The sequence below is a fragment of the Klebsiella sp. K5-306 genome, from assembly GCF_051835185.1.
In the GTDB taxonomy this organism is placed as follows: Bacteria; Pseudomonadota; Gammaproteobacteria; order Enterobacterales; family Enterobacteriaceae; genus Klebsiella; species Klebsiella oxytoca.
Genome location: NZ_JAIFJY010000005.1, coordinates 115,344 through 172,015, shown reverse-complemented (window position 1 = coordinate 172,015; position 56,672 = coordinate 115,344). Strand labels below are relative to the sequence as shown.

The following is a 56,672-nucleotide window of genomic DNA, read 5'->3' as shown; positions in this document are numbered from 1 at the left end:
GAACTGGAAGGCGCTATTCCGGAAGAATTTCGTCCGCTGATCGGTAACCGCATATACGGCTGTGATGACTGCCAGCTGATTTGCCCGTGGAACCGCTTCGCGCAATTAACCGATGAAGATGATTTCAGCCCGCGTCAGGCGCTGCATGCCCCGGCGCTGGTAGAACTGTTCGCCTGGAGCGAGCCCTGGTTTTTAAAAGTGACGGAAGGATCGGCCATTCGCCGTATTGGTCATCTGCGCTGGCTGCGTAATATCGCCGTTGCGTTGGGCAATGCGCCCTGGAATGAAGCGAACCTGCAGGCGCTGGAAAGCCGCCGGGGTGAGCACCCACTTCTCGACGAACATATCGAATGGGCGATTGCGCAGCAAATTGCAAAAAGAAATGCCAATGTGATTGAGGTGCAACTACCGAAAAAGCTACGGCTGGTCAGGGTGGTTGAAAAAGGGTTACCGCGCGACGCCTGATTCATTCACAGGGTGTGAATAAAAATAAAAACACATTGCGTTTCAACATGCAGACGTTCGTCAAGCGATCGAGTTAACACTTTGAAATGAAATTTTCTTATTATATTTCAACAATATAGATAAATACTATTTACATAGTGAAGTATTTTTCGGGATTAAGGCAAAAGATTAACCTGTGGATAAGTCTGTTCACAGTATTTTCTGGACAGGACGAAAATCATCCCCGGCGCGTGATTGCGCTGTGGATAAATCAGGTATAAGAAGAAATTTGGAGCGGGAAACGAGACTCGAACTCGCGACCCCGACCTTGGCAAGGTCGTGCTCTACCAACTGAGCTATTCCCGCTTGGGTATGGTGACTTTCAAATTTTGGAGCGGGAAACGAGACTCGAACTCGCGACCCCGACCTTGGCAAGGTCGTGCTCTACCAACTGAGCTATTCCCGCTTAATCTTTGTCTTTCAAGCCGCTTCTGCGTTAGCTGCCTTCACTCACTTTAGTCACTTACTTTAGTAAGCTCCTAAAGATTCGTTCAGTTGCTGCCTTGCTGCAACTCAAAATCCTGTGATTAGGATGGTACTTTCAAATTTTTGGAGCGGGAAACGAGACTCGAACTCGCGACCCCGACCTTGGCAAGGTCGTGCTCTACCAACTGAGCTATTCCCGCAAACTTCTGGCCATATTTCTATGGCGTCGTGATTTGCATTTCTGCTTCGTCACGGGAGGCGCATTATACGAGAATTCGATTTACCTGCAACCCCCCTGAAAGCAATTTTTTTCGTTTTTGATTTAAGTGACCACTTTATCGCCACATTCAGGCCTGTTTTGTCTAAATAAGCAGCAAATGCGGCAAAATGACTTTTTCCGGGCTCGCTAAAGGCGCAAAATCACTCAAGTTTACAGGCGGATATCGCCCGCTGACGGTCAACAACGATGATAACCAGGGAAATAAAATGAAAAAAGCGCTTACCGTCCTGCTGCTGGCTACGCTTGCCACAGGAACAGCATCGGCAACAACGCTACATTTTGGAACAACGACGGCCAACCCGCCGTTTGAAACCGTCAGTGGCAAAAACCAACCCACGGGTTTTGATATCGATTTGGCCAACGCGTTGTGCAAGCAGATGCAGGTCGAATGCAAATTTACTCCCCAGGGCTTCGATACTCTCATCCCGGCGCTGCGCTTTAAGAAATTCGACGCCGTGATTGCCGGTATTGAAGTGATCCCAATGCGAGAAAAGCAGGTTGCATTCAGCCATCCCTATCGCCAGGAGCTCTCCGGTGCAATAGTCACAGCGAAAGACGCTGCCCATACCTTTGCCGATCTCAAAGATAAAAAACTCGGCGTCGTAAGGGGCACTATTCATCAGCACTACCTGCGTGATAAACAAAAAGCCGTGCACGTGCTGCCTTATGACAGCGATGAAAGCGCCCTGAACGCGCTGAAAGAAGGTGTGATTAGCGGAGTGATGGGCGATCAGGAGACCTTAACGAAATGGCTCGAGGATAATCCCGAATACGCGATTATGGACGAGCGCGCCACGGATCCCAGCTACTACGGTAAGCAGTACGCCATTGCGGTGCGTAAAGATGATCCTGAGCTGCTGAATAACATCAATGCCGCTCTGGATGTCGTCAAAGCCTCGCCGGAATTCCAGGCGATGGAACAGAAGTGGTTTAAATAGTCAGACGTACTACCGGGGCGCTTCTGGCCCCGGCATAAGCATTAGAGCTTGATGAAGTGCTCGCGGTAGTAAGCCAGTTCCGCTACCGATTCGCGAATATCGTCCATCGCCTGATGCGTTCCTTGTTTTTTAAAGCCGTCGAGAATTTCCGGCTTCCAGCGACGAGCCAGCTCTTTAAGCGTACTGACGTCAAGATAGCGATAGTGAAAATAGGCTTCCAGCTCAGGCATATATTTAAACAAGAAGCGACGATCCTGGCCGATGCTATTGCCGCAGATCGGTGACTTACCCGCCGGCACCCACTTTTTGAGAAATTCGATAGTCGCCAGTTCTGCCTCACGATCGCCCTGGGTACTCGCCTTCACCCGCTCCACCAGTCCGCTACCGGTATGGGTACGCACGTTCCACTCATCCATTAATGCCAGCTGCGCGTCTGACTGATGTACGGCAATCGTCGGCCCTTCCGCCAGAATGTTCAGATTCGCGTCAGTCACCAGGGTGGCGATTTCGATGATGCGATCGCGCTCCGGATCCAGCCCCGTCATTTCAAGATCGATCCAAATCAGGTTGTTTTCATCTGCACTCATGTTATTTTCCACCCTTCTTACGTCACTATATTCATCTAAAATAGCGTGTATCATAGAGGTTTTGCCCGTACAGGGCGACCAGGAGCCAGTTCGATTGAGTAAAAATAAACTCTCCAAAGGCCAACAGCGCCGCGTGAAGGCCAACCACCAGCGCCGCCTGAAAACGACTTCGGAGAAGGCCGATTTTGATGACAACCTGTTCGGTGAAAAATCCGAAGGGACCGTTATTAGCCGCTTTGGCATGCATGCCGATGTCGAATCCGCCGACGGTAGCGTCCACCGTTGCAATATACGCCGCACTATCCGTTCGCTGGTCACCGGCGATCGTGTGGTCTGGCGGCCAGGCAAAAGCGAAGCTGACGGCGTCAACGTCAAAGGCATCGTCGAGGCCGTGCATGAACGGACCTCCGTACTGACGCGCCCGGATTTCTATGACGGCGTCAAACCTATCGCCGCCAATATCAATCAGATTGTCATCGTTTCCGCCATCTTGCCTGAGCTTTCTCCGAATATTATCGACCGCTATCTGGTGGCCTGCGAAACGCTGAACGTCGAGCCGCTGATCGTGCTCAATAAGATCGATCTCCTGGATCAGGAGAGCATGGACTTCGTCAACGAGCAAATGGACATTTATCGCCATATTGGTTACCGCGTACTGATGGTCTCCAGCCGCACGCAGGATGGCCTGAAGCCGCTTGAAGAGGCACTTACCGATCGGATCAGTATCTTTGCCGGGCAGTCTGGGGTAGGCAAATCCAGCCTGCTGAACGCGCTGCTGGGCCTGCAGGATGACCAAATCCTTACCAATGACGTTTCGGATGTCTCCGGACTGGGGCAGCACACCACTACGGCCGCGCGCCTGTACCACTTCCCGCACGGCGGCGATGTGATTGACTCGCCGGGGGTACGCGAGTTCGGCCTGTGGCATCTCGACGCGGAACAAATCACCCACGGCTTTGTCGAATTCCATGATTATTTAGGCCGATGCAAATACCGCGACTGCAAACACGATACCGATCCGGGCTGCGCCATTCGCGAAGCGGTGGAGAAGGGCGAAATCGCTGAAAGCCGGTTTGAAAACTACCATCGCATTCTGGAAAGCATGGCGCAGGTGCAGGTAAAAACGCGTAAAAGCTTTTCATCAACCGATGACTGACATTTAAGCTGAGCATCGTTAGAATCGTCCCCCTTTTTCAGGCCCCCGCCGACGCGCGGGGGTCAGGAACGACAAATAATGGCCTGGAGGCTACCTTGTTAAACGATCTTAAACTTTCACTGCAATACATTCTGCCTAAACTGTGGCTCACCCGCCTCGCAGGCTGGGGTGCACGCAAGCGGGCAGGCTGGCTGACAAAACTGGTCATCGATCTGTTCGTGAAATATTACAAGGTCGATATGAAAGAGGCGCAAAAGCCTGATACTGCCAGCTACCGGACCTTTAACGACTTTTTTGTTCGCCCGCTGCGCGATGACGTTCGTCCATTAAATACTGACCCGAACGTTCTGGTGATGCCCGCCGATGGCGTCATCAGCCAGCTCGGCGCTATTGAAGACGATAAAATTTTGCAGGCCAAAGGCCACAACTACAGTCTGGAAGCGCTGCTGGCCGGCAACTACCAGATGGCGGATCTGTTCCGAAACGGCAGCTTTGTCACTACCTATCTTTCCCCGCGCGATTACCACCGCGTGCACATGCCGTGCAACGGTATTCTGCGCGAAATGATCTACGTACCGGGAGATCTGTTCTCCGTAAATCATCTGACCGCGCAAAACGTGCCGAATCTGTTTGCCCGCAACGAGCGCGTCATCTGCCTGTTCGATACTGAGTTTGGCCCCATGGCGCAGATCCTGGTCGGCGCCACCATCGTCGGCAGCATCGAAACCGTGTGGTCCGGTACCGTCACGCCGCCGCGTGAAGGCATCATTAAGCGCTGGACCTGGCCTGCGGGCGAGAGCGAAGGTTCCGTCGCCCTGCTTAAAGGCCAGGAGATGGGCCGCTTTAAACTGGGTTCCACGGTGATTAACCTGTTTGCTCCGGGTCAGGTGAAGCTGGTTGAGCAGTTACAAAGCCTGTCGGTAACCAAAATAGGCCAGCCGTTGGCGATCGCGCCTGAAGCCGTGACGCCGGTCGAGCCCGCTCCGCTGGCAGTCGAAGAAGTCCGCGCTGAACACGCCGCCAGTCCGCTGGTTGACGATAAACAAGACGAAGGTTAATTCCTGAAAGAAAAGGTTACGCCGTGCGCCTGATATACACTTTCCTGTTGGCCTGGTGCCTCAGTTTCGGGGCGTACGCAGCGACAGCCCCGGATGCTAAACAGATAGCCCAGGAGCTGGAACAGGCGAAGGCGGCAAAGCCCGCCCAGCCTGAAACCGTCGAAGTCCTGCAGTCTGCCCTGAATGCGCTTGAGGAGCGTAATGCCTCCCTTGAGCGTGCCCGTCAGTATCAGGACGTTATTGATAACTTCCCCAAACTGTCGCAAACCCTGCGCGCGCAGCTCAACAATCTCAGCGATGAGCCGCGCCAGGTCTCCACTACCCTCTCCTCCGATGCCCTGAACCAGGAGATTCTCCAGGTCAGCAGCCAACTGCTGGAAGCCAGTCGTAAAGCTCAGCAGGAGCAGGACCGCGCCCGCGATATCGCCGACTCGCTCAACCAGTTGCCGCAGCAACAGAGCGATGCCCGCCGCCAGCTGAATGAGGTCGAACGCCGGATCGGCGCGCAAAGCAGCAATACGCCGCTGGCGCAGGCGCAAAATCTTGGTTTACAGGCGGAGTCCGCGCGGCTGAAAGCGCTGGTCGATGAACTGGATCTGGCGCAGCTTTCCGCCAATAACCGCCAGGAGCTATCACGGTTGCGATCCGAGCTGGCGCAGAAAGAGAGTGAGCAGCTCGACGCCTGGCTACAGGCATTAAGAAATCAGCTCAATAACCAACGGCAGCGCGAGGCGGAGAAAGCGCTGGAAAGCACCGAGCTGCTGGCGGAAAACAGCGAAAACCTGCCGCCGGATATTGTGGCGCAGTTCAAAGTGAACCGCGAGCTGTCGCAAGCGCTAAACCAGCAGGCGCAGCGGATGGACTTGATCGCCTCTCAGCAGCGCCAGGCGACCAATCAAACCCTGCAGGTGCGTCAGGCTTTAAACACGCTCCGCGAGCAGTCCCAATGGTTAGGTTCTTCCAATCTGCTTGGCGAAGCCCTGCGCGCGCAGGTGGCGCGTCTGCCGGAAATCCCGCGACCGCAGCAGCTGGATACCGAAATGGCGCAGCTGCGCGTGCAGCGCCTGCGCTATGAGGATCAGCTCGGCAAGCAGCCGCAGCTAAGACAAATTCGTCAGGCCAACGGTGAACCTCTCACCAGCGAGCAGAACCGCATTCTTCAGGCTCAGATGCGCACGCAGACAGAGCTGCTCAACTCCCTGCTGCGCGGCGGCGATACGCTTATGCTCGAACTGACCAAGCTGAAAGTCGCCAACGGCCAGCTGGAGGATGCGCTCAAAGAGATCAACGAAGCGACCCACCGCTATCTGTTCTGGACCTCCGACGTCAGCCCAATCGGCTTCTCCTGGCCACTGGAGATTGTTCAGGATTTACGCCGTCTGATCTCGCTCGATACCATGAGCCAGCTCGGTAAGGCCAGCATGATGATGCTGACCAGCAAAGAGACCCTGCTGCCGCTCTTCGTCGCGCTCATTCTGGTAGGGTTCAGCGTCAGCTCGCGGCGCCATTTCACCAGCTTCCTGGAGCGTTCCAGCGCGCGCGTCGGCAAGGTTACGCAGGATCACTTCTGGCTCACCCTGCGAACGGTGTTCTGGTCTATACTGGTGGCCTCGCCGCTGCCGGTACTGTGGATGACGCTGGGCTACGGTCTGCAGTCTGCCTGGCCTTTCCCGCTGGCCGTGGCGATTGGCGATAGCGTCACCGCAACGGTGCCGCTGCTGTGGGTGGTAATGATTTGCGCCACTTTTGCCCGCCCGAACGGTCTGTTCATCGCCCACTTTGGCTGGCCGCGCAGTCGGGTTAGCAAGGCGATGCGCTACTATCTGATGAGCATCGGGCTCATTGTGCCGCTTATTATGGCGCTGATTACTTTTGATAATCTCAACGATCGCGAGTTCTCCGCCTCGCTGGGTCGCCTCTGCTTTATGCTGATTTGCGGCGCGCTGGCGATGGTGACCCTGAGCCTGAAACGCGCCGGCATCCCGCTGTATCTCGATAAAGAAGGCAGCGGCGACAATATGCTGAACCGACTGCTATGGAATATGCTGCTCGGCGCGCCGCTGGTGGCAATGCTGGCGGCGGCAATCGGCTATCTCGCCACATCGCAGGCGCTGCTCGCCAGGCTCGAAACGTCGGTCGCCATCTGGTTCCTGCTGCTGGTGGTTTATCACATCATTCGCCGCTGGATGCTGATTCAGCGCCGTCGTCTGGCGTTCGATCGCGCTAAGCACCGTCGGGCGGAGATCCTCGCCCAGCGCGCGCGTGGCGAAGAGGACGTCCAGCATACCAGCAGCCCGGAAGGTTCAATGGAAGCCGAGGTCAGCGAGGTCGATCTGGATGCTATCAGTACCCAGTCCCTGCGTCTGGTGCGCTCTCTGCTGATGCTGATCGCGCTGGTGTCGGTTATCGTGCTATGGTCAGAAATCCACTCCGCATTTGGCTTCCTGGAGAATATCTCGCTGTGGGACGTGACCTCCACGGTGCAGGGCGTTGAGAGCCTGGAGCCGATCACCCTCGGCGCGGTGCTGATTGCTATTCTGGTGCTGATTATTACCACCCAGCTGGTGCGCAACCTGCCCGCTCTGCTGGAACTGGCCATCCTCCAGCATCTGGAACTGACGCCGGGCACCGGCTACGCCATCACCACCATCACCAAGTATCTGCTGATGCTGATTGGTGGTCTGGTCGGCTTCTCGATGATTGGGATTGAGTGGTCGAAGCTGCAGTGGCTTATTGCCGCGCTCGGTGTAGGTCTCGGTTTTGGTTTGCAGGAGATCTTCGCCAACTTCATCTCCGGCCTGATTATTCTGTTTGAAAAACCGATACGCATTGGCGATACGGTCACCATTCGCGATCTCACCGGTAGCGTGACGCGCATTAATACCCGCGCCACCACCATCAGCGACTGGGACCGTAAAGAGATTATCGTGCCGAACAAGGCGTTCATCACCGAACAGTTCATCAACTGGTCGTTGTCGGATTCTGTAACCCGCGTGGTGTTAACGGTGCCTGCCCCGGTAGATGCCAATACCGAAGAGGTGACGCAGATCCTGCTAAATGCCGCGCACCGCTGTTCGTTGGTTATCGATACTCCGGCGCCGGAAGCGTTTCTTGTTGACCTGCAGCAGGGGATCCAGATTTTCGAGCTGCGTATCTACGCCGCCGAAATGGGTCACCGTATGCCGCTACGCCATGAGATGCATCAGCTGATTCTGGCCGGATTCCGCGAGCACGGTATCGATATGCCGTTCCCGCCGTTCCAGATGCGCCTGGAGAGCATCGATGGCAGAAAAAGCAGCAGGGCGCTGACCTCGGCAGGGAAAACCAGCCGCGCGCCCGGCAGTCTGTAATATCGGCCTTGCCTGAACGCGGGCAAGGCCAGAACTGTCGCACTCCCGGACAATCAACCATACCGCCGCACATCGGCGGTCATCCCCGTCAATGTCCTGCGGGAAAGCGGAAAGAAAGATCAGGCGCGGTCGACGGTAAACGAGATAACGTCGCCGATGCTTTCTGCGCCCAGCGCCAGCATCACCACCCGGTCAACGCCCAGCGCTACGCCGGAACAATCCGGCAGCCCGGCTTCCAGAGCGGCCAGCAGATGATGATCGATTGGCTGCTGCGGCAGACCGCGAGCCGCACGCTTGCGGTTATCCTGCTCAAAACGCTGCCGCTGTTCTCGGGCGTCGGTGAGCTCATGAAAACCATTAGCCAACTCAATGCCTTTGTAATAGACCTCGAAACGTTCCGCTACGCGATGATCTTCGGTGCTGATTTGCGCCAGTGACGCCTGGCTGGCCGGGAAATGATAGATAAACGTCGGACGATCTTTACCAATATGCGGCTCGACGCCCATGACAAAAAGTAGCTGAAGCAGCGTGTCCCGATCCTCTTCCGTATCGGCAATATTGCTCAAATCGAGCTTAGCCGCCACTTCGCGCAGCTGCGTTTTATCTGCCGACAGCGGGTCGATTTCCAGATGACGCAGGAAGGCTTGCTGATAAGAGAGGCTTTCGGCCGGCTGGCAGTCGAGTACCTGCTGTAGCAGATCGTCTACTTCGTTGATTAGCCGGTACATGTCATAGCACGGACGATACCACTCCAGCATGGTGAATTCCGGATTATGGTGGCGACCCATCTCTTCATTGCGGAAGCTACGGCATAGCTGAAAAACCGGGCCGCAACCGGCCGCCAGCAGGCGCTTCATGTGATACTCCGGGCTGGTCATCAGATACAGATTCAGCCCCTGAGAATGACCCGGTCCTACGAAACGCGTTTCAAACGGGACCATATGGATATCCGTCACCGTCGCCTGACTCATGCAGGGCGTCTCCACCTCCAGCACGCCGCGGTCGGTAAAGAAACGACGAATTTCCGCCATCACCGCTGCACGTTTTAACAGGTTTGGAATGGATGCGCTCGGCTGCCAGGTTGCCGTTTCGCTCATGGTACTTTCTCCGATTTGAAACAAGGGCCCGAAGTCTACTCGTAACTGGCGAATGAAACAAATTTTGTGCGAAAAGGCAAAAGCGTCACATACGCTTAATTTATTGATAACCCAAAAACATACAGTGGATAGATAAACAACCGCACATAACGATAAAAAAATCGAACACGTCAATTTTCCCTCATAACCCTGCGGCTATACTCCTTACCTATAAAGGAGCAGTGATACGTTTTCGCCAGCCCGGCGGCGAAATAAACAAAAACTGGAGGAATGTCGTGCAAACTTTTCAAGCCGATCTTGCCGTTATTGGCGCAGGCGGAGCAGGTCTTCGTGCTGCAATTGCCGCCGCGCAAGCTAATCCAAATGCTAAAATCGCTCTAATTTCAAAAGTCTATCCTATGCGCAGCCATACCGTTGCTGCTGAAGGGGGTTCCGCTGCCGTCGCGCAGGATCATGATAGCTTTGAGTACCATTTCCACGATACTGTTGCAGGCGGCGACTGGCTATGCGAACAGGATGTCGTCGACTACTTCGTTCATCACTGCCCGACGGAAATGACCCAGCTTGAGCAGTGGGGTTGTCCGTGGAGCCGCCGCCCTGACGGCAGCGTCAACGTCCGGCGCTTCGGCGGTATGAAGATCGAGCGAACCTGGTTCGCAGCCGATAAAACCGGCTTTCATATGCTGCACACCCTGTTCCAGACCTCGCTTCAGTTCCCCCAAATCCAACGCTTCGACGAACACTTTGTCCTCGATATCCTGGTCGACGAAGGTCAGGCGCGCGGTCTGGTCGCAATGAATATGATGGAGGGTACGCTGGTACAGATCCGCGCCAACGCGGTAGTTCTGGCGACCGGCGGCGCAGGACGCGTATATCGCTACAATACCAACGGCGGGATCGTCACCGGCGATGGTATGGGTATGGCGCTCAGCCACGGCGTACCGCTGCGCGATATGGAGTTCGTGCAATATCACCCAACCGGCCTGCCGGGTTCCGGTATTCTGATGACGGAAGGCTGCCGCGGTGAAGGCGGTATTCTGGTCAACAAGAATGGCTACCGCTATCTGCAGGATTACGGCATGGGCCCGGAAACTCCGCTGGGCGAGCCAAAAAATAAATATATGGAGCTGGGTCCGCGCGACAAAGTCTCCCAGGCTTTCTGGCACGAATGGCGTAAAGGCAACACGATCCCAACGCCGCGAGGCGACGTGGTCTACCTCGATCTGCGTCATTTGGGCGAGAAAAAGCTGCTTGAACGTCTGCCGTTTATCTGTGAACTCTCAAAAGCCTACGTGGGCGTCGATCCGGTGAAAGATCCCATTCCGGTACGTCCAACCGCGCACTACACCATGGGCGGTATCGAAACCGACCAGCAGTGTGAAACCCGTATTAAAGGGCTGTTTGCCGTTGGCGAATGCTCTTCTGTCGGTTTGCACGGCGCTAACCGTCTCGGCTCCAACTCGCTGGCGGAGCTGGTGGTGTTTGGTCGTTTGGCCGGTGAACAGGCCATGCAGCGCGCCACCGAAGCGGGCGAAGCCAATAGCGCCGCGCTGGACGCGCAGGTCGTCGATATCGAGAAGCGCCTGAAGGACCTGGTGAATCAGGAAGGTAACGAAAACTGGGCGAAGATCCGTGATGAAATGGGTCTGTCGATGGAAGAAGGCTGCGGCATCTACCGTACGCCGGAGCTCATGCAGAAAACGGTTGATAAGCTGGCCGAGCTGCAGGAGCGCTTCAAGCGCGTGCGTATCACCGACACCTCCAGCGTGTTCAATACCGACCTGCTGTATACCATCGAACTGGGTCATGGTCTGAACGTCGCCGAATGTATGGCGCATTCCGCCATCGCGCGTAAAGAGTCCCGCGGCGCGCATCAGCGTCTGGATGAAGGCTGCACCGAGCGTGACGACGTCAACTTCCTCAAGCATACCCTCGCCTTCCGCGACGCCAACGGTAATACCACTCTGGAGTACAGTGATGTGAAAATCACCACTCTGCCGCCGGCAAAACGCGTGTACGGGGCGGAAGCGGAAGCAGCCGAGAAGAAGGAGACGACGAATGGCTGAGATGAAAAACATGAAAGTCGAAGTGGTGCGCTATAACCCGGAAGTGGATATCGCACCGCACAGCGCTTTCTATGAAGTTCCCTACGACGAGCAAACCTCGCTGCTGGATGCGCTGGGCTATATCAAAGATAACCTCGCGCCGGATCTTAGCTACCGCTGGTCCTGTCGCATGGCGATTTGCGGTTCCTGCGGCATGATGGTGAACAAAGTACCAAAGCTGGCCTGTAAAACCTTCCTGCGCGAATACACCAAAGGCATTAAGGTTGAAGCGCTGGCTAACTTCCCGATTGAACGCGATCTGGTGGTCGATATGACCCACTTTATTGAAAGTCTGGAAGCCATTAAGCCGTACATCATCGGCAACCCGCGCACGCCCGATCAGGGACCAAACAAGCAAACGCCGGCGCAGATGGCGAAATACCATCAGTTCTCCGGCTGCATTAACTGCGGCCTGTGTTACGCGGCCTGCCCGCAGTTTGGTCTTAATCCGGAGTTTATCGGCCCGGCGGCGATCACCCTCGCCCATCGCTATAACGAAGACAGCCGCGACCACGGTAAAAAGGAACGTATGGCGCAGCTTAACGGCCAGAATGGCGTATGGACATGTACTTTCGTGGGCTACTGCTCCGAAGTCTGCCCGAAACACGTCGACCCGGCGGCCGCGATCCAGCAGGGTAAGGTAGAAAGCTCGAAAGACTTTCTTATCGCCACCCTGAAACCACGCTAAGGAGTGCAGTATGACGACTAAACGCAAACCCTACGTGCGGCCGATGCCGTCCACCTGGTGGAAAAAGCTGCCGTTTTATCGCTTCTATATGCTGCGTGAAGGAACAGCGGTCCCCACGGTCTGGTTCAGTATCGTGCTGATCTACGGGCTATTCGCGCTGAAGCACGGTGCGGAGAGCTGGGCCGGGTATATCGGTTTTCTGCAAAATCCGATTGTCGTGATTCTGAACCTGATCACGCTTGCGGCCGCGCTGCTGCATACCAAGACCTGGTTTGAGCTGGCACCGAAAGCTGCCAATATTATCCTTAAAGGCGAAAAAATGGGGCCAGAGCCAGTGATTAAAGGGCTTTGGATCGTCACCGCGGTCGTCACCGTGGTGATTCTGTTTGTCGCCCTGTTCTGGTAAGGAGGCTGGAATGATCAATCCTAAACCAAAACGTTCTGATGAGCCCGTATTCTGGGGGCTGTTTGGCGCTGGCGGTATGTGGGGAGCAATTGTCGCTCCTGTCATCGTACTGCTGGTAGGTATTATGCTGCCGCTGGGCCTTGCGCCCGCAGACGCCTTCAGCTACGAACGCGTGCTGGGCTTTGCCCACAGCTTCATTGGCCGTGCGTTTATTTTTCTGATGATTGTGCTGCCGCTATGGTGCGGACTTCATCGTATTCACCATGCGATGCACGATTTAAAAATTCACGTACCCAACGGTAAGTGGGTCTTCTACGGCCTCGCGGCGATTCTGACCGTCGTCACGCTGGTCGGAATATTGTTCATCTAAACCGCTGCTTTAACCTCGACTGCGGTAAGCCCGGTAGCAGGATGTTACCGGGCTCTCTTCTCAAGAAAAATCTGCCGCATTTTTCCTGCCTGAATCTACACTTAGCTTAAAACTGGCAAGGAAATAACTATGCGTCTGCTCCCCGTCATGGCGGTTGTTGCCGCTTCATTTCTGCTTATCGCCTGTAGCACGCCGACGCCGCCTACCGGCGTCACCGTGGTCAGCCCATTCGACACGCAACGCTATCTCGGTACCTGGTATGAAATCGCCCGTTTCGATCACAATTTTGAGAGTGGCTTAGAAAAGGTCACCGCAACGTATAGCCTGCGCGATGATGGTGGGCTGAACGTGGTAAACAAGGGATATAACCCCGACCGGGGTATGTGGCAGAAAACCGACGGCGTCGCTTACTTTACCGGCGATCCCACGCGCGCCGCGCTGAAGGTCTCATTTTTCGGCCCTTTCTATGGCGGCTATAACGTCATTTCACTGGATAAGGATTATCGCTATGCGCTGGTTTGTGGGCCAGATCGCGACTATCTCTGGCTACTGGCGCGTGCGCCGAAAATCCCGCCGGAAGTGAAGCAGCAGATGCTGGATATCGCCAGCCGGCAGGGATTTGACGTGAGCAAGCTCATCTGGGTCAATCAACGCTATTAATGAGCGCTCATTTTCAGGCCAATGATGCCAATGACAATACATGCCAGGCTGGCAATGCGCATCGGGCTGGCGGATTCTCCTAGCAGGATAATCCCCGTGACCGCTGCGCCAACCGCGCCAATACCGGTCCAGACGGCGTAAGCCGTTCCCACGGGCAGCGTTTTCATCGCCCATGATAAAAGCGCCATACTGATAACCATGGCGGCAATCGTAATTACGCTCGGCACAAGCCGACTAAAACCATGGGTATATTTAAGACCGACTGCCCAGACAACTTCCAGCAGCCCCGCGATAAACAGAATTAACCAGGACATAAGGCTCCTTTGATGGGGCCGTCCCCAGATGTGGAACGCTTACGGGTCGTCCCGCAAGGTAGATGATAATCCGCGGAAATAATACACGATGTCGCTAAAGAGAGGAAGAACGGTACGACCACGGCCGTACCGCCATGGTCTATTGCTGAGCTTTGGTTGCGGCGCCGGAAATCGCATCGCCGCCATCTGAAATATCCTGACCGACACCGCGCGTGGTGTTACATCCGGTCAATGCTGAGGAGAGGACCAAAACCGTAAAGACCGCTGCAATCGCTTTTTTTACCATGATGTTATCCTTAATTTACCAGTTTTAGTTATCGTGCCTTATAAGCATAGACAACCTGGTTCAGGATGAGGGAATCTCAACGTTTTTTCGGAGAAAAAGAGGTTTAAGGTATTAAGTCAGGAACAGAAATGGATTATGAATGAGGATTTCCTGAGGAAATCAGGTTAGCTGGCAGCGTGAGAAATAGCATGGCCCAGGCTTTGGATATCCTCACCCACGCCGCGAGCCGTATTGCATCCGGACAAAAGGGCGCAGCTAAGAAATAATAATACCGGGAGCGTTAATTTATGAGCCATCTTCCCTGCCTGCAGTTACGGCGGTAGAGGGCGCAGCGAAAGGCTGCGCCAACCGTCTCAGCGCATCGATTACTTCACGCGGGATACGTATTCGCCAGAGCGAGTATCCACTTTGATGACTTCGCCAATCTGAACGAACAGAGGAACTTTAACCACTGCGCCAGTGGACAGGGTAGCCGGTTTACCGCCGGTGCCAGCAGTATCGCCTTTCAGACCTGGATCGGTTTCAACGATTTCCAGCTCAACGAAGTTCGGCGGGGTAACGGAGATTGGCTGACCGTTCCACAGAGTAACGATGCATTCAGCCTGATCCAGCAGCCATTTAGCATTATCACCAACGGCTTTAGAATCTGCGGCCAGCTGTTCAAACGTCGAGTTGTTCATGAAGTGCCAGAACTCACCGTCGTTGTACAGATAAGTCAGGTTCATATCGACAACGTCTGCGCCTTCAGCAGAATCTGTAGACTTGAAGGTTTTCTCTACGCGGGTACCGGTCAGCAGGCGGCGCAGCTTAACGCGGGCAAAGGCCTGGCCTTTGCCCGGTTTAACGAATTCACTGGCTTCAACTGCATAAGGTTCGCCGTCCATCATGATTTTAAGACCGGCACGAAAATCGTTGCTATAGTAAGTCGCCATAAGGCCCTCTGAAACTTTGTTAATTGGTAGCTAAGCCACAAAATGGCGCATATTGTAACCCTAAATACCCCATCCAGAGAAGATTGGTTAACGCAACTTGCCGATGTTGTGACCAGTCCCGATGAACTGCTGCAGCTTTTAAATGTAGACGCTGATGCGAATCTATTGGCAGGACGCGACGCCAAGCGCCTGTTCGCACTGCGTGTCCCACGGGCATTTATTGCTCGAATGGAACCAGGAAATCCAAACGATCCTCTTCTACGTCAGGTACTTACCTCCCAGGAGGAGTTTATTCATGCTCCAGGATACTCCACCGATCCGCTGGAAGAACAGCATAGCGTTGTGCCAGGTCTGCTGCATAAATACAGCAACCGCGCTTTACTGTTGGTGAAAGGCGGCTGCGCGGTAAATTGTCGATATTGTTTCCGTCGGCACTTCCCGTACGCGGAAAACCAGGGCACGAAGCGCAACTGGCAGAAGGCTATGGAATACATCGCGGCTCATCCAGAGCTGGATGAAATTATTTTTTCCGGCGGTGACCCGTTGATGGCGAAGGACCATGAACTGGACTGGCTGCTTACCCAGCTGGAATCCATTCCACATATTAAACGCCTGCGCATCCACAGTCGGTTACCCATTGTGATTCCTGCGCGGATTACCGATACCCTGGTTGCGCGCATCTCTGCATCCTCGTTGCAGGTGCTGCTGGTGAACCATATTAACCATGCTAACGAGATTGATACCGCGTTTCGTAGGGCAATGAAGAGCCTGCGTATGGCTGGCGTCACCTTACTCAATCAAAGCGTACTGTTACGCGGTGTGAACGATAATGCGCGCACGCTCGCCGATCTGAGCAATGCGTTGTTCGATGCCGGGGTTATGCCTTACTACCTGCACGTTCTGGACAGAGTGCAGGGAGCGGCGCATTTCATGGTCAGTGACGAAGAGGCCCGGGCAATCATGCGTGAGCTACTCACGCTGGTCTCCGGCTATTTAGTCCCTAAGCTTGCACGGGAAATCGGCGGAGAACCAAGCAAGACGCCCCTGGACTTAGGATTGAAGCAACGATAGCGAATCCGTCTGCCGGGCACTGCCTGGCAGACAACCTGTTGCTAATACTTACTGGTGTATAAATACTGACGCTTTATAATTTTCGTAGAACCAGTAATTATTCTTCCAGGGGAGAGTAAAGCGAATATAAAATCAATCGGTTAATCCATTCATTATTACTTACAAAAAAAGAGAAAGGATGTTTGCGGCGGTCATCACCAATAACAGAGGCAAAATCCACCCGGGTAATTTAAATACTGTTGCTTTATCATCTGTGGAAATTTTTTGCGCATCTTCACGGACAGCGGAATTATTCATCACATTTTTCTCAATCGGAGGCGAAGAGGTGCTTGCGGTAACCTGCACATTTTCAGAATTTTCCGGTGCCTTTTCTTCCGAGCGTAAGAATGAGGCAATATTTGATCCTGCCGCGAGAACAAACCCGCGCTGTCTGACTGTAACAATAATATCTTGCGATAATCCTGCTTTCACTAACGACTTTCTTAACAATGATATGTTTTGATAAAAAGTATTCTGCGAAACGACAACCCCTCTGGTTTTCCAGACACTATCCAGAAACTCTTCTCGGGATATAATTTTCCCATTACTTTCCAGTAAAAGTTGCAGGCAGCGTGCAGTCGGCGCGTTCAGCGTCACGCTCTCACCATTGTCCCCTACGGGCTGCAGCTCATTCATATTTACATTAAAAATAACTTCATTGTTAATGATATATTCATTGAATATCATAATCCCTTTCCTCCCTCACCATTCCATATGAAACAAAGATGAATTAAATTCAAATTCATCTTTAGCTATCACAGTACATCCCTTTAAGCCTGCCAGATTAGATAATTTCAAAGATAAATCCCAGCTCTTCCCAGAGCAAAGATAAGATTATCATGATATTTGAACCAAAGGGAAGACTGATTTACAACTATACCTTCCAGGCACGCTCATTATTATCTACGAAATCTGCTTGTGAAATTGCAACCTTCAATAAACAGAGTTTAAATTCAAACAGAATTCACATGCATTTTATCAGCCCTGCACTTAGATTTGTCACCGCTCCGGCACATTGACGCTCTAAGTATACCAGGTATGCAAAATGCGGCGGCAGGAGAATGATAACGATAGCGATCGGGCATACATAGCAGAATGTTAGTTATTACCTATCAGCCTAATTAACATTTTCGCCATGACGCTATTCAGGACTTAGTATCTATAAATGGATTAAATAAATGAAAAAAACAATCGTAGCTGTAATGGTCGCTGCTTCTGCAGTTCTGAGTGCTCAGGCAATGGCAACCAACACCGCTCAGGTAACTGTGCTGGGTGAAGTATCTGATGCAGCTAACTCTTGCGTAGTGACTCCGACTGGTACTCTGAACAACGGTATCGTTCAGCTGATGACCGTGACCACTACCGAAGCGAATGCTGAAGCGGCTGGTGCTCTGTTTAAAACTCAGGACTTCGGTTTTGACGTGAAAGACTGCGCACAGGGTAGCGCCACTCCGGTTACCGCTGTAACCGTCAATGTGACCGGTACGTCCACCAACGCTAACATCCTGGACAACACCGCACCTGGCGGCGCTACCGGTATTGGTATCGGTATCCAGCGCGTACGTGATGCACACCGCGTAGGCTTCGACGGTTCTGACCTCATGACCGAAAGCTACACTGCGGCTGGCGGCACTCAGCTGAAGTACACCACTGGTTATGTGAAAGTGAACGCCGCGACTCCGGTTACCGAAGGTCCGGTTAAAGGTGTTGCGACCTTTACTATCGATTACACCCTCTAATTTTTCCCCGAAGGGCTCCGCTTCACGGCGGGCCCTTTTTCGCATTCAGAGAAAAACCATGTTCAGGAACTTATTAAATCTCACCGCATCCTGTGCATTACTCCTCAGTAGTATTGCCCATGCTGGTATTGTGATTGAATCCACCCGCTACCTCTATAAAGAAGGTGCGCGTGAAATCACCGCGCAAATCGAAAATAAAGATGATATTCCCTATCTGATTAAATCCTGGGTTGAAGCGCCAGCAGGGAAAACACCCTCTTTTATGGCTACCCCTCCGCTATTTCGTCTTGAGGGTAAGCAGCAGAATACCGTGCGTCTGTTTTCTACCGGAAACGTCAATACCCCGAACGACCGGGAATCCATATACTATTTTAACGTGATGGCTATCCCGCCGGCGGACGATGAGAAAGCCAGCGCCAATACCATTCAACTGGCGGTTCGCCACCGCATGCGCCTGGTTTATCGTCCAAAAGCACTTTTCGATCTTTCGCCAAACATTGAAGCCAAAAAACTCGAATGGCGGAAAGCAGGCACTAAACTGACGATTAAAAATCCGACACCGTTTTTCTTCTATTTCCAAAGTGTCCAAATTGGTGGCAAAGAAGTGAAGCCAGAAGTCAACTCCGTCGCCCCAATGGCGACCAAAGAAGTAACCTTAAAAGAAAATATCAATGCATCCAGCGTCAGCTGGAAAGTCGTCAATGATTATGGCGGAGCAGGATCGCTCTATTCCTCATCGCTGTAATAAGAATTTTATTTCATCATTATAGGGATGTGTCTATGCCAAATAAGAATAATGGATTATTCAAACTATCCGCGGTCTTTCTTGCAATGCTTCCGGCATTGCTTTCTGGTTTGAATAATAAAGCGCAAGCACGTGACTTTTTCGATCCCTCATTCATTAGCTCATTGAATGGCAGCGATCCATCAACCACCCCCGACTTATCTATTTTCCAGACGCAGAACGCACAGGCGCCGGGGGATTATCGGGTCGATATCATGTTTAATGGCCGCTATCTGGATACCAGGACAATGAAGTTTGTAGCGAATAGCCGTGCCACCGGGAATAATCGAGAGCCCGCCCTGGTGCCCTGCCTGAGCCTGAAAACGTTAGCGGAGTACGGCGTTCGCGTTAAAGCCTTTCCCGAACTGGTCGAGGATAAAAGCGGCTGCGTCAATCTTTCTGTCATCCCGGATACCAAAGCGGATTTTGACTTTACCGTCCAGCGCTTGAATATATCCATTCCTCAGGCGGCACTATCTACCACCGCGCAGGGATATATTCCACCGGATCAGTTTGATGATGGCATCAACGCCCTGCTGGTGAACTATCAGTTCAGCGGTTCAAACGATATGCAGGCCAATGACGAATATTACAGCCTGAACCTGCAGTCTGGCCTCAACGTTGGCCCATGGCGTATCCGTAACCTCAGCACCTGGAATAAAAATAACGGCGATGGAGGGGATTGGGATTCCGCTTATCTCTATATGCAGCGCAGCATTCGCCCCATCAACAGTAACCTTGTGATGGGTGAGAGCTCTTCACTCTCAGGCATCTTTGACAGCGTACCGTTTACCGGTATTCAACTGGCCACCGATACATCAATGCTGCCGGAAAGTATGCGCGGCTATGCGCCGATTATCCGTGGTATCGCCAAAACCAACGCCCGCGTCTTAATTAAACAAAACGGTTACCAAGTATACCAGACCTACGTGGCGCCTGGCGCGTTTGAAATCACTGATATGTATCCGAGCGGCGGTAGCGGCGACCTTTACGTCACCGTGGAAGAATCCGACGGTTCTAAGCAAGAGTTTGTCGTACCGTTCGCTACGCTGCCGGTAATGGTACGTGAAGATCAGTTCGAGTATGAGATTACGTCAGGCAAATACCGTCCTTACGATGGCGGAGTCGATGAGACTACCTTTACCCAGGCCACCGCGACCTACGGTGTCTCCAGCAGCCTGACGCTTTATGGCGGGATGCAGGCCGCATCGCGCTACCAGGCGCTGTCAACAGGCCTTGGTTATAACCTCGGCGAGCTTGGTGCCGCCTCGGCAGACGTCACTCAGGCCTGGTCAAAAATGAAAGACGACGAAAAGACCTCAGGACAGTCATGGCGTGTCCGTTACGGGAAAAATATTATCGAAACCGGTACTAACGTGACTATCGCTGGCTACCGCTATTCCACCCACGGATTTAATACGCTCTCTGAAGTGTTGGATAGCTATTCTAATGATGGCAACTACACTCCTCGCTCGCTGCGCAACCGGACCAACCTGACGCTGAACCAAAGCCTGGGTAAAGGTCTTGGTAGCCTTTCGATAAGCGGATTGATTGAAGATTACTGGGACGATAAGCGCACCAACAAGTCGATCAGCGTAGGGTACAACGGCGGCTTACACAATGTGAACTATTACCTGGGTTATAGCTATAACCGCTATACCTGGAGTGGGGATAACTCCGGGAAAGACGCCCAGGACGATCAGCGCATCACTTTGACCGTAACCGTGCCGCTGAGCAACTGGCTACCGGGCACTTATACCAGCTATCAGTTAACCAACAGCAATCCGGGGTCTACCGATCAGTCCGTTTCCATCGGTGGTAACGCGCTTGAGAACGACAGCCTGGAATGGAGCCTGCAGCAAGGGTACAGCAACCGGGAATACTACAGTGGCGATATGCGCGCGACCTATAACGGTTCCCGCGGCAGCGTTAATGCCGGCTACAGTTACGATCGCGATAGCGAACGCATTGACTACGGAGCCAACGGCAGCATCCTTGCCCATGCTGATGGCATCACACTCGGTCAGGACATCACCGACGCCGCCGTACTGGTTAAAGCGCCAGGACTGGATAACGTCAGACTCGCTAACGACAACACCATTTCCACTGACTATCGTGGCTACGCCATCGTTCCATACGTTACGCCTTACCGTCGTACTGATATTACGCTGGACAGCACCACGCTTGGCGAAGACATGGAGCTTCCGGAAACCACGCAAAGCGTCGTTCCGACACGCGGCGCCATCGTGCGAGCCAATTATGCCGGGAATATCGGCCAGCGCGCATTTGTCCATCTGAAAACGGCCAGCGGCCAGGACGTGCCTTATGGCGCGATGGTCCTGCTCGCCGGCGACAGCAAGTCGCAACCAAGCATCGTCAGCGACGCCGGTATGGTCTATATGTCCGGCCTGCAACAGACCGGGATCCTTAACGTCCAGTGGGGCAAAAGCGCCGCGCAGCAGTGCAATGCTTCATTTACTTTACCGGCCAGGGAAGGCAAAGCGTCTGGCATTAGTCAAATCGAAACGATTTGCCGCTAGTCATTTATAGAGGAAATTTTTGATGAAACGGATATTTATCCTAATAACGTTACTAATGCTAGGCAGCGAAGTTGCCGCAAAATGTTCATATACTGGTGACATTCAGCGGCAAGCTATTACACTGAATAATATAAAAATCCCAACCGACCCTTCCATTCCTGTAGGGAGCATTCTTTATACCCGCAAGATTGGAACCAGTGCATACAAAAGATTTGAATGTAACAAAGCGACTAATGATCAATACATTATTAATATTAGTGCACCAGAGGTAGCAGGGGTTACCGGCCTTCAGGGAGGGAAAGTCTATGAGACAGGGATCGACGGAATTGGTTTCCAGGTATCGGATCTCTTACGTAGTAAAAATGGTTCAGTAGTTGTAGGTGAAGCAGGTTCGACGCTTGTACCAATTTCCAAATCTTCGGAAAACAATTATCAATTTCTTACTATCTGGTTAATCAAAACAAAAAACGTTATTGATACATCAGGCAGCGGGGCCAATCCTTCTGTTTCTTTTTCTGTTGGAAATCCGGTGACTAATCCGATCGCTAATGATCGTTTATTATATATATTAACAAAAATAGAATTTAAGAATATAAATTATCGCACCACCTCATGCAATACTTCCACTCCGCAGTCACAGGTCACGCTGAACCGTATCGATAAGAGTAAGTTGATGTCACTTTCCCGTGGGGCAAAAACACCATCCGAAAAGAATATCGTTATGAATATCAACTGTCCAACATCATCGTTAGGCAATACCGTTACCTACTGGTTTAATCCTATTAGCGGAGTGAGTACTTCTGGTGATGGTATAGTAGATAATATGATATCTGGTGCGACAGCGGCAAATAATGTGGGAATTATTTTTAAACTAGCCGGGAGCCCAGTTATTTTCTATGATATGGATAAATATAATTATCAAATCTCAAAAAACAGCGATCTGTCAAAGACTATAAACCTGACAGCAGATTACTATCGTGCAAGTGATAGTAGTAGCGATGTTACCCTTGGTAGCGTCAAAGCAATGTTAGAGGTCGTTATCCAGGAAGATTAATTCTCATCCAAAGCTCCCGAAAGGTATTATTATAGAGGAATACTGACGGGAGCTATTGCTCTTCATTAATCCAACATTCCCTACGATTAAAAATAGCCAAGTCAATAACATCTTAATAAATACAAAACATGCTTAACTCGACATTAATACATGAATACATCCATGACATGAATTAATATCATATTTTATAGAAAAATAAATTCATGATTTCACATATGAACATTGCGATTCATATATAATTCACAGCAAATCATGTTGATTATAGCCAATCTACTCCGTATTGTTCTTTCCGGGCGATTACATCGACCCGTAATTTCAACCCATATAATATTTAAGGGAATAAAAGTAATGAAAGAATTAACTGTATTTGAAATGGAAGAGATCTCTGGTGGCTATTCTTGGGATTTTTCTTCCTTAGGCTCTGCGCTTACTTCTATTGCATCAAATGGCGTTGAGGCCGTTGCCAGCGCCTTTTTCGGTGGAGCTATGTACGGAATGATGGGTTCTATCATTGGCGGCGTTAATGGCGGCAATGGTGGTGGTCTGTTAGGTTTTGGTACTCTCGGTATGGCTATAGGCGGAGCCTGGGGGTTGGTAGTAGGTGCAATTGGTGGTGCAATTGCCGGCGTTACGATTGGCTGGGACGCTACTAACGAAATGATCACAGAATTTGTCGAAGGTGCGGCGAACGGTACCTTCAAACTTTGGCGTTAAAATATCGCTAAAAGTCATAGGGTAATAATTAGCCCATTCATATTAAATATGTTTAACAAAGGTCTGATTATTCAGACCTTTTCAGAAAATAAAAGCGATACACATGTCAAAAAATCTCTATCGCAAGGAAGCGATTGAATACAAAAGGCATCACTGGAAAGGGAAAGCCTTGTTACTCGCAGGCTTACCTGCCTGGTTAATTGCGTCATTATCAGCTTTATTTCTCATTGCACTTATCTGCGCATTGATATTTTGCAAATTCACCCAACGTGTAGATGTTAATGGCGAAGTGATTACTCTCCCGCATTCTATTAACGTCTTTGCTCCTCAACAAGGATTTATCGTTAAGCAATTCGTCAAAATTGGTGACGTTGTAGAAAAAAACCAACCACTCTATGAAATTGATGTATCCCGCAACACCACCAGTGGAAATGTGAGTGCAGCACAAATAGAAGCCATCAAGGAGAAAATTGTCAATTCTGAGAAAATCATCAAAAAGTTGATAGAAAACAAAAAACAAACATTAAATGCGCTAAATGAGCAGTTAGAAACCACCACAACTTCCCTGAAGGAAACCAACCGTATGTTGGTAAACGCCCAGGTAGGTCTGAAAAAAATGCACGTAAATCTTTCAAGCTATGATAAATACCTGAGAGACGGACTTATTACTAAAGATCAATATAACTATCAGCATTCGTTGTATTTTCAGCAGCAGAGTACCTATCAGTCTTTGGTTAGCCAAAAGATGCAACTGGAATCGCAAATCACTCAGCTTAACAGTGACAAAATCACTAAAGCAGCAGATTTTGACAACCAAATTTCCAGTCAGTACAACCAATCCAATGATTTTAAAAATCAGCTAGTCGAATCGAATGCCAACGGAAATATTATTATCAAATCCACAAGCACTGGTAGAATAGAATCTTTATCTGCAACACAGGGACAAACAGTTGATAATGGTAGTAGTCTGGCGCAGATAAAACCGACTGGCGACGTTGAGTATTTTCTCATCCTTTGGTTACCAAACAACACCATCCCTTATTTAAAAACAGGGGACACCATCAATATTCGCTACGATGCATTCCCTTCCGATAAATTTGGGCAATTCCCTGGGGAAATTATATCTATATCCTCAATGCCGGCATCTCGCCAGGAGATGTCTGAATATACTAACGTCAGTAACGGTGGTAATCAGCAGCAAGAACTGGCGCTGTATAAAGCAATTGTCAAAATTAAAGACAAACAGTTCGAATATGACGGAAAAAAACTAAGCCTGTCCAACGGGCTTAAAGCACAAGCCGTCGTCTTCCTTGAAGAACGCCCTCTCTATATGTGGATGTTTACCCCGGTTTATAAGATAAAGCAAAGCGTGAGTGGACCGATTCATGACTAATGAACTGTTTGAAAAAATTACGGCCAAAGTTAATTTTTCAATACTTAAAAAGACGCCCGTAATATTGCAATCTGAGGCTGCTGAGTGCGGCATTGCCTGCTTGGCTATGATTTGCGGACATTATGGTCTAGATATTGATTTGTTTAACTTTCGTCAGCGTTTTGGCAGCCCCTCTCAGGGTGTGACGTTAACGTCATTGAGCAAAACGGCGGAACATGCCGGCTTAAAAAGTCGGGCGTTGTCACTCGATCTTGATGAAATCAGGCAATTAAAGCTGCCCTGTGTTATTCATTGGGGAATGAACCACTATGTCGTTCTGACTAAGGTGCGCAAATCGAGCTTTATTGTCCACGATCCGGCGCTGGGTAAACGTATTATTGGCATTCAGGAAATGTCGAATAATTTTACTGGCATCGCGTTAGAGCTATGGCCCGATCAGAACTTCCGGCAGGAGAAAGCCAAATCTCGACTACGTCTGTTAGATCTGATGCGCAATATCGTCGGATTAAAATCAGCGCTGTTGAAAATTTTCGCCTTCTCAGTCGTGGTTGAAGCTATCGGCTTATTGCTGCCGATAGGCATGCAGTTGGTGACTGACCACGTGATCATGGCTCATGATCAGAGCCTGCTATCCGTTATCTGTATCGGTCTGGTCTTCTTCACCCTGTTCCGCACCTTTATCAGCATGCTTCGCGCATGGATCTCGCTGACGCTAAATACGCTGACGAACATCCAATGGAAAACCACGCTGTTCGATCATCTGACGAGCCTGCCGTTATCCTTTTTTGAAAAACGTCATTTAGGGGATATTCAGTCTCGTTTTTCGTCGCTGGATACTATCCGTTCCACCTTCACCAATAGCATTGTTACCGGCATTATCGACTCAATCATGACGATTGGCCTGCTGGTTATGTTAACGCTGTACGGCGGCTGGCTGGTTTGGGTCGTGGTTGGGTTCACCTTATGCTATGCCATCATGCGCTTTGCCACCTACAGCTTCTACCGTCGCGTTGCCGAAGAGCAGGTTATCAAGGGCGCACGCTCCAGCTCGCACTTTATGGAGTCCCTATACGGTATTTCCACCATTAAAGCGCTGAACTTAAAAGAGCGTCGTTCGCAGCACTGGTTAAATATCAACATTGACGCCTGCAATGCCGGTATCAAACAGACTCGCTTCGATATGATGTTTGGCGGTATTAATACTTTTATTACCTCTATCGATCAGGTCGCCGTACTCTGGCTGGGCGCGATCATGGTCATTGATAACAATATGACCCTCGGTATGTTTATGGCTTTTAACGCCTATCGTGGGCAATTCTCCCAGCGCGCATCAAGCTTGATCGACCTGGTCATGCAGCTGCGAATGCTGTCGTTACATAATGAGCGTCTTTCAGAAATTGTATTTAGCGAGCCGGAAAAAGAGCTGCCTGCACGCCGGGTTTTTGCAGAAAATACTGGCGTGAAATTAGAAGTGAAGAATCTCAGCTATCAGTACGATCCGTTCTCACAACCTATTTTTTCTAATTTAAATATTACCGTTGAACCCGGCGAATCCATCGCACTGGTTGGCCCTTCCGGCGTCGGTAAGACCACGCTGCTGAAAGTCATGTGCGGTCTGTTAGCGCCCACCAGCGGTGACGTGATAGCGGATAACCTTGATATTCAAAAAATTGGCATCAATAACTTTCGTCTCGGAACGGCCTGCGTCCTTCAGGAGGATCGCCTTTTCTCAGGCTCGCTTATCGATAATATCAGCGGCTTTGAAGATAATGCCGATATGGACTTTATCGTTGAGTGCGCACGCAGATGTAATATCCATGATGAAATCATGAAAATGCCGATGGGGTACGAAACGATTGTCGGCGAGCTTGGCTTAGGTATCTCAGGTGGACAAAAACAGAGAATTTTAATCGCTCGCGCGCTCTATCGAAAACCCAGCATTCTGTTTATGGATGAAGCCACCAGCCATCTCGACCTGAAAAATGAATCGGTCATTAACCAGTCTATCTCTGGTTTAAGCATTACCCGAATCATTGTTGCCCATCGGCCATCCACCATTGCCTCAGCCGATCGCATCATTGATATGTCACAGCTCCATATGCAGGCACCAGCGTAACCACCAGGAAAAGGAGATCCGTATGCAAGGAACATTTATTGGTTTTAATACCGCATCTATTAAATATGATGACAAATTTTTGGCTTTAATGCTCAAAGTCAAACTGAGTAATCAACTCTGTCAGTCTTATTATCTTCAGGCGCCGATTCTTGCGGATCTCCTGTTAGTTCTGCAGCACAGAATGGCCATCGTCCTGCAGCGCATAAATGCTGAAGGTGAAAGTTATAAGAATGAACTGGTGGCCTTTAATGAACGCCTTATAGAAAATACACCGGCGATCGATATACCTGAAGTACAGCACCCTAATCCGGAAAGACGTATTATGTCGATAACGTTAAAACCCGGCGACACCTGGTCAACGCTCATTCTGGTGCTGCAAAATGAGCAAATTGCTACGCTGCGTATTGATGATATGCAAGTTGAAGCGCTGCTGGTGGGCATTCAGCAGTCTCTTAAACACACGGGAGATAGCGATCTGATTAATTATTTAACTTCCTCGCTGGAAGGCCTGATGCTTTATGCGGTGGATTTAACGAATACCAGCAACGTTGATTATCAGCAGTATCTTCAGGATGAATGGAAGCTCAATCTGTTTTCCCATTATCTCGGCGTGTTGTACTGTTGTGACACGGAGGAAGGGCGAAAAATCATCTCCGGCGCAGTGATTAAAACCAATGCCGCTCATCCATCAGAACAGGAAAATATCGTTGTAATGCGCTTAATTGAGAGAAGCCCAAAGCTGAAAGAAGTGCATACCCAGCGCCAGCCCAGCCAGATTTTTAGCCAAATCATCCCTTCTCAGCCAGGAAGAATGATGACGCTGGAGGAGTGTCTGCGTCCTTTGCATGCGTTCTACCAGCAAACTCAGGCGCAACTCAGCAAGCAATAAAAAGAGATCAAGAGGGTGCCTCAATTTAGGCAAGAGAGGCACCGGTTAAATCAGTTCGGGCACTTATAAACCTGGCCGTTCATTTGGCTATCGGTCGGCACAAAGCTGGACAGCAGATTCTGCGTCGGGCTGCTGACGCCGTAAATGACGTTGCCACCCATCTCTGCGGCCTTGTTACGCAGGGCGTTTGCCGCGCCGCGCATGGAGCCGCCTTCGTCACCATTCTGTCCGGACAGCCAGTTGCTCTGCGTGCCGCTTGCGGTACCTAACAGCTGGCATTCAGAACCTGGTTTATCTTCAACAAAGCGTACGTTCTGGCCACCAGAGGTCAATTCGTTGCTGGAGCTGCAACCTGCTAACAACAATGCTGCGCCGACAATCCCTGCTAAATATTTTACCTGCATGTTATTCCCCACGATCAATGAGCTGGACGCACTGGCCCGGATGTACAACCTTATACTAAAAAGACGACAAAAAGAAAAACCCCCGAGCATTTCTGCCCGAGGGTTTCTTTATATCTAAGGGGTATAGCGCACGATTACATCATGCCGCCCATACCGCCCATGCCACCCATGCCGCCAGCAGCACCTAAGTCAGGCGCGTCGCTTTTCGGCAGGTCGGTGACCATGCACTCGGTGGTGATCATCAGACCAGCAACGGATGCTGCGTACTGCAGAGCAGAACGAGTCACTTTAGTTGGGTCCAGAATACCGAAGTCGATCATGTTGCCATACTCTTCGGTTGCAGCGTTGTAACCGTAGTTACCTTCACCACCTTTCACAGTGTTCGCCACAACAGACGGTTCTTCACCGGCGTTGGACACGATCTGACGCAGCGGAGCTTCCATTGCGCGCAGCGCAACTTTGATACCGACGTTCTGATCTTCGTTCTGAGCGGTCAGGCCAGCCAGTTTAGCGGCAACGCGAACCAGCGCTACACCACCACCGGCAACCACGCCTTCTTCAACCGCAGCACGGGTCGCGTGCAGGGCATCGTCAACGCGTGCTTTCTTCTCTTTCATTTCAACTTCGGTAGCCGCGCCCACTTTGATTACTGCAACGCCGCCTGCCAGTTTAGCCACGCGCTCCTGCAGTTTTTCACGGTCGTAGTCAGAAGTTGCTTCTTCAATCTGCTTACGGATCTGAGCAACGCGGCCCTGGATCGCAGCTTCTTCGCCCACGCCATCGATGATGGTGGTGGTGTCTTTGTTGATAACAACGCGTTTCGCCTGACCCAGATCTTCCAGAGTCGCTTTTTCCAGCTCCATACCGATCTCTTCAGAGATAACGGTACCGCCAGTCAGAGTTGCGATGTCCTGCAGCATAGCTTTACGACGGTCGCCGAAGCCCGGTGCTTTAACCGCAGCAACTTTAACGATGCCGCGCATGGTGTTCACTACCAGGGTCGCCAGCGCTTCGCCTTCTACGTCTTCAGCGATGATAACCAGCGGTTTGCCCGCTTTTGCTACGGCTTCCAGAACTGGCAGCATTTCGCGGATGTTGGAGATTTTTTTGTCAGCCAGCAGGATGAACGGGCTTTCCAGTTCAACAGCGCCGGTTTCCGGCTTGTTGATGAAGTACGGGGACAGGTAGCCGCGGTCAAACTGCATACCTTCAACCACGTCCAGTTCGTCTTCCAGACCAGTACCGTCTTCAACGGTGATCACGCCTTCTTTACCGACTTTGTCCATCGCTTCAGCGATCAGTTTACCTACGGTTTCGTCGGAGTTAGCGGAGATGGTACCAACCTGAGCAATGGCTTTAGAGTCAGAGCACGGTACGGACAGCGCTTTCAGTTCTTCAACAGCGGCTACGACAGCTTTGTCGATACCACGTTTCAGATCCATCGGGTTCATACCCGCAGCAACGGCTTTCAGGCCTTCAGCAATGATAGCCTGAGCCAGTACGGTTGCGGTGGTGGTACCGTCGCCTGCAGCGTCGTTCGCTTTAGAGGCAACTTCTTTAACCATCTGCGCGCCCATGTTTTCGAACTTGTCTTCCAGCTCGATTTCACGCGCTACGGAAACGCCGTCTTTAGTGATGGTCGGCGCACCGAAGGATTTGTCCAGAACCACGTTACGGCCTTTCGGGCCCAGGGTTACTTTAACTGCGTCTGCCAGTACGTTTACGCCGCGCAGCATTTTCACACGAGCGTCGTTACCGAATTTTACGTCTTTAGCTGCCATTTTATCTTTCCCTTAAATTCGTATGTTCAGTGTCGTTCGCGGATTAAGCTTCAACAATTGCCAGAATGTCGCTTTCGGACATGATCAACACTTCTTCATTGTCGATCTTCTCGGATTTCACGCCGTAGCCATCGTTGAAAATTACGATGTCACCAACTTTAACGTCCAGAGGCTGCACGGTTCCGTTTTCCAGGATGCGGCCCTTACCGACAGCGATGATTTCGCCACGAGTTGATTTTGCTGCCGCAGAACCGGTCAGAACGATGCCGCCAGCAGATTTCGTTTCAACTTCTTTACGTTTGACGATCACACGATCATGTAACGGACGAATACTCATTGATAGCTCTCCTTTGAGAAAGTCATTATCAGTTATGGATGACGCCGGTCCGCACACGGTTTTCCGGCTAGTGCCCTGAGAGATGGGGGTGGGGTTTTACCGCTTCAAGGGGAAAAGTAAAAAAAAATTTGTCCTCGTGCTCAGACGCACACAAATTTGCCGCCGTTGCCTGACGTCATAAGCAAAAGCGATTGTGATACCATCCCTTTTTTGCCGGGCGCAGGGTTGAAACATGAGTGGTTTAAAACAGGAGTTGGGGCTTGCCCAAGGAGTGGGGTTACTCTCCACATCATTACTGGGAACCGGCGTCTTCGCCGTTCCGGCGCTGGCCGCATTGGTCGCCGGCGACAACAGCCTGTGGGCCTGGCCGGCGCTGATTTTACTGGTGTTTCCCATCGCTATCGTCTTCGCCACGCTGGGTCGGCACTTTCCCAGCGCCGGCGGCGTGGCCCATTTTGTGGATATGGCTTTTGGACCGCGTCTGGCGCGCGTCACCGGCTGGCTCTTTCTATCGGTGATCCCGGTCGGATTACCCGCGGCCCTGCATATCGCCACCGGCTTCGGTCAGGCGCTTTTTGGCTGGCACGATAGCCAGCTGCTGCTGGCTGAACTGGGCACGCTGGCGATTATCTGGTGGGTCGGCTCTCGCGGAGCCAGCTCCAGCGCCAATCTACAAACGCTGGTTGCCGTACTCATTGTCGCCCTGATCGTTGCTATCTGGTGGCGCGGCGGGATCAACCCCACGCATATCCCCTTCCCGGCGCCCGCTGAAATCGATAGTTCGCAGCTTTTCTCCGCACTTTCGGTGATGTTCTGGTGTTTTGTCGGTCTGGAGGCTTTCGCTCATCTGGCCTCTGAATTTAAGCAACCGGAGCGCGATTTTCCCCGCGCGCTGATGATCGGCTTATTACTGGCGGGTTCGGTCTACTGGGCCTGTACCGTGCTGGTCCTGCACTTTCATGCCTTTGGTGAGGAGATGGCCGCCGCCGCGTCGCTGCCCAATATCGTCGTACGCCTGTTCGGCATTCAGGCGCTGTGGATTGCCTGCGTTATCGGCTATCTCGCCTGCTTCGCCAGCCTCAATATCTATATCCAGAGCTTTGCCCGCCTGGTGTGGTCGCAGGCGCAGCATAAGCCTGAGAGCTATCTGGCCCGCCTGTCGCCGCGCCAAATTCCGCGCAATGCGCTGAACGCGGTACTCGGCTGCTGCGTGATTAGCGCCTTGTGCATTTACGCGCTCAATATCAACCTGGACGCCCTGATCGTCTACGCCAACGGCATTTTTATTATGATCTATCTGCTGTGTATGCTGGCGGGCTGCCGTTTGCTGCATGGGCGTTATCGCGTGTTAGCGGCGTTTGGCAGCCTGCTGTGCCTGCTGCTGCTGGCGATGGTGGGTTGGAAGAGCCTTTACGCGTTTATCATGCTGGCGGTACTGTGGCTGTTTTTACCGAAGCGCAGGCTGGCGGAGGGGTATTCCAGGCCGGAGTAACCGGCCCGGGCAATGCATGTTAGTCGCGGCGATCGTCTTTATGATCGAGACGGTCGCGTTCGTCGTCTTTACGCTGGTATTCGCCTTCAAAGGTATCGCCGCCGCCCGTTCCGGCGCTAAACCCGCCGCCCGGCATTCGGCTAAAGCGCAGATGCGGCATCAGCTTTAAGGTCAGATGTTTCTGCACCGGAGGCAGCAGCAGCAGCAGCCCCAGGAAATCGGTAAAGAATCCCGGCAGAAGCAGCAGCAAACCGGCGATGATCAGCGACACGCTTTTGATCATTTCAGCGGCCGGGCTCTCTCCCGCCGCCATCTTCTGCTGCATCAGCATGAGGTTTTTAAATCCCTGGTTTTTTACCAGCGATATCCCCACGACCGAGCTAAAGATCACCAGAATCAGCGTCAGCAGGACGCCAAGCACGTGGGCGACCTGGATAAAGATCGATATCTCAATGTAAACGTATAAAAAAACGGCAATTAATGGAATCCAACGCACCGGCGTCTCCTTCATTAACAGGCGCCAGCGTCGGCGCCCGTAGTCATAGATATGCTATTCGCATCGAAAAGATGTTGGGCCAAAACGTCACTTTTCAATCGTAAAAAAAGCTTATTTTTTTCAAGAATAGAAAACCGGTGACTCATTTCACAGATTAATAATTCTTATAGGATTCACTACATAATAAGTGATCAGGGTGACTGATATTCGCTATTATCAGCATATGATCGTGGGCACCGGGCCGATTAAGGAAATAATCTGCGGCCAGAAAATGCGCGAGATCCCATAAATTCTGCGTATTTGGTGAATTCATAGGCAGCTTGAAAGAGAAGGTTCACATGTTAAACAACATTCGTATCGAAGAAGATCTGTTGGGCACCAGGGAAGTTCCAGCTGACGCTTACTACGGCGTCCATACTCTGAGAGCGATTGAAAACTTCTACATCAGCAACAACAAAATCAGCGACATTCCTGAATTTGTCCGCGGAATGGTGATGGTGAAGAAGGCCGCTGCGCAGGCTAACAAAGAGCTGCAAACTATCCCTAAAAGCATCGCCAACGCCATTATTGCCGCCTGCGATGAGGTGTTGAATAACGGCAAGTGCATGGACCAGTTCCCGGTTGATGTGTTCCAGGGCGGGGCAGGCACCTCCGTTAACATGAACACCAACGAAGTCCTGGCGAACATCGGCCTTGAGCTGATGGGCCATCAGAAAGGCGAATATCAGTATCTCAACCCCAACGACCACGTTAACAAATGTCAGTCCACTAACGATGCTTACCCGACCGGTTTCCGCATCGCGGTCTACGCCTCCATTCTCAAACTGATCGATGCAATCAACCAGCTTGGCGAAGGTTTCCAGCAAAAGGCCGTTGAGTTCCAGGACATTCTGAAAATGGGTCGTACCCAGCTGCAGGACGCGGTGCCGATGACCCTGGGGCAGGAGTTCCACGCGTTTAACGTTCTGCTTAACGAAGAGACCAAATGCATTCTGCGCACCGCTGAGCTGCTGCTGGAGGTAAACCTCGGCGCGACCGCTATCGGCACCCGCCTGAATACCCCGGATGGTTATCAGCAGCTGGCAGTTCAAAAACTGGCGGAAGTCAGCAACCTGCCGGTTGTGCCAGCCGAAGACCTGATCGAAGCCACCTCCGACTGCGGCGCCTACGTGATGGTCCACAGCTCTCTGAAGCGGCTGGCGGTTAAACTGTCCAAAATCTGTAACGACCTGCGCCTGCTCTCTTCCGGCCCGCGCGCCGGCCTGAACGAAATTAACCTGCCCGAACTGCAGGCGGGCTCCTCTATCATGCCAGCCAAGGTAAACCCGGTGGTCCCTGAGGTCGTCAATCAGGTGTGCTTCAAAGTGATTGGTAACGATACAACCGTCACCATGGCTTCCGAAGCGGGGCAGCTGCAGCTGAACGTGATGGAGCCGGTGATTGGCCAGGCAATGTTTGAATCTATCCATATTCTGACTAACGCCTGCTACAACCTGCTGGAAAAATGCGTGAGCGGCATCACCGCCAACAAAGCGGTATGCGAAAGCTACGTCTACAACTCCATTGGCATCGTCACCTACCTCAACCCGTATATCGGCCACCACAATGGCGATATCGTCGGCAAGATTTGCGCCGAAACGGGCAAGAGCGTCAGAGACGTGGTGCTTGAGCGCGGGCTGCTGACCGCAGCGGAGCTGGACGATATCTTCTCCGCGCAAAACCTGATGCATCCGGCCTATAAAGCGAAGCGGTATACTGATGAAAGCGAACAGTAAAGTTTCAGGTTAAACTAATCACGGGCATGTCAGCGATGACATGCCTTTTTTGTTCTTATTGATCTACTAAATTACAACAATCCAATATCAACTTGTTAATAAAACAAGGAAGGCATATATGTTTGGTGCAGAACTCGTTATTGTCCTGCTGGCTATTTATCTGGGAGCCAGACTCGGGGGTATCGGCATCGGTTTCGCCGGTGGCCTGGGCGTCCTCGTCCTGACCCTCTTTTTTCAAATTAAACCCGGCGCGATCCCCTTCGACGTCATCGAAATCATTATGGCGGTTATCGCCGCTATCGCCGCCATGCAGGTCGCCGGAGGGATGGACTACCTGGTCAGTCTCGCCGAACGTATGCTGCGACGTCACCCCAAATACATCACCTTTCTCGCCCCGCTGGTCACCTGGTTTATGACCATACTGGCCGGAACGGGGCATACTGCATTCTCCACCCTGCCGGTTATTACCGAAGTGGCTAAAGAGCAGGGTATTCGCCCCTCGCGCCCTCTTTCCATCGCCGTGGTGGCCTCACAGATTGCGATCACCGCCTCGCCGATTTCCGCTGCGGTGGTCTTTTTTGCCGGCATCCTTGAACCGCTGGGCGTCAGCTACCTGACTCTGCTGGCAATCTGTATTCCGGTTACCCTGATTGCCGTGATGCTCACCGCCATCGTCTGTAACTTCCTCGGCTGTGAGCTAAAAGACGATCCGATTTATCAGGAGCGGCTGGCGAAAGGGGAAGTCAAGCTGCGCGGCAGCCAGGTTTTCGAGCTTAAGCCGCACGCCAGACGCTCTGTGCTGCTGTTCCTGATTGGTATCGTCGCGGTAATGTTTTACGCCACCGCCATCAGCGACACCGTCGGCCTGATTGAAGATCCGGTTTTGCCGCGCAACGAAGCGATCGTGGTATTTATGCTGACTATCGCGACATTGATCAGCATCACCTGCAAAATCGACACCGGTGAAGTACTCAACGCCAGCACGTTTAAATCCGGCATGAGCGCCTGCGTTTGCGTTCTCGGCGTCGCATGGCTGGGGGATACTTTCGTTAAAGCCCACATCAGCGATATCCAGACGGTAGCAGGCGACCTGCTGCACAACTATCCGTGGCTGCTGGCGGTCGTGCTATTCTTCGCCGCAACCCTGCTCTATTCCCAGGCAGCCACCACCAAGGCGCTGATGCCCGCCGCGCTGATGCTGGGCGTAAGCCCTCTCACCGCCATCGCCTCATTTGCCGCCGTCTCTGCGCTGTTCGTTCTGCCAACCTACCCAACTCTGCTAGCGGCGGTCGAAATGGATGACACCGGCTCCACCCGCATCGGTAAATACGTCTTCAACCACGCCTTCCTGATCCCCGGCGTCATCGCCATTACGCTATGCGTGATCCTCGGGTTTATTTTTGGCGGCATCATGCTGTAAATCTCTTCAAATTCGGGCCAGATCCTGGCCCGTTTCGTTAATCCTCCCTATCTTGCGTGCTATAGTGCCTCTTTTCGCTGATACGAGGTTCACGATGACTACGCCTGATGCTGTTGTTGTACTCTGTACCGCGCCGGATGAAGCGACCGCCCAGGACCTGGCGGCCAAAGCATTGGCGGAAAAACTTGCCGCCTGCGCCACGCTCCTGCCGGGAGCGACGTCGCTCTATTACTGGGAAGGAAAACTGGAGCAGGAGTATGAAGTGCAAATGCTGCTGAAAACCGACCTTGCCCATCAGCAGGCGCTGCTGGACTGTCTGAAGTCCCATCACCCGTATCAAACCCCTGAACTTTTGGTTCTGCCCGTTATTCACGGAGACAATGATTACCTCTCATGGCTCAACGCATCATTACGCTGATCCTGCTGCTTTGCAGCACATCGGCCATTGCCGGCCTGTTCGACGCCCCCGGTCGTTCGAACTTTGTTCCTGCTGACCAGGCTTTTGCCTTCGATTTTCAGCAGAATCAACACGATCTCAATCTGACCTGGCAAATCAAGGAGGGTTACTATCTTTACCGCAAACAGATTAAGCTGACCTCCGCCGATGCGACGTTTATCGAACCCTCGCTGCCGTCAGGCGAATGGCATGAGGACGAGTTTTACGGTAAAAGTGAAATTTACCGCCAGCGCCTGACCGTCCCGGTCACTCTGACGCACGCCGCCGCTGGCGCAACCCTTACCGTCACCTGGCAGGGCTGCGCGGATGCGGGTTTTTGCTATCCGCCAGAAACCAAAATCGTGCCGCTTGGCAAAGCGCTGGCGCGCTCCAGTAACGATGCGCACGCCGGGCAACCCAGGCTGAACCCGCCGCTGCCGCTGGAAACGCGCCCGGCGCTGCCGGTCGAGTCGCCGTCCGACCTTCCTTCTCCCGTCGCGGACAACCACAGCGCCGATCTCCCCTTTAGCGCGCTTTGGGCGCTATTAATTGGTATCGGCATCGCCTTTACCCCCTGCGTTCTGCCGATGTATCCGCTGATTTCCGGCATCGTGCTGGGCGGTCAAAAACGCCTCTCCACCGCCCGCGCGCTGCTGCTGGCCTTTATCTACGTTCAGGGAATGGCGTTAACCTACACCGCGCTGGGTCTGGTCGTCGCCGCTGCGGGCCTGCAGTTCCAGGCAGCGCTGCAGCACCCTTATGTGCTGATCGGCCTGTCGGTCGTGTTTATCCTGCTGGCGCTGTCGATGTTTGGTCTGTTTACGCTCCAGCTGCCTTCATCGCTGCAAACGCGTCTGACGCTGATGAGCAATAAACGCCAGGGCGGTTCACCCGGCGGCGTATTCGCCATGGGGGCGATTGCCGGATTAATCTGCTCGCCCTGCACCACCGCGCCGCTGAGCGCCATTCTGCTCTATATCGCCCAGAGCGGTAATCTGTGGCTGGGCGGTGGAACCCTGTACCTCTACGCGCTCGGAATGGGGCTGCCGCTGATCCTGGTGACCGTATTTGGCAACCGCCTGCTGCCGAAAAGCGGCCCGTGGATGGCTCACGTGAAAACCGCCTTTGGCTTCGTGATCCTCGCGCTGCCGGTATTTTTACTGGAACGCATCCTGGGAGACCTGTGGGGCCTGCGGCTTTGGTCGCTGCTTGGCGTCGCCTTTTTTAGCTGGGCGTTTATCACCTCGCTGGGCGGCACGCGCCCCTGGCTGCGTCTCGTACAAATCGCCATGCTCGGCGCCGCGCTGGTCAGCGCCCGTCCGCTGCAGGACTGGGCTTTCGATGCACCGGTCGTGCAACGGCAATCCCATCTCCAGTTTACCCGTATCCATAGCGTCGATGAGCTCAATCAGGCGCTGGCGCAGGCGAAAGGCAAACCGGTGATGCTCGATCTTTACGCCGACTGGTGCGTGGCCTGCAAAGAGTTCGAGAAATACACCTTTACCTCACCTGAGGTTCAACAGGCCCTGAAAGAGACCGTTCTGCTACAAGTGGATGTCACGAAAAATAGCGCACAAGACGCGGCGCTGCTGAAGCACCTCAGGGTGCTTGGCCTCCCCACGATTCTGTTCTTCAACGAACAGGGCGAGGAGCAGCCCGCGCAGCGTGTCACCGGGTTTATGGATGCCGCGGCATTCAGCGCCCATTTGCGCGATCGATAACCGTGAGCGACACTTTAGGAGGGAAAATGGAGGAGAAGACCGTGCAACGTGAAGAAGTCTTGAGTGAAGCCATCCAAATCCTCGAAATCGAGGGTATCGCTAACACCACGCTGGAAATGGTCGCCGAGCGCGTGGCTTACCCGCTCAATGACCTCAAACGTTTCTGGCCCGATCGCGAGGCGCTGCTGTATGACGCGCTTCGCCATCTTAGCCATCAGGTCGATGCCTGGCGCCGTCAGCTTTTACTCGACGAGTCGCTAAGCGCAGAGCAGAAACTGCTGGCCCGCTACGCCGCGCTGACCACCTGCGTTAGCAACCATCGTTATCCCGGCTGCCTGTTTATCGCCGCCTGTACTTTTTACCCGGACGCTCAGCACCCGATCCATCAGTTGGCCGAGCAGCAGAAGCAGGCTTCTCTGGCCTATACTCACGAACTGCTTAGCCAGCTGGAGGTTGACGATCCGGCGATGGTCGCGAAGCAGATGGAGCTGATCATCGAAGGTTGCCTGAGCCGCCTGCTGATCAAACGTAGCCAGACTGACGTCGATACCGCACGTCGCCTGGCAGAAGATATTTTGCGTTTTGCCCAGTGCCGGATGGGCGGTGCGCTGACCTGATTCCGATATCTTAACCGATTCATCGCGCATATAATTCCCCACTCATCGATATGCTGACAGGGTTTGATATGCGCTCTCTTCTTTGGGCTGCCATTATGGGGCTGTGTTCGACACCGCTTCTGGCAGCCTCTCCGCAAGGTTTCTCTTTCGCGCATAAAGACTGGGAGCTCGCCTGCGACAACACCGGCACCTGCCGGGCCGCAGGCTATGGCGTCACCATGGGCGAAGTCAGTGTTCTGCTGACCCGCAATGCGGGCGCGGCGCAGCACGTCGTCGCCGTTGCGACCTTCGCGCAAACCGAACGCGATATTCCGCCCGACGCCACGGTCACTCTGTTCATCGACGATCGCGACAACGGCGCCCTCGAAGCCGTCGACGAGAGCCATTTTCGCTTTGATGATAGCCAGACGTCGGCCCTGATTCAGGCCCTGGAGCATAACGGCAAAATTGAGCTGGCGATTAACGGCGAGCGCAAGGTGCTTTCCAGCGCAGGCAGCAGCGCCGCATTTCTGAAAATGGATGAGTTCCAGCAGCGCCTGGGCACCGCCGATGCGCTGATGCGTCAAGGAGATGCCGGCGATGACAACGTTTTGCCGGCGGCGCCCGCGCCGGAAATCATCGCCGCGCCGGTCATTAACAATGCCGCTGCCGCGACGCTGACGGCAAAACAGCGGCAGAAGCTTCTTCCGCAGCTAACCCCCGTGCTTAACAGCCATTGCGACGACTGGCAAAACGCCGACATCCCGGCCTCCGAGCGTCAGCTCACCGCCACCCCGCTGGATAAAAACCACACCTTGATTCAGGCCCTTTGCTGGCGCGCGGCCTACAACGACGGCTACGCCATATGGGTGGTCGACAAAGCATTTATGACTCAGCCTCAGCTGATCGCTACCGACGCCTCCAGCTATGGCGATGGCGTGCTTACCTTTTTCAACAAGGGCCGCGGTATTGCCGACTGCATCAGCGGAGAAGAGCGCGTGTGGGACGGCCGGACCTTTGTTCAGAGCCTGAAATACACCACCGGCGACTGCCGGGAAATCGCCCCCGGCGGCGCATGGATGTTGCCCACTTTCGTCAGTCAGGTTATCCCCAGGCAGCAAAAAGAAGCCGATAATAATGCGCTGAAAGCGCTGTATAACGCCGTGTTAAAAGAGCAGAAGGTCAACCCTGAACTGGATCTGAATAAGATCGCCGAACAGTTTCCCCTCAGCGGCAAGGTCAGCCATTTTACGCTGACCTACGCGGACGACTCTCTGGTCTCGACGAGCAAACCTTCCGCCGATATCAGCGATGATGAGTGGCAGGCGTTTCTCCAGTCTGATATCAGCGCCGACTCCGAAAACGGCAAAGTCAGCTTCACCCTGGTGGATCTCGACGGTGACGGCAGACGCGATTTAATTATCGATAGCTACGTCGGCGGCACCGGACTCTTTAGCTATACCGGAGTCTTAAAACGCAACGACGACGCTTTCGAAACGGTCAACAGCGACGATAGCGGCAACGGCGATGATTTTGACGCAGGGGTTCCCGGCGCGCTTTTTTCCCTTAACGGCCGCGGCGCCAACCAGTGGAGCCAGTGGGTACGCATTAATGGCCAGGTTTATGCCCTCTGGTACAACGGTCAGTTTGGCGAAGATAATCTCTATTTATTGCGCCCGTTTGCCCCCTCGGGCAGTAGCGCGCCCGCGGTGACGATCCGCTATCGCTACACTCTCAATGACATCCGCTCGCCGGAAAAAGGCCAGCCGCTGACGCCCGCGTTAAGCGACGGGGAAAAAACGGATCTGCTGAAGTCGCTGGAGGTGATGCAGAGCAGCCTGCTTAAGGATAAGCCGCAGAGCGACGGCGAAGCCCCAATCTGCCCTATTCCTCCGGGCACGTCGGCCGACGATGCGGAAAGTTACTATAGCGGCGTGGCGTCTAACTATATTTATGAAACCGTCGCCTATATTCCGGTCTGGCTGAATGATAAATGTTTTATCGGCACCATCTTTAGCCACCACGGCGCATACCGTCACGGCGTCGACGCGGAAATTACCATCAGCTCGCCGCGCGATGACGAAGACGTCGTCGGCGACTACGCGATCTCCGGACTTCGCCACGCGATCTCAGTGACCAGCGGCTGGAAGAACCGCGAAGGCGATAACGGCATGATGTAATTTCCCGCAGAATAGCGCGCTCAGACGCAGAATTGCCGCAAAGTTAAGCAACCGGTAGATAAATCGAGAAATTTGATTGACGGAGCGTACGGATTACGGTTTAATGCGCCCCGTTGCCCGGATAGCTCAGTCGGTAGAGCAGGGGATTGAAAATCCCCGTGTCCTTGGTTCGATTCCGAGTCCGGGCACCACTATTCAGAGAACCCAGCCTATGGCTGGGTTTTTGCTTTTCCGCGAGCGGACTCTCCATCGAACTCCGTTCGATTATTCGCCGCACGGCGGCTCACCCCTTCGGGGCCAGCGCGACAAGCGCGCTGTTCAACGCCTCTGGCGTTAGTCCGAGTCCGGGCACCACTATTCAGAGAACCCAGCCTATGGCTGGGTTTTTGCTTTTCCGCGAGCGGACTCTCCATCGAACTCCGTTCGATTATTCGCCGCACGGCGGCTCACCCCTTCGGGGCCAGCGCGACAAGCGCGCTGTTCAACGCCTGCGGCGTTAGTCCGAGTCCGGGCACCACTATTTAAAGAACCTGCCCACAAGGCCAGTTTTTGCTTTTCTGCTTTCAGTTAAATATCGTCTTCCCTAGCTGATACCCCGCCTCAAGATGCGCTTTCGCCGTTTCCAGCTCCGGTAACAGCAGCAGCTGCGAACTGGCCACCGTCGCCCCGCAGTAATCAAAAATGCCGTGGGCGATCTGCGCATGAAAAGCAGCGGTAAACCCATGCTTATCATACGTTTTCTGATTGGCTGCGCCTAACGCAACCAGGTGCACTCGCAGGCGCCCGAGCTTCTTCACCACCTCGCCCCCGGCGGTTTCCTCATAGGCCCAGCCGTTGGCAAACACGCGGTCGATCCAGCCCTTCAGCAGCGCAGGCATCGACCACCAGTAAACGGGAAAGACCAGCACCAGCGCGTCGGCTCGATCGAGTCTGGCCTGCTCAGCAATCACATCGGGCGGCGTGGCGCCGGTTTGCAGAAATGCGGCGATATCCGGCTCAGTAAACACCGGGTTAAAGCCTTCCTGCGTTAAATCTGCTATTTCAGCAGTGTGCTGCTGGCCGGATTCGGCAATCCCTTGCGCAATAGCCGTCGCTACGCTGTGAGTCAGAGAAGTATTAAGAGGATGAGAAACCACGATTAATGCATGCATGACGGATACCCCAGTTGCGCGATAACGATATTGGACGTAGTCTAATATACTAACAGTAACCTACTCATGGTAACTTACCTTTGGTATATTAGCATGTCAACGGGAGAATCCTTTTATGTCTCAACCCCTCGTACGGCAGCGTTTAACGCGAGAAGAGCGGCGCACGCAGCTGATGGACGTCGCCTGGCATATTATTCGCGAGGAAGGAACCGACGCCCTGACGCTGGGCTATCTGGCGACCCAGGCGGGGGTGACTAAACCGGTGGTTTACGATCATTTTGACAGCCGTTCGGGACTTTTCGCGGCGCTGTATGCGGAATACGACCAGCGCCAGAGCGTAAAGATGGATGAAATTCTGCGCAACACCGAACCCAGGGCGGAGACACTGGCTTCGGCGATCGCTAATGCCTACATTGAGTGCGTCCTGCTCCAGGGCCGCGAAATGCCCAGCGTGATGGCCGCGCTGGCCGGGACGCCTGAGCTGGAGAAAATCAAGCAGGAGTGCATAACCGCATTTACCGCGAAATGCCGGCAATATTTTTCGCCGCTTTGCGAGAGTGAAAACCTCAGCGAAGCAGCCATTCTCGCCATGCTTGGATCCGCCGACGGGCTATCGGCTGCGGTAGTAAACGGCGTCATCACGGAGCAGCAGGCGAAAGATGAGCTATTTCAGGTGATTATGTCGATGCTGCAGCGCTGCTGCCGTGGCGAAGAAGCGCTACCCGGTAGCGGCTAGCGCTTTATATGGCCGACAAAACTTATCAGATCATCTGATGATGAGTTTTCCGTGGGCGCCTTTAATTATCAGCCGCCCGCTTTCTTAATCGCCGCATCCAGCGAGGCTTTATCCGCCAGCCCAGGGAATACGGTGATCGTCGCCTCCGTGGCGCCGGTCGTCGGCATTACGATAACGCCGGGCGTACCGCTTAAACCGATCTCCTGCGCCAGCTGGTTGGTACTTTCCAGTACCGACTCAACGTCCGCCGCTTTCTTCGCATCGAAATTGACCTTCTTCGCCTGCTGCTGCACGTCAGCGGCGGTTAGCTTGCCTTCGTTATGCCCGGTGGAATAGATGCCGTTATGGTAGGTCAAATAGGCCTCTGCGCCCTTCTGCTGATAAATCTGCAGCCCGGTTTTCGCCGCCTCCAGCGAGGTTTCCCAACGGCTGCCAAAAATTGGCCACTCTTTGAAAGCAAAGCGGGTCTGCGGGTTCTCTTTAATAACCTGCTCCATGACCGGAGCCAGACGGCTGCAGTAAACGCATTGATAATCAAAGAATTCAATAACGGTCACTTTGCCCTCTTTCGGGCCATAGGTTGGGGTGTTTTTATCCTGCGTCAGCGCAGCCGCGTTCTTCAGTACCGCCTGCGTCGCGGCGCTGGCCTGCTGCTGTTCCTGAATTTGCTGCAGCTTCTGGCTGGCCTGCAGCAGCACTTCCGGATGCGCGACTAAATAGTCCGCGGCAATTTTGCCGATACGGGCTTCCTGTTCGGGCGTGAAGGTGGGTGCATCAGCGGCAGTTGCCATCACCGGAAGCAGTGCGGCGCCAATAAAGGCGAGTGTCAGTAAATTCTTATGGCCGGGCATGTGGGTAGTCCTTGCGATGGGTGAACGGCAGGTGTGTCTTTACGAACAAAATATCATCCTTTGCCCGCGAATCATCCCCGGACGAGGCAATGATTAGTAACTATATTTTTCAATAACTCAATGCGCCCTCGCGATTTAGCGGGTGGTCAACGCGCGTGAACGGGAGTACGCTTCGCCCCCTGCTTTTCCCCCCAGGGCCTCTTTTTAGTTAGATGAGTTAGGTATGAATGAGTTTTTCAGTCAGTGGGACGTAGCGGTTATCCTGCTGCAAATTATCGCTATCGACCTGTTATTAGGTGGCGACAACGCGGTGGTGATCGCAATGGCCTGCCGTAAGCTGCCGCCGCATCAGCGGACCAAAGCGATTATTATCGGCACCTTTGGTGCGATAGCGGCGCGCGTGCTGCTGCTGGCCGTGGCTATTTATTTGCTCTCATTGCCGTGGTTGAAAGTGGTTGGCGCTCTGATGCTGTTGTGGATCGGTATCAAGCTGGTCACCAATCAGGAAGAAGAGAATGAAATCAGCAGCTCCAGCAGCCTGTGGCGTACTGCGGTCACCATTACCGTTGCCGATGTCATTATGTCGCTGGACAACGTACTGGCCGTCGCCGCCGCCGGAAAAGGCCATCTGCTGCTGGTCGCGCTGGGGGTGCTGATCAGCATCCCGATTATTGTCGCGGGCAGTAAACTGGTGTTGGCGATCCTTAACCGCTTCCCGTCGGTGGTGATGCTGGGCGGCGCGCTTATCGGCTGGATAGCCGGCTCAATGATGGTGAGCGATGTCACCATCGTTCATCTGTTCCCCAACGCGCCAGCCGCCCTTCCGTTGATCGGCGGTGCCATTGGCGCTGCCCTGGTGCTGCTGGAAGGGCTGCGCAGGAACCGCAGCAGGCCTTCTGCCGAATAGGGTTATCCACGTTCTGTCGCCGTCGATCCCGACGGCGTCAAGTTTGCGCCACTTTTCCGCCACATCCGTCCTCATTTGCCCTACGCTTAATAAAGACACCTGTTCCAGGGATCTGTAACCGTAATATTGCGCATAAATGAGATAACATCATGGAATTAAAGGATTATTATGCCATTTTAGGGGTTCAGCCAACGGACGATCTGAAAACCATTAAGACCGCCTATCGCCGTCTGGCACGCAAATATCACCCCGATGTCAGTAAAGAAAACGATGCCGAAGCCAGGTTCAAAGATCTCGCCGAAGCCTGGGAAGTGCTTAAAGATGACCAGCGCCGCGCTGAATACGACCAACTGTGGCAGCACCGCAACGATCCGCACTTTGGCCGTCAGCAACAACACTCCCACGAGCAGAGCTACAGCCAGCAGGACTTTGACGACATCTTCTCCTCCATGTTTGGCCAGCAGGCGCATCATAGCCGCCGCCAGCAGGGCGTGCGCGGCCATGATTTAGAGATAGAAGTCGCGGTTTTCCTTGAAGAGACTTTAGCCGAGCAGACGCGCACTATCAGCTATAAGCTGCCGGTGTATAACGTCTTTGGCATGGTTGAAAGCGAAACGCCGAAAACCCTGAACGTAAAAATTCCCGCAGGCGTCGTCGACGGCCAGCGCATCCGCCTGAAAGGCCAGGGCACCCCCGGCGAGAATGGCGGCCCGAACGGCGACCTGTGGCTGGTGATACATATCGCCCCGCATCCGCTGTTTGATATCGTCGGACATAACCTTGAAATTGTCCTGCCGCTGGCACCATGGGAAGCGGCATTAGGCACCAAAGTCACTATCCCGACGCTCAAAGAGAGCATTCTGTTGACCATCCCGCCGGGCAGCCAGGCCGGACAGCGCCTGCGCGTCAAGGGCAAAGGGCTGGCCAGCAAAACCACCACTGGCGATCTGTACGCCGTGATTAAAATCGTTATGCCGCCAAAATCGGATGAGAAGAGCCGCGAGCTCTGGCAGCAGCTGGCCGATGCGCAATCCAGCTTCGAGCCGCGTAAGACATGGGGGAAAGCCTGATGGCTAAGATAACAGTGACGTTTACGATTACCGAATTTTGTCTCCACACCGGCCTTTCCGAGGAGGAGCTGAACGAAATTGTCGGCCTCGGCATGATCGAGCCGCGCCAGCCGCAGCGGGAAAAGTGGCTGTTTGACGATAGTGCGGTGACAATTGTTCACCGCGCCGTACGCTTACGCAAAGAGCTGGAGCTGGACTGGCCGGGGATCGCCGTCGCCTTGACGCTGCTTGACGAGAACGCGCGCCTGAGCCGTGAAAATCAAATTCTGCAGCAGCGGCTGGCGCGCTTTCTGACGCATGGTTAAACCCCATCCGCAGACGGTGGTAAATCCGTAGCCCGGTTAAGCGCAGCGCCACACGGAAGATAATCTGAAGCGACATTGCGCGCTGTTCCCCGGAGGCGGCGCTTGACGCGCCTTGTCCGGGCTACGTGTACGCTGATGGCGGTAAACCCGTAGCCCGGCTAAGCGCAGCGCGAGCCGGGAGAAAAACGCAAAGCCACCTCCAGGCCGGATAAGGCGCTAGCCGTCATCCGACACAATACCTGATTAGCCATGCACCCACGCCGGCAGCCAGTCGCCGTGGCTGTCGATCAGATCGTCCACCAGCGCATAGATCTCCTCAATGCCCAGCACCGCCGCCGTATGCGGGTCCATCATCGTCGCATAGTAGATATAGTCGCGATTTTCCGTGAGTATCGCCTCCGTCAGCAGGGTCTGAACGTTGATATTGGTTTGCATCATTGCCGCCAGATGGGCAGGCAGCTTGCCCGCTTTGGTCGGTTGAATGCCGTTAGCGTCCACCAGACAGGCCACCTCCACGCAGCAGCCCTGCGGCAGGTTATCGATAAGATTATCGTTACGCACGTTACCGTAGATCACGCTCGGCTCGCCTGTCCAGATGGCGTTCATAATGGTGCTGGCGTACTCGCGCGAGGGTTTGACCTCAATGCGCTCGCTGGTTTTATACCGCTCCAGCTCTTTGTGCCAGTTCGCCACCTGCTCTACGCAGCGTTTCGGATACTCATCCAGCGGCACCTGATAGCGCGCAATCAGATCCTCACGCCCCGGCTTGATAAACCAGGGAGTGTATTCCGCGAAGTGCTCGGACGACTCCGTGACAAAATAGCCCAGCTTTTTAAACATCTCATAGCGGACGATGTTCTGACAGCGCGAATCTTCGCGATGCTTCGGCGCGCGTCCTTCGGCAAATGCCTGCAGCATCTCCGGGTAAATACTGACATAGCTGCCGTCGCTGAGCTTTTTCTCCAGCGACAGGTAAAAGGCCATATGATTGATACCGGCGCAGCGGTAGCGTAAATCCGCCGGGTCGAGATCCAGATCGTGGGCCAGTTCCTCCGCCGTCCCCTGCACCGAATGACACAGTCCGACCTGCTTAATATGCGGATAGCGGGCGTACATCGCCCAGGTATTCATCGCCATCGGATTGACGTAGTTAAGCATAGTGGCATTCGGGCAAACTTCGGTCATATCGTCGCAGATGCGCCACAGGTGCGGAATGGTGCGCAGCGCGCGCATAATTCCGCCCGGGCCAAGCGTATCGGCAATAGTTTGCTCCACGCCATGCAGCTTACAGACTTCAAAATCGGTGACCGTACAGGGCTGATAGCCGCCAATCTGGAAGGCCACCACCACAAAATCCGCGTCCTGCAGCGCCGCTTTCTGGTCGCGATGGCAGCTGATTTCCCCCTCCGCGCCCAGAGAATCCATCAGTTTGCGCACCACAATATGCGACTCCTCCAGACGAGTCGCATCGATATCCATCAGGGCGATATGCGCGGACTTTAGCGCCGGGCGCTGAAACACATCGCCGAGTATATTTTTGACGAATACCGTCGAACCGGCGCCGATAAAGGTAATTTTGGGGGCAGACATAGGGTGCTCTCCGTAGGGTTAGTGAACGTTAACAGAGTGGCATGCCGGACTACCGGCGGGCTGCCCTCTTCCCGCCGGAGCATTCCCGAAAACTCAGATCGGCTACCGGCAAGCATGAAAACTGATTTTTCGGGAATAAATGGGCGAAAAAGAAGAGAAAACGGGCCTTTAATTCGACTAAGATAAGCGCTGACTGGCGTCAAAAATCGGCAAGAATGATGATTCAGGAATTTACATCATGATCGATAAACCCCGCGCAGCGCATCCCGCCGACGCGTATATGAGCAGCAGCGACGATCGACTGCCCCGCAGCCCGCTGGCGCTCTACTCTGAATACCAGCGGATGGATATCGAGCTGCGTACTCCTTATGCCATGACCGCCAGCCACTGGCACGGTCAGGTGGAGGTGAACGTCCCCTTCGACGGCGATGTCGAGTATCTGATCAACGATGAAGCGGTACGTATCGAGCAGGGCTATATCACCCTGTTCTGGGCCTGTACGCCCCATCGCCTTACCCGACCAGGGGCCTGCAGGCAGATGGCTATCTTCAACCTGCCGATGCATCTGTTTTTATCCTGGCCGCTGGATCGGGAGCTTATTAACCACGTCACCCACGGTATGGTGGTGAAATCGCTGGCTGCCCAGCAGCTCAGCGTATTTGAAGTCCAGCGCTGGCAGCAGGAGCTGAACAGCGATAATGAGCAAATCCGCCAGTTAGCGATCGATGAAATCGCTCTGATGCTCAAGCGCCTGAGCCTCTCCGGCTGGCAGCCGATTCTGGTGAACAAGACTTCACGCACGCATAAGAACAGCGTTTCGCGCCACGCCCAGTTTTACGTCAGCCAGATGCTGGAATATATTGCCATCCACTACGATCGGGCGCTCACCGTCAACGATGTCGCCGAGCATGTGAAGCTGAATGCCAACTACGCGATGGGGATTTTTCAGCGGGTGATGCAGCAAACCATGAAGCAGTACATTACCGCGATGCGCATTAATCACGTTCGGGCGCTGCTCAGCGACACCGATAAGACCATCCTCGATATCGCCCTGACCGCCGGTTTCGGCTCCAGCAGCCGCTTTTACAGCACTTTTAATAAATATGTCGGCATGCCGCCGCAGCAGTATCGCAGGCTGAGCCAGCAGCGTCGCCATAATCTGGCGCCCGCCGGGGCATAAAAAAATGCCGCCGGGGAAGCCCACGGCGGCATTGATTAACAGCAAAACGGTTTAGTCGTTGATGCGCGGATGCTGCTGCACCAGACGAGAACGTTTTTCCTGCAGATCGGCGATCTCCTGATCGATATCTTCGATTTTATGCTCGATGTTATCGTAGTGCTCGCCGAGAATTTCTTTCGCTTCCTGAATATCCGAAGCCGCTGGCGTCGCCCCTTTCAGCGGACGATTGGCGGTCTCTTTCATCGACAGGCCGGTAATCAGACCGATAACTGCAATTACCATCAGATAGTAAGCCGGCATCATCAGGTTCTGCGTGCTTTCTACCAGCCACGCCGCCAGGGTTGGCGTCAGACCGGCAATCAGCACCGAGATGTTGAAGGCGCTGGCCAGGGCGCTAAAACGAATGTGGGTCGGGAACATCGCCGGCAGCGACGAAGCCATCACCCCGATAAAGCAGTTCAGCACAACCGCCAGCACCAGCAGACCGGCGAAAATCAGGCCGAGAACGTTACTGTTAATCATGATGAATGCCGGAATCGACAGCGCGAACAGCGCCACGCTACCAATCAGAATGAACGGGCGACGGCCAAAACGGTCGCTGAGCATACCGATAACCGGCTGAACGAACAGCATCCCGACCATGATGGCGATGATGATCAGCACCCCGTGGTCTTCTGAATAGTGCAGGTTATGCGACAGGTAGCTCGGCATGTAGGTCAGCAGCATGTAGTAGGTCACGTTGGTGGAAATCACCAGACCGATACAGGTCAGCAGGCTACGCCAGTGTTTAGTGGCAATCTCTTTAAAGGAGACTTTCGGCCCGTCCTGTAGGCCCTCGCGGTCGCCCTGCTCCATTTTATCAACGTGCTGCTGGAACGCCGGCGTCTCTTCCAGCGCATGGCGCAGATAAAGACCAATAATGCCTAACGGCAGCGCGAGGAAGAACGGAATACGCCAGCCCCAGTCGAGGAAGTTCTCTTCGCCTACCATGCTGGAAATGAGTACCACCACGCCCGCGCCCATCACGAAGCCCGCTATCGAACCGAAGTCCAGCCAGCTGCCCATAAAGCCGCGTTTACGGTCAGGCGAGTATTCCGCCACAAAGATCGATGCCCCGGTATATTCTCCGCCCACCGAGAATCCCTGCGCCATTTTACACAGCAGCAGCAGAATCGGCGCCCAGATACCAATGGTGGCATACGACGGAATAAGACCGATACAGAATGTACTTATCGACATAATGACGATGGTTATCGCCAGAATTTTTTGTCGACCATATTTATCGCCCAGCATCCCGAAGAACAGGCCGCCTAGTGGACGAATTAAGAAGGGAACCGAGAAAGTACCGAGCGCAGCAATCATCTGCACGCTAGGGTTGGCATCGGGGAAAAAGACCTTACCAAGAGCATACGCAACAAAACCATATACCCCAAAATCGAACCACTCCATCGCGTTACCCAGCGAGGCTGCGGTAATCGCTTTCTTCAGTTTGCTATCATCAATGATGGTCACATCCCGAAGCGTGATGGGTTTTACTTTTTTCCTTTTAAGCATAATTATCCTCTTTTGCTCTCGCCTTGAGCGCACGAATCTCCGCCAAATGACAAGGTCATTCGCGTCATGCGTTGGGAGCGGCGAATTGCTGTGCTCCACATTTCAAGCGTAGCAGGTTTGCCTGCACTGTCTGCTGACAGTCCGTACAACCGAACCTGTTGACGCCTGCTCTGGCCATAATGAATATGCGGGGCCGCTAATAAGTGTAGTGAATTTGCGTTCTCGCCTTTTTACCCTAACAGCGTTTAAATTTGGGATCAACTTCACAAAAATTTACCTACCCTTAAACAGAGTCGGCGAAAACCAATAAGTTCAATGAATATTGGAACTTAGCGATACATTTCCGGAAATATCTGGCGGTTTTTATGGAAATAACCCCGTCGCTCTTCACGGGGTATATTCATTTTCTTCCCTGCAGTAACTCATAAAAAAGGCCCGACAAAAGTGCGGGATTGCGCTATAATCACTTACACTTTCGGCTATCAGCCGCCATTTAATGGACCAACGTCCTGTTTTACCCAGTAATCGCGAGGAACGTCATGCAACTGCCACACTGCCCAAAATGCCATTCTGAATACACTTATGAAGATGGCGGCATGTTTATCTGCCCGGAATGCGCCCATGAATGGAACAATGCCGAGCCTGCGGATGATAACGACGCGCTGGTGGTCAAAGATGCCAACGGTAATTTACTCGCCGACGGCGACAGCGTCACCGTCGTAAAAGATCTCAAGGTTAAAGGCAGCTCTTCAATGCTAAAAATCGGTACTAAAGTGAAGAATATCCGCCTGGTTGAAGGCGATCATAATATTGACTGTAAAATTGATGGTTTTGGCCCGATGAAGCTAAAATCCGAATTTGTTAAAAAGAACTGATTTTATTCCCCCGGCGCCTGTCGTCGGGGGGAAATATATTTTCCCGTGCCGTTTTGCGAATTGTCCGATCGTCTTCCGCCTCTTCTTGCATCTTCCTTCGCTGCCGCCTGGCTTAATTTTGCAATCCCCTTCTACGCTTAATGGAATATTCGTTACCTGAGGTGATGCTTATGCCCCTGAGTCCCTATATCGCTTTTAGCGGCAACTGCGCGGCCGCCATCGCGTTCTACCAGCAGGCGCTGGGCGCTGAACTTCTCCATAAAATCACCTGGGGCGAAATGCCGCGGGATATTCATGACGCAGAGGATGGCTGCCCCTCCGGCCAGCATCTGGCCGCCGACGGCATCGCCCACGCCAGTCTGCGCATCGCCGACAGCATCCTGATGCTCAGCGACAGCCCCTCCAGTAAAATGGAGCGCTACGCCGGGTTTACTATCGTGCTTGATCCACAAGATGTTATCGAGGGTAAACGCTGGTTTGACGGCCTCGCCGACGGCGGGCAGATAGAGATGGTCTGGCAGGAGACATTCTGGGCACACGGCTTCGGTAAAGTGATCGACCGCTTTGGCGTCCCGTGGATGGTCAACGTGGTGAAAGAACCTTAACGCTGCACTTTTCCCCTCCCCCTAACTCTCTCCCCGAAAGGGAGAGGGTACCCGGCGGTGCAGTTTGTTACCCCTGCGCCGCTCTGCAGCCCCCACGCACAGCTGACTCCGCACCCGGATTTTTCCTCTCCCTTCAGTAGAGGGCCTCTGTGCGTTCATTCCCTCTTACCTGTCATCCCTTCGGCATTAACTCTTCATCCCCCGGTCATCAGGAGTTAACCGAAACGTAACAAAAAACCGTCAGGATTGGCTCACGCTCAGAGGAAAACTCCTTCTTGTCCTTAGTGAGGCTCGATTGCCATGTACTTATCCAGACATCCGACCAGTTACCCCACGCGATATCAGGAAATTGCCGCCAAACTGGAGCAAGAGCTTTGCCATCATTACCGCTGCGGCGACTATCTGCCCGCCGAGCAGCAGCTGGCGTCCCGGTTTGAGGTTAACCGCCATACCCTGCGCCGGGCCATCGATCAGCTTGTCGAGCGCGGCTGGGTCCAGCGCCGTCAGGGCGTCGGCGTGCTGGTACTGATGCGCCCGATAGATTACCCGCTCAACGCCCAGGCGCGCTTTAGCCAGAATCTTCTCGAACAGGGCAGCCACCCGACCAGCGAAAAACTGCTGTCGGTGCTGCGTCCGGCCAGTAGCCACGTTGCCGATGCGTTTGCCATCAGTGAAGGCGATAACGTCATTCACCTGCGCACCCTGCGCCGCGTTAACGGTGTCGCCCTGTGCCTGATAGACCACTACTTTGCCGACCTGCAGCTATGGCCGGTTCTGCAAACCTTTACCCACGGCTCGCTCCATGATCTGTTGCGCAATCGTCTTGATATCGAACTGACCCGCGTACGCACCAAAATCAGCGCCCGCCGCGCGCTGGCCAAAGAGAGCCGCATTCTCGGCATTCCCAATATGGCGCCGCTGCTGTGCGTGCGCACCCTGAATCATCGCCAGGGCGAGCAGAGCGCGACGGAGTACTCCGTCAGCCTGACCCGCGCCGACATGATTGAATTCACCATGGAGCACTGAATGCACTTTGATACCGCTACCCGCCAGCGCTGGATGTCCGTGCTGGCCCACAGTGACCCACAAGAACTGGCGGCGCGGATGCAAACGCTGCAGCTCGCGCCGCAGTATGAACTGATTCGCGCCCCGGAAACCGGGCTGGTCCAGCTGCAGGCGCGCATGGGCGGCATCGGCGATCGATTTTTCGCCGGAGACGCCACCTTAACCCGCGCCGCTATCCGCCTGGCCGACGGCACGCTCGGCTATAGCTGGATTTTAGGCCGCGATCGTCCACACGCTGAACGTTGCGCGGCCATCGATGCCCTGATGCAGTCGCCACACCATTTTCACACCCTGATGGAAACCCTGATAACCCCGCTGGAAGAACAACGTAGCGCGCGCATTGAAGCCCGACGCGCCGAAGTCAACGCCAGCCGGGTCGACTTCTTTACTCTGGTTCGCGGAGATAACGCATGACCTTACAACCCGCTTTTACCCTGGCTGTGCAGGATGCCCAGCACAGTTTCCGCCGCCTGCTGAAAGCGATGAGCGAGCCGGGCGTGATTGTCTCCCTGCAGCAACTTCAGCACGGCTGGCAGCCGCTGAACGTCGCCACCACCAGCCTGCTGCTGACGCTGGTGGATCACGAGACGCCGGTCTGGCTCGCTCCGACGCTGCATAACGATCTGGTCGGCCAGAATTTACGCTTTCATACCGGCGCGCCGCTGGTTGAGCAGCCACAGCAGGCAACCTTCGCCGTCGCCAGTGACAGCATCAGCGCCGAACAGCTCAACGTGCTCTCCGCCGGTACCGTCGTCGCCCCGGAGACCGGCGTTACGCTGATTGTTCAGCTCGCCAGCCTCAGCGGCGGCCGGATGCTGCGCCTGACCGGCGCCGGGATCGCCGAGGAGCGGATGATCGCCCCGCAGCTGCCGGAATGCATTATTGCAGAGTTAACCGAGCGCCCGCATCCGTTCCCGCTGGGTATCGATCTGATTCTCACCTGCGGCGAACGCCTGCTGGCGATTCCGCGCACCACTCACGTCGAGGTCTGCTAATGTACGTAGCCGTCAAAGGCGGCGAGAAGGCGATCGTCGCCGCTCACGCCCTACAGGAACAGCAACGCCGAGGCGATGGACGGCTTCCTGAAATCAGCGTTGACCAGATTAGCCAACAGCTCAATCTGGCGGTGGATCGGGTCATGACCGAAGGCGGTATCGCCGACCGGGAGCTGGCGGCGCTGGCGCTGAAGCAGGCCAGCGGCGATAGCGTCGAAGCGATTTTTCTGCTGCGCGCTTACCGCACCACGCTGCAAAGACTGGCGGTCAGCGAGCCTGTCGACACCGCCGCTATGCGCCTTGAGCGCCGGATCTCGGCGGTCTATAAAGATATCCCCGGCGGCCAGATGCTCGGCCCGACCTACGATTACACCCACCGTCTGCTCGATTTTACCCTACTGGCCAACGGCGAAACGCCGCCGCTGGCGACCGATAGCGCGCCGCAGGAAGCCACGCCGCACGTTTTTAATCTGCTCGTCCAGCAGGGACTGGCGAAGGCGGAGCAGGATACTGACGCGCAGCCCGACGACATCACCCGCCATCCGCCGGTTTATCCCTGTTCGCGCTCGTCGCGCCTGCAGCAGCTGGTGCGCGGCGACGAGGGCTACCTGCTGGCGCTGGCCTACTCCACCCAGCGCGGCTACGGGCGCAACCATCCGTTTGCCGGGGAAATTCGCAGCGGCTACGTCGCGGTGGAGATCGTCCCGGAAGAGCTGGGCTTCACCGTCACTATTGGCGAACTGTTGATGACCGAATGCGAAATGGTCAACGGCTTTGTCGACCCTCAGGATGAACCGCCGCACTTCACCCGCGGCTACGGCCTGACGTTTGGCATGAGCGAGCGCAAAGCGATGGCGATGGCGCTGGTTGACCGCGCGCTCCAGGCGCCGGAGTACGGCGAAGAGGCGGCGGGTCCGGCCCAGGACGAAGAGTTTGTGCTGGCTCATGCCGATAACGTCGAGGCGGCCGGTTTCGTTTCGCACTTAAAACTTCCCCACTATGTCGATTTCCAGGCCGAACTGGCGCTACTTAAACGCCTGCAACGGGAGAATCAACGTGGCTAACGCACTGACCGGCTACAACTTTGCCTACCTCGACGAGCAAACCAAACGCATGATCCGCCGCGCCATCCTGAAAGCGGTGGCCATCCCCGGCTACCAGGTACCCTTCGGCGGTCGCGAGATGCCGATGCCCTACGGCTGGGGAACCGGCGGTATTCAGCTTACTGCCAGCATTATCGGCGAAAATGATGTGCTGAAGGTGATCGATCAGGGCGCCGACGACACCACCAACGCGGTATCGATTCGTCAGTTTTTCAAACGCGTAACCGGCGTCGCAACCACCGAACGTACCGAGAACGCCACGCTGATCCAGACCCGCCACCGGATCCCGGAAACGCCGCTGACCGAAGATCAGATTCTCATCTTCCAGGTGCCGATCCCGGAACCGCTGCGCTTTATCGAGCCGCGCGAAACCGAAACCCGCACCATGCATGCGCTGGAGGAGTACGGCGTAATGCAGGTGAAGCTGTACGAAGATATCGCCCGCTTCGGCCATATCGCCACCACCTACGCCTACCCGGTGAAGGTCAACGGCCGCTACGTCATGGACCCATCGCCGATTCCGAAATTTGATAATCCGAAGATGCATATGATGCCTGCGCTACAGCTGTTCGGCGCCGGGCGCGAAAAACGCATCTATGCGGTGCCGCCTTATACCCCGGTGGAGAGCCTCGATTTCGACGATCATCCGTTTACCGTTCAGGAGTGGGATGAACCCTGTGCTATCTGCGGCTCACGCCACAGCTATCTTGATGAAGTGGTGCTCGACGACAGCGGCAAGCGGATGTTTGTCTGCTCCGATACCGACTATTGCCGCCAACAGTGCGAGGAGCAGAAAAAATGAGCTATCCGTTACTGGCGGTGAATAACCTGACCCACCTCTATGCGCCGGGTAAAGGCTTCAGCGACGTATCGTTCGAGCTGTGGCCGGGAGAAGTGCTGGGTATCGTTGGCGAGTCCGGCTCCGGTAAAACCACCCTTCTACAGGCGATTTCCGCCCGCCTGACGCCGCAGCAGGGTGAAGTGCGGTACCAGAATCGTTCGCTGTACGCGATGAGCGAAGCGGATCGCCGTCGCCTGCTGCGCACCGAGTGGGGCGTGGTGCATCAGCATCCGATGGACGGGCTGCGTCGCCAGGTGTCGGCCGGCGGCAATATCGGCGAGCGCCTGATGGCGATCGGCGCCCGTCACTACGGCCACATTCGCACCACCGCCGGGCAGTGGTTACAGGAGGTGGAGATCCCGCCTTCGCGCATTGACGACCTGCCCACCACCTTTTCCGGCGGCATGCAGCAGCGTCTGCAAATCGCCCGCAATCTGGTGACGCAGCCGAGGCTGGTGTTTATGGATGAACCTACCGGCGGGCTGGACGTGTCGGTGCAGGCGCGCCTGCTCGATCTGCTGCGCGGCCTGGTCGTGGAGCTCAATCTGGCGGTAGTCATTGTGACCCACGACCTCGGCGTTGCCCGCCTGCTGGCTAACCGTCTGCTGGTGATGAAACAGGGGCAGGTGGTGGAAAGCGGCTTAACCGACCGGGTGCTCGACGATCCCCATCATCCTTACACCCAGCTGCTGGTGTCGTCGGTATTGCAGAACTGAGCGTATGTCCACTCCCGGCGGCGCTGCGCTGACCGTGCTACGGGTGACGGACCGTCTGCGAGCCGGTAGCACGGACAGGCGCAACGCGCCGTCTCCGGCGATCCCCGGTCGCGCTTCGTGAATTAATGCATCAGGTAGCCCGGATAAGGCGTTCGCGCCGCGATCCGGGGAAATTCAGGCACGATGAGGCTAAAAATGAACGCCATTCGCGTGGAAAACATCCATAAAACCTTTGTTCTGCACCAGCAGAACGGCGTGCGTCTGCCGGTACTCGCCGACGCCTCGCTGAGCGTAAACGTCGGCGAATGCGTGGTGCTGCACGGCCACTCCGGCAGCGGAAAATCGACCCTGCTGCGTTCGCTGTACGCCAACTATCTCCCCGATAGCGGCCACATCTATATCCGCCACGGCGATGAATGGGTGGATCTGGTCACCGCCACGCCGCGCCAAGTCCTGGAAGTGCGTAAAACCACCATCGGCTGGGTTAGCCAGTTTCTGCGAGTGATCCCGCGCATCTCCGCCCTCGACGTCGTCATGCAGCCGCTGCTCGAGCTGGGCATCCCGCGCGAAGAGAGCGCCGGTAAAGCCGCCCGCCTGCTGACGCGCCTGAACGTGCCCGAACGTCTGTGGCACCTCGCCCCCTCGACCTTTTCCGGCGGCGAACAGCAGCGGGTCAATATCGCCCGCGGCTTCGCGGTGGACTACCCGATCTTGCTTCTCGACGAACCCACCGCCTCGCTGGACGACAAAAACCGCGCCGCCGTGGTGGAACTGATCCAGAAAGCCAAAGCCCGCGGCGCGTCGATCGTCGGCATTTTCCACGACGAGGCCACGCGTAAGCAGGTCGCCGACCGCCTGCACCCCATGGGGATTTCAGCATGATTATCAACAACGTAAAGCTGGTCCTCGAAGACGAGGTGGTTAACGGTTCGCTGGAGGTGCGGGACGGCAGAATTTCAGCCTTTGCCGAAAGCCAGAGCCGGCTGGCGGAGGC

Annotated in this window: 56 protein-coding genes and 4 tRNA genes (2 of these 60 cut by a window edge); 42 read left to right on the top strand and 18 right to left on the bottom strand. The window is 54.0% G+C overall.

The features are described from left to right. Positions 1-465, top strand: partial view of a tRNA epoxyqueuosine(34) reductase QueG gene (gene queG, locus K2184_RS10185; protein WP_004109161.1) — the 3' portion only. The gene continues 675 nt to the left of window position 1, outside the view; 465 of the gene's 1,140 nt are visible here — the last part of the coding sequence; the start codon falls outside the window, past its left edge; its stop codon occupies positions 463-465. A gap of 269 nt (positions 466-734) precedes the next feature. Here the strand turns inward: queG and K2184_RS10180 are convergent. The 3 genes from K2184_RS10180 to K2184_RS10170 all read right to left on the bottom strand — a co-directional run bounded on the left by K2184_RS10180 (position 735) and on the right by K2184_RS10170 (position 1,130). Next, positions 735-810: transfer RNA gene (locus tag K2184_RS10180), tRNA-Gly, on the bottom strand. A 24-nt stretch (positions 811-834) separates the two neighbouring features. Further along, positions 835-910 (bottom strand) — tRNA-Gly (locus tag K2184_RS10175). Positions 911-1,054: 144 nt separating this feature from the next. Next, positions 1,055-1,130 (bottom strand) — tRNA-Gly (locus K2184_RS10170). Positions 1,131-1,416: 286 nt separating this feature from the next. Here K2184_RS10170 and K2184_RS10165 point away from each other — a divergent pair. Continuing rightward, the gene (locus tag K2184_RS10165) at positions 1,417-2,148 is read left to right on the top strand and encodes an arginine ABC transporter substrate-binding protein (protein WP_070557104.1); all 732 of its coding nucleotides are present in this window, start codon (positions 1,417-1,419) and stop codon (positions 2,146-2,148) included. 41 nt (positions 2,149-2,189) lie between these two features. On the opposite strand, the gene orn is transcribed toward K2184_RS10165, so the two are convergent. Next, on the bottom strand, positions 2,190-2,735 hold the full coding sequence (gene orn, locus K2184_RS10160; RefSeq protein WP_004097954.1) for an oligoribonuclease: 546 nt from the start codon (positions 2,733-2,735) through the stop codon (positions 2,190-2,192). 94 nt (positions 2,736-2,829) lie between these two features. Between orn and rsgA the strand changes: the two genes are divergently transcribed. From rsgA to mscM, 3 genes are all read left to right on the top strand, one after another. Further along, positions 2,830-3,891 carry a small ribosomal subunit biogenesis GTPase RsgA gene (rsgA, locus tag K2184_RS10155; protein ID WP_004109167.1) on the top strand — a complete coding sequence of 354 codons (1,062 nt, stop codon included), beginning with the start codon at positions 2,830-2,832 and terminating at the stop codon, positions 3,889-3,891. Positions 3,892-3,986: 95 nt separating this feature from the next. Continuing rightward, positions 3,987-4,949 (top strand): archaetidylserine decarboxylase, encoded by a 963-nt coding sequence (gene asd, locus K2184_RS10150; RefSeq protein WP_004109169.1) that lies wholly within the window; start codon positions 3,987-3,989, stop codon positions 4,947-4,949. A 23-nt stretch (positions 4,950-4,972) separates the two neighbouring features. Beyond that, the gene (gene mscM, locus K2184_RS10145; protein WP_163525026.1) at positions 4,973-8,299 is read left to right on the top strand and encodes a miniconductance mechanosensitive channel MscM; all 3,327 of its coding nucleotides are present in this window, start codon (positions 4,973-4,975) and stop codon (positions 8,297-8,299) included. 119 nt (positions 8,300-8,418) lie between these two features. On the opposite strand, the gene epmA is transcribed toward mscM, so the two are convergent. Beyond that, a complete protein-coding gene (epmA, locus tag K2184_RS10140; protein ID WP_004117360.1) occupies positions 8,419-9,396 on the bottom strand; it encodes an elongation factor P--(R)-beta-lysine ligase in 978 nt (325 codons plus the stop codon). A gap of 275 nt (positions 9,397-9,671) precedes the next feature. Between epmA and frdA the strand changes: the two genes are divergently transcribed. From frdA to K2184_RS10115, 5 genes are all read left to right on the top strand, one after another. Next, a complete protein-coding gene (frdA, locus tag K2184_RS10135; protein WP_026055996.1) occupies positions 9,672-11,462 on the top strand; it encodes a fumarate reductase (quinol) flavoprotein subunit in 1,791 nt (596 codons plus the stop codon). Next, positions 11,455-12,189 (top strand): succinate dehydrogenase/fumarate reductase iron-sulfur subunit, encoded by a 735-nt coding sequence (locus tag K2184_RS10130; RefSeq protein WP_004109180.1) that lies wholly within the window; start codon positions 11,455-11,457, stop codon positions 12,187-12,189. The genes frdA and K2184_RS10130 overlap by 8 nt, the downstream gene beginning before the upstream one ends. 10 nt (positions 12,190-12,199) lie before the next feature. Beyond that, positions 12,200-12,595, top strand: a complete 396-nt coding sequence (gene frdC / locus K2184_RS10125) for a fumarate reductase subunit FrdC (protein WP_004117355.1) — start codon at positions 12,200-12,202, stop codon at positions 12,593-12,595. Between the two features lie 10 nt (positions 12,596-12,605). After that, positions 12,606-12,965 carry a fumarate reductase subunit FrdD gene (gene frdD / locus K2184_RS10120; protein ID WP_004109192.1) on the top strand — a complete coding sequence of 120 codons (360 nt, stop codon included), beginning with the start codon at positions 12,606-12,608 and terminating at the stop codon, positions 12,963-12,965. Positions 12,966-13,094: 129 nt separating this feature from the next. Continuing rightward, a complete protein-coding gene (locus tag K2184_RS10115; protein ID WP_004109193.1) occupies positions 13,095-13,625 on the top strand; it encodes a lipocalin family protein in 531 nt (176 codons plus the stop codon). Here K2184_RS10115 and sugE read toward each other — a convergent pair. From sugE to efp, 4 genes are all read right to left on the bottom strand, one after another. After that, the gene (sugE, locus tag K2184_RS10110; protein WP_004109196.1) at positions 13,622-13,939 is read right to left on the bottom strand and encodes a quaternary ammonium compound efflux SMR transporter SugE; all 318 of its coding nucleotides are present in this window, start codon (positions 13,937-13,939) and stop codon (positions 13,622-13,624) included. The two genes, K2184_RS10115 and sugE, sit on opposite strands and share 4 nt — an antisense overlap. Positions 13,940-14,078: 139 nt before the next feature. Next, positions 14,079-14,225, bottom strand: coding sequence for a lipoprotein toxin entericidin B (gene ecnB / locus K2184_RS10105; protein ID WP_004109200.1), 147 nt, complete (start codon positions 14,223-14,225; stop codon positions 14,079-14,081). A 164-nt stretch (positions 14,226-14,389) separates the two neighbouring features. Next, entirely contained in the window at positions 14,390-14,521 is a 132-nt protein-coding gene (locus tag K2184_RS10100) for an entericidin A/B family lipoprotein (RefSeq protein WP_016809373.1), read from the bottom strand. 69 nt (positions 14,522-14,590) lie between these two features. Beyond that, positions 14,591-15,157: an elongation factor P gene (gene efp, locus K2184_RS10095; RefSeq protein ID WP_004109203.1), complete on the bottom strand. Its 567-nt coding sequence runs from the start codon at positions 15,155-15,157 to the stop codon at positions 14,591-14,593. A gap of 42 nt (positions 15,158-15,199) precedes the next feature. Here efp and epmB point away from each other — a divergent pair, with 42 nt between their 5' ends. After that, complete coding sequence (epmB, locus tag K2184_RS10090; protein ID WP_004117350.1) at positions 15,200-16,228, top strand: EF-P beta-lysylation protein EpmB; 1,029 nt, start codon at positions 15,200-15,202, stop codon at positions 16,226-16,228. Between the two features lie 159 nt (positions 16,229-16,387). On the opposite strand, the gene K2184_RS10085 is transcribed toward epmB, so the two are convergent. Continuing rightward, entirely contained in the window at positions 16,388-16,954 is a 567-nt protein-coding gene (locus K2184_RS10085; RefSeq protein ID WP_004109209.1) for a winged helix-turn-helix domain-containing protein, read from the bottom strand. Between the two features lie 491 nt (positions 16,955-17,445). On the opposite strand from K2184_RS10085, the gene K2184_RS10080 reads away from it, so the two are divergent. The 8 genes from K2184_RS10080 (at position 17,446) to yjeJ (ending at position 27,496) form a co-directional block, all read left to right on the top strand. Further along, positions 17,446-18,006 carry a fimbrial protein gene (locus K2184_RS10080; protein WP_049127352.1) on the top strand — a complete coding sequence of 187 codons (561 nt, stop codon included), beginning with the start codon at positions 17,446-17,448 and terminating at the stop codon, positions 18,004-18,006. Between the two features lie 58 nt (positions 18,007-18,064). Then, the gene (locus K2184_RS10075; protein WP_064370792.1) at positions 18,065-18,751 is read left to right on the top strand and encodes a fimbrial biogenesis chaperone; all 687 of its coding nucleotides are present in this window, start codon (positions 18,065-18,067) and stop codon (positions 18,749-18,751) included. 35 nt (positions 18,752-18,786) lie between these two features. Continuing rightward, the gene (locus K2184_RS10070) at positions 18,787-21,330 is read left to right on the top strand and encodes a fimbria/pilus outer membrane usher protein (RefSeq protein ID WP_049127350.1); all 2,544 of its coding nucleotides are present in this window, start codon (positions 18,787-18,789) and stop codon (positions 21,328-21,330) included. A 22-nt stretch (positions 21,331-21,352) separates the two neighbouring features. Continuing rightward, positions 21,353-22,384 carry a fimbrial protein gene (locus K2184_RS10065; protein WP_123830088.1) on the top strand — a complete coding sequence of 344 codons (1,032 nt, stop codon included), beginning with the start codon at positions 21,353-21,355 and terminating at the stop codon, positions 22,382-22,384. A 348-nt stretch (positions 22,385-22,732) separates the two neighbouring features. Next, the gene (locus K2184_RS10060) at positions 22,733-23,098 is read left to right on the top strand and encodes a hypothetical protein (RefSeq protein ID WP_049127348.1); all 366 of its coding nucleotides are present in this window, start codon (positions 22,733-22,735) and stop codon (positions 23,096-23,098) included. 103 nt (positions 23,099-23,201) lie between these two features. Further along, positions 23,202-24,491 (top strand): HlyD family secretion protein, encoded by a 1,290-nt coding sequence (locus K2184_RS10055; RefSeq protein WP_064370790.1) that lies wholly within the window; start codon positions 23,202-23,204, stop codon positions 24,489-24,491. Next, a complete protein-coding gene (locus K2184_RS10050; RefSeq protein ID WP_163525027.1) occupies positions 24,484-26,607 on the top strand; it encodes a peptidase domain-containing ABC transporter in 2,124 nt (707 codons plus the stop codon). The genes K2184_RS10055 and K2184_RS10050 overlap by 8 nt, the downstream gene beginning before the upstream one ends. A gap of 22 nt (positions 26,608-26,629) precedes the next feature. Beyond that, on the top strand, positions 26,630-27,496 hold the full coding sequence (yjeJ, locus tag K2184_RS10045; RefSeq protein ID WP_163525028.1) for a YjeJ family protein: 867 nt from the start codon (positions 26,630-26,632) through the stop codon (positions 27,494-27,496). A 50-nt stretch (positions 27,497-27,546) separates the two neighbouring features. Here the strand turns inward: yjeJ and K2184_RS10040 are convergent, their stop codons facing one another. The 3 genes from K2184_RS10040 to K2184_RS10030 form a co-directional block, all read right to left on the bottom strand. Next, positions 27,547-27,900, bottom strand: coding sequence for a DUF4156 domain-containing protein (locus K2184_RS10040; RefSeq protein ID WP_004109236.1), 354 nt, complete (start codon positions 27,898-27,900; stop codon positions 27,547-27,549). Between the two features lie 134 nt (positions 27,901-28,034). Further along, positions 28,035-29,681: a chaperonin GroEL gene (gene groL / locus K2184_RS10035; RefSeq protein WP_004109240.1), complete on the bottom strand. Its 1,647-nt coding sequence runs from the start codon at positions 29,679-29,681 to the stop codon at positions 28,035-28,037. Between the two features lie 43 nt (positions 29,682-29,724). Continuing rightward, positions 29,725-30,018: a co-chaperone GroES gene (locus tag K2184_RS10030; protein ID WP_003855929.1), complete on the bottom strand. Its 294-nt coding sequence runs from the start codon at positions 30,016-30,018 to the stop codon at positions 29,725-29,727. Between the two features lie 232 nt (positions 30,019-30,250). On the opposite strand from K2184_RS10030, the gene yjeH reads away from it, so the two are divergent. Continuing rightward, the gene (yjeH, locus tag K2184_RS10025; RefSeq protein WP_163525030.1) at positions 30,251-31,510 is read left to right on the top strand and encodes an L-methionine/branched-chain amino acid transporter; all 1,260 of its coding nucleotides are present in this window, start codon (positions 30,251-30,253) and stop codon (positions 31,508-31,510) included. Positions 31,511-31,529: 19 nt separating this feature from the next. Here yjeH and K2184_RS10020 read toward each other — a convergent pair whose 3' ends face one another. After that, entirely contained in the window at positions 31,530-32,006 is a 477-nt protein-coding gene (locus K2184_RS10020) for an FxsA family protein (protein WP_004097899.1), read from the bottom strand. A 338-nt stretch (positions 32,007-32,344) separates the two neighbouring features. On the opposite strand from K2184_RS10020, the gene aspA reads away from it, so the two are divergent. The 7 genes from aspA (at position 32,345) to K2184_RS09985 (ending at position 40,325) form a co-directional block, all read left to right on the top strand. Next, the gene (aspA, locus tag K2184_RS10015) at positions 32,345-33,781 is read left to right on the top strand and encodes an aspartate ammonia-lyase (RefSeq protein ID WP_004109248.1); all 1,437 of its coding nucleotides are present in this window, start codon (positions 32,345-32,347) and stop codon (positions 33,779-33,781) included. 118 nt (positions 33,782-33,899) lie between these two features. Next, positions 33,900-35,201, top strand: coding sequence for an anaerobic C4-dicarboxylate transporter (locus tag K2184_RS10010; RefSeq protein WP_163525032.1), 1,302 nt, complete (start codon positions 33,900-33,902; stop codon positions 35,199-35,201). A gap of 94 nt (positions 35,202-35,295) precedes the next feature. After that, positions 35,296-35,619: a divalent cation tolerance protein CutA gene (cutA, locus tag K2184_RS10005; protein WP_004109254.1), complete on the top strand. Its 324-nt coding sequence runs from the start codon at positions 35,296-35,298 to the stop codon at positions 35,617-35,619. Then, positions 35,595-37,358, top strand: coding sequence for a protein-disulfide reductase DsbD (locus tag K2184_RS10000; protein ID WP_049591377.1), 1,764 nt, complete (start codon positions 35,595-35,597; stop codon positions 37,356-37,358). The genes cutA and K2184_RS10000 overlap by 25 nt, the downstream gene beginning before the upstream one ends. Positions 37,359-37,399: 41 nt before the next feature. After that, complete coding sequence (locus tag K2184_RS09995) at positions 37,400-37,975, top strand: transcriptional regulator (RefSeq protein WP_423241088.1); 576 nt, start codon at positions 37,400-37,402, stop codon at positions 37,973-37,975. 68 nt (positions 37,976-38,043) lie between these two features. After that, complete coding sequence (locus K2184_RS09990; protein WP_049593768.1) at positions 38,044-40,134, top strand: DUF1176 domain-containing protein; 2,091 nt, start codon at positions 38,044-38,046, stop codon at positions 40,132-40,134. Positions 40,135-40,249: 115 nt separating this feature from the next. Next, positions 40,250-40,325, top strand: a tRNA-Phe gene (locus tag K2184_RS09985). A 372-nt stretch (positions 40,326-40,697) separates the two neighbouring features. Here K2184_RS09985 and K2184_RS09980 read toward each other — a convergent pair. After that, on the bottom strand, positions 40,698-41,285 hold the full coding sequence (locus tag K2184_RS09980) for an NAD(P)H-dependent oxidoreductase (protein ID WP_064371108.1): 588 nt from the start codon (positions 41,283-41,285) through the stop codon (positions 40,698-40,700). Between the two features lie 115 nt (positions 41,286-41,400). Here K2184_RS09980 and K2184_RS09975 point away from each other — a divergent pair, with 115 nt between their 5' ends. Further along, a complete protein-coding gene (locus K2184_RS09975; RefSeq protein WP_004109377.1) occupies positions 41,401-42,021 on the top strand; it encodes a TetR/AcrR family transcriptional regulator in 621 nt (206 codons plus the stop codon). A gap of 68 nt (positions 42,022-42,089) precedes the next feature. On the opposite strand, the gene K2184_RS09970 is transcribed toward K2184_RS09975, so the two are convergent. Beyond that, positions 42,090-42,872: a DsbA family protein gene (locus K2184_RS09970; protein ID WP_004109379.1), complete on the bottom strand. Its 783-nt coding sequence runs from the start codon at positions 42,870-42,872 to the stop codon at positions 42,090-42,092. Positions 42,873-43,095: 223 nt separating this feature from the next. Here K2184_RS09970 and K2184_RS09965 point away from each other — a divergent pair, with 223 nt between their 5' ends. The 3 genes from K2184_RS09965 to cbpM all read left to right on the top strand — a co-directional run bounded on the left by K2184_RS09965 (position 43,096) and on the right by cbpM (position 45,154). Then, the gene (locus K2184_RS09965) at positions 43,096-43,779 is read left to right on the top strand and encodes a TerC family protein (protein ID WP_004109381.1); all 684 of its coding nucleotides are present in this window, start codon (positions 43,096-43,098) and stop codon (positions 43,777-43,779) included. A 149-nt stretch (positions 43,780-43,928) separates the two neighbouring features. Next, a complete protein-coding gene (gene cbpA, locus K2184_RS09960) occupies positions 43,929-44,849 on the top strand; it encodes a curved DNA-binding protein (RefSeq protein ID WP_163525820.1) in 921 nt (306 codons plus the stop codon). Further along, positions 44,849-45,154: a chaperone modulator CbpM gene (gene cbpM / locus K2184_RS09955; protein WP_004109388.1), complete on the top strand. Its 306-nt coding sequence runs from the start codon at positions 44,849-44,851 to the stop codon at positions 45,152-45,154. Before cbpA ends, cbpM begins: the two co-directional genes overlap by 1 nt. A 243-nt stretch (positions 45,155-45,397) precedes the next feature. Here cbpM and K2184_RS09950 read toward each other — a convergent pair whose 3' ends face one another. Next, positions 45,398-46,744, bottom strand: coding sequence for an alpha-glucosidase/alpha-galactosidase (locus tag K2184_RS09950; protein ID WP_004109389.1), 1,347 nt, complete (start codon positions 46,742-46,744; stop codon positions 45,398-45,400). 238 nt (positions 46,745-46,982) lie between these two features. On the opposite strand from K2184_RS09950, the gene melR reads away from it, so the two are divergent. Beyond that, on the top strand, positions 46,983-47,924 hold the full coding sequence (gene melR, locus K2184_RS09945) for a transcriptional regulator MelR (protein WP_004117308.1): 942 nt from the start codon (positions 46,983-46,985) through the stop codon (positions 47,922-47,924). A gap of 51 nt (positions 47,925-47,975) precedes the next feature. On the opposite strand, the gene proP is transcribed toward melR, so the two are convergent. Next, entirely contained in the window at positions 47,976-49,478 is a 1,503-nt protein-coding gene (gene proP, locus K2184_RS09940) for a glycine betaine/L-proline transporter ProP (RefSeq protein ID WP_004109391.1), read from the bottom strand. Positions 49,479-50,017: 539 nt separating this feature from the next. Between proP and K2184_RS09935 the strand changes: the two genes are divergently transcribed. The 10 genes from K2184_RS09935 to phnM form a co-directional block, all read left to right on the top strand. Beyond that, positions 50,018-50,353, top strand: a complete 336-nt coding sequence (locus tag K2184_RS09935) for a zinc ribbon domain-containing protein YjdM (protein WP_004097870.1) — start codon at positions 50,018-50,020, stop codon at positions 50,351-50,353. 170 nt (positions 50,354-50,523) lie between these two features. Next, positions 50,524-50,958, top strand: a complete 435-nt coding sequence (gene yjdN, locus K2184_RS09930) for a VOC family metalloprotein YjdN (protein ID WP_016808411.1) — start codon at positions 50,524-50,526, stop codon at positions 50,956-50,958. A 300-nt stretch (positions 50,959-51,258) separates the two neighbouring features. Beyond that, positions 51,259-51,984: a phosphonate metabolism transcriptional regulator PhnF gene (gene phnF, locus K2184_RS09925; protein WP_163525819.1), complete on the top strand. Its 726-nt coding sequence runs from the start codon at positions 51,259-51,261 to the stop codon at positions 51,982-51,984. Beyond that, positions 51,985-52,437 (top strand): phosphonate C-P lyase system protein PhnG, encoded by a 453-nt coding sequence (phnG, locus tag K2184_RS09920; RefSeq protein WP_004109395.1) that lies wholly within the window; start codon positions 51,985-51,987, stop codon positions 52,435-52,437. Further along, a complete protein-coding gene (gene phnH, locus K2184_RS09915; protein ID WP_004109396.1) occupies positions 52,434-53,018 on the top strand; it encodes a phosphonate C-P lyase system protein PhnH in 585 nt (194 codons plus the stop codon). The genes phnG and phnH overlap by 4 nt, the downstream gene beginning before the upstream one ends. Continuing rightward, positions 53,018-54,082: a carbon-phosphorus lyase complex subunit PhnI gene (locus tag K2184_RS09910; protein ID WP_004109397.1), complete on the top strand. Its 1,065-nt coding sequence runs from the start codon at positions 53,018-53,020 to the stop codon at positions 54,080-54,082. The genes phnH and K2184_RS09910 overlap by 1 nt, the downstream gene beginning before the upstream one ends. Next, positions 54,075-54,923 carry an alpha-D-ribose 1-methylphosphonate 5-phosphate C-P-lyase PhnJ gene (locus K2184_RS09905; RefSeq protein WP_064356265.1) on the top strand — a complete coding sequence of 283 codons (849 nt, stop codon included), beginning with the start codon at positions 54,075-54,077 and terminating at the stop codon, positions 54,921-54,923. Before K2184_RS09910 ends, K2184_RS09905 begins: the two co-directional genes overlap by 8 nt. Beyond that, the gene (gene phnK / locus K2184_RS09900) at positions 54,920-55,678 is read left to right on the top strand and encodes a phosphonate C-P lyase system protein PhnK (RefSeq protein WP_163525818.1); all 759 of its coding nucleotides are present in this window, start codon (positions 54,920-54,922) and stop codon (positions 55,676-55,678) included. The genes K2184_RS09905 and phnK overlap by 4 nt, the downstream gene beginning before the upstream one ends. A gap of 195 nt (positions 55,679-55,873) precedes the next feature. After that, entirely contained in the window at positions 55,874-56,560 is a 687-nt protein-coding gene (gene phnL, locus K2184_RS09895; RefSeq protein ID WP_163525817.1) for a phosphonate C-P lyase system protein PhnL, read from the top strand. Beyond that, positions 56,557-56,672 carry the beginning of an alpha-D-ribose 1-methylphosphonate 5-triphosphate diphosphatase gene (phnM, locus tag K2184_RS09890; RefSeq protein ID WP_016808416.1) on the top strand. Its footprint extends 1,021 nt past the window's final position, so only the first 116 of its 1,137 coding nucleotides appear in the window; it begins with the start codon at positions 56,557-56,559; its stop codon lies off the right edge, out of view. The genes phnL and phnM overlap by 4 nt, the downstream gene beginning before the upstream one ends.

What these genes read in the sequence shown, in the direction of transcription:
- K2184_RS10130 (WP_004109180.1), top strand. Translation starts at nt 11,455, where the DNA reads ATGGCTGAGATGAAAAACATGAAAGTCGAAGTGGTGCGCTATAACCCG.
- epmB (WP_004117350.1), top strand. Translation starts at nt 15,200, where the DNA reads ATGGCGCATATTGTAACCCTAAATACCCCATCCAGAGAAGATTGGTTA.
- K2184_RS10115 (WP_004109193.1), top strand. Translation starts at nt 13,095, where the DNA reads ATGCGTCTGCTCCCCGTCATGGCGGTTGTTGCCGCTTCATTTCTGCTT.
- K2184_RS10165 (WP_070557104.1), top strand. Translation starts at nt 1,417, where the DNA reads ATGAAAAAAGCGCTTACCGTCCTGCTGCTGGCTACGCTTGCCACAGGA.
- K2184_RS10100 (WP_016809373.1), bottom strand. Translation starts at nt 14,521, where the DNA reads ATGGCTCATAAATTAACGCTCCCGGTATTATTATTTCTTAGCTGCGCC.
- yjdN (WP_016808411.1), top strand. Translation starts at nt 50,524, where the DNA reads ATGCCCCTGAGTCCCTATATCGCTTTTAGCGGCAACTGCGCGGCCGCC.
- K2184_RS10070 (WP_049127350.1), top strand. Translation starts at nt 18,787, where the DNA reads ATGCCAAATAAGAATAATGGATTATTCAAACTATCCGCGGTCTTTCTT.
- cbpA (WP_163525820.1), top strand. Translation starts at nt 43,929, where the DNA reads ATGGAATTAAAGGATTATTATGCCATTTTAGGGGTTCAGCCAACGGAC.
- epmA (WP_004117360.1), bottom strand. Translation starts at nt 9,396, where the DNA reads ATGAGCGAAACGGCAACCTGGCAGCCGAGCGCATCCATTCCAAACCTG.
- K2184_RS09950 (WP_004109389.1), bottom strand. Translation starts at nt 46,744, where the DNA reads ATGTCTGCCCCCAAAATTACCTTTATCGGCGCCGGTTCGACGGTATTC.
- melR (WP_004117308.1), top strand. Translation starts at nt 46,983, where the DNA reads ATGATCGATAAACCCCGCGCAGCGCATCCCGCCGACGCGTATATGAGC.
- yjeH (WP_163525030.1), top strand. Translation starts at nt 30,251, where the DNA reads ATGAGTGGTTTAAAACAGGAGTTGGGGCTTGCCCAAGGAGTGGGGTTA.
- K2184_RS10050 (WP_163525027.1), top strand. Translation starts at nt 24,484, where the DNA reads ATGACTAATGAACTGTTTGAAAAAATTACGGCCAAAGTTAATTTTTCA.
- K2184_RS10080 (WP_049127352.1), top strand. Translation starts at nt 17,446, where the DNA reads ATGAAAAAAACAATCGTAGCTGTAATGGTCGCTGCTTCTGCAGTTCTG.
- K2184_RS09990 (WP_049593768.1), top strand. Translation starts at nt 38,044, where the DNA reads ATGCGCTCTCTTCTTTGGGCTGCCATTATGGGGCTGTGTTCGACACCG.
- phnL (WP_163525817.1), top strand. Translation starts at nt 55,874, where the DNA reads ATGAACGCCATTCGCGTGGAAAACATCCATAAAACCTTTGTTCTGCAC.
- proP (WP_004109391.1), bottom strand. Translation starts at nt 49,478, where the DNA reads ATGCTTAAAAGGAAAAAAGTAAAACCCATCACGCTTCGGGATGTGACC.
- groL (WP_004109240.1), bottom strand. Translation starts at nt 29,681, where the DNA reads ATGGCAGCTAAAGACGTAAAATTCGGTAACGACGCTCGTGTGAAAATG.
- phnG (WP_004109395.1), top strand. Translation starts at nt 51,985, where the DNA reads ATGCACTTTGATACCGCTACCCGCCAGCGCTGGATGTCCGTGCTGGCC.
- phnF (WP_163525819.1), top strand. Translation starts at nt 51,259, where the DNA reads ATGTACTTATCCAGACATCCGACCAGTTACCCCACGCGATATCAGGAA.
- sugE (WP_004109196.1), bottom strand. Translation starts at nt 13,939, where the DNA reads ATGTCCTGGTTAATTCTGTTTATCGCGGGGCTGCTGGAAGTTGTCTGG.
- K2184_RS10065 (WP_123830088.1), top strand. Translation starts at nt 21,353, where the DNA reads ATGAAACGGATATTTATCCTAATAACGTTACTAATGCTAGGCAGCGAA.
- efp (WP_004109203.1), bottom strand. Translation starts at nt 15,157, where the DNA reads ATGGCGACTTACTATAGCAACGATTTTCGTGCCGGTCTTAAAATCATG.
- aspA (WP_004109248.1), top strand. Translation starts at nt 32,345, where the DNA reads ATGTTAAACAACATTCGTATCGAAGAAGATCTGTTGGGCACCAGGGAA.
- K2184_RS10000 (WP_049591377.1), top strand. Translation starts at nt 35,595, where the DNA reads ATGGCTCAACGCATCATTACGCTGATCCTGCTGCTTTGCAGCACATCG.
- frdC (WP_004117355.1), top strand. Translation starts at nt 12,200, where the DNA reads ATGACGACTAAACGCAAACCCTACGTGCGGCCGATGCCGTCCACCTGG.
- K2184_RS09970 (WP_004109379.1), bottom strand. Translation starts at nt 42,872, where the DNA reads ATGCCCGGCCATAAGAATTTACTGACACTCGCCTTTATTGGCGCCGCA.
- K2184_RS10055 (WP_064370790.1), top strand. Translation starts at nt 23,202, where the DNA reads ATGTCAAAAAATCTCTATCGCAAGGAAGCGATTGAATACAAAAGGCAT.
- K2184_RS09980 (WP_064371108.1), bottom strand. Translation starts at nt 41,285, where the DNA reads ATGCATGCATTAATCGTGGTTTCTCATCCTCTTAATACTTCTCTGACT.
- K2184_RS10060 (WP_049127348.1), top strand. Translation starts at nt 22,733, where the DNA reads ATGAAAGAATTAACTGTATTTGAAATGGAAGAGATCTCTGGTGGCTAT.
- K2184_RS10075 (WP_064370792.1), top strand. Translation starts at nt 18,065, where the DNA reads ATGTTCAGGAACTTATTAAATCTCACCGCATCCTGTGCATTACTCCTC.
- K2184_RS09910 (WP_004109397.1), top strand. Translation starts at nt 53,018, where the DNA reads ATGTACGTAGCCGTCAAAGGCGGCGAGAAGGCGATCGTCGCCGCTCAC.
- phnH (WP_004109396.1), top strand. Translation starts at nt 52,434, where the DNA reads ATGACCTTACAACCCGCTTTTACCCTGGCTGTGCAGGATGCCCAGCAC.
- orn (WP_004097954.1), bottom strand. Translation starts at nt 2,735, where the DNA reads ATGAGTGCAGATGAAAACAACCTGATTTGGATCGATCTTGAAATGACG.
- K2184_RS10010 (WP_163525032.1), top strand. Translation starts at nt 33,900, where the DNA reads ATGTTTGGTGCAGAACTCGTTATTGTCCTGCTGGCTATTTATCTGGGA.
- K2184_RS10040 (WP_004109236.1), bottom strand. Translation starts at nt 27,900, where the DNA reads ATGCAGGTAAAATATTTAGCAGGGATTGTCGGCGCAGCATTGTTGTTA.
- K2184_RS10085 (WP_004109209.1), bottom strand. Translation starts at nt 16,954, where the DNA reads ATGATATTCAATGAATATATCATTAACAATGAAGTTATTTTTAATGTA.
- K2184_RS09935 (WP_004097870.1), top strand. Translation starts at nt 50,018, where the DNA reads ATGCAACTGCCACACTGCCCAAAATGCCATTCTGAATACACTTATGAA.
- phnK (WP_163525818.1), top strand. Translation starts at nt 54,920, where the DNA reads ATGAGCTATCCGTTACTGGCGGTGAATAACCTGACCCACCTCTATGCG.
- K2184_RS09965 (WP_004109381.1), top strand. Translation starts at nt 43,096, where the DNA reads ATGAATGAGTTTTTCAGTCAGTGGGACGTAGCGGTTATCCTGCTGCAA.
- K2184_RS09975 (WP_004109377.1), top strand. Translation starts at nt 41,401, where the DNA reads ATGTCTCAACCCCTCGTACGGCAGCGTTTAACGCGAGAAGAGCGGCGC.
- ecnB (WP_004109200.1), bottom strand. Translation starts at nt 14,225, where the DNA reads ATGGTAAAAAAAGCGATTGCAGCGGTCTTTACGGTTTTGGTCCTCTCC.
- yjeJ (WP_163525028.1), top strand. Translation starts at nt 26,630, where the DNA reads ATGCAAGGAACATTTATTGGTTTTAATACCGCATCTATTAAATATGAT.
- K2184_RS10030 (WP_003855929.1), bottom strand. Translation starts at nt 30,018, where the DNA reads ATGAGTATTCGTCCGTTACATGATCGTGTGATCGTCAAACGTAAAGAA.
- frdD (WP_004109192.1), top strand. Translation starts at nt 12,606, where the DNA reads ATGATCAATCCTAAACCAAAACGTTCTGATGAGCCCGTATTCTGGGGG.
- cutA (WP_004109254.1), top strand. Translation starts at nt 35,296, where the DNA reads ATGACTACGCCTGATGCTGTTGTTGTACTCTGTACCGCGCCGGATGAA.
- cbpM (WP_004109388.1), top strand. Translation starts at nt 44,849, where the DNA reads ATGGCTAAGATAACAGTGACGTTTACGATTACCGAATTTTGTCTCCAC.